Genomic DNA, 57671 nt, shown 5'->3' with positions numbered 1-57671 from the left:
AATGAACAAACGTTAAATTACTTACCTATTCTTTTGAAAACTAGGTAAATCGCTCAGCAAGGTACAAATTTACTGTATCTTGCTTTTTTATTTCTCAATTGTAAATTTTTAGTTGGTTATTTAGTATGGAGGTGTGTGAAAAAGAATGGAGGAGGACGCTTATGTTAACGTGTAATGGAAGTAAAACGTTTCAAACATTTATTAAAGCTGTAACAGAATTAATGGATAGTAATTTATTAGAAGATCAAATTGTTTGTGCGATTGAAAAATTACTAGAAGAACTTTTAGAAAAGAAAACATGGCTTCCGTTAGAAAAACAGAAGGCGAATTCGGCTCAATACGCACGACACTTGTTATATGAGGATCCTTTTAATCGTTTTGAAGTATTAGCTCTTGTATGGAAAGATGGGCAATCTACACCTTTACATGATCATGATGGTACATGGGGAGTAGAAGGCGTTTTTAAAGGAAGGATAATGGTGCAGAACTTTATACAAATTAAGCAGCGTGAAGATTCACTTGTTTATTTAACACATACAGGAAATCTTTATTTGGGAGAAGGAGAAACAGATAAAGTCATTCCACCAGCTGATTGTCATATTCTTGAAATAGCCGAAAGCGAAAGCGTTGTCACTATTCATGTTTACGGAAAGCGTTTAGAAAAGTTTAAAATATATGTCCCAACTGAAGAAAAGAATGTGTACATGTGTGAGACAAAATATATTAGTTATAGTTCATAGTTTAAAATCAAAAGCTTTTCTTTAAAAAGAAAAGCTTTTGATTTTATTTTTAATTATTTCTTGACCTGAAACGCTTTTCATAAATTATAAATAAGGAGTACTTCACGAAATCAGTATGAAAACGATACCTTTCGTTCAATATAAATTCGTGTATATATAGAAAGTGGTGAAGAAATAATGAAATTAATTGCAATTGATTTAGATGGAACTCTTCTTTCGGGGAATAAAATGATTAGTAAAGAGAATGCAGAAGCAATTCGAAAATGTCAGGAAGCGGGTCATGTTGTAGCAATTTGTACAGGACGTTCTATCGTCGACATTGAACGATTATTGTTAGAAGTTAATTTAGAGTGTCCAATTATCGCTGAAAACGGCGCCCTTATATATAAAGATAAAAAAATGATGAAGAGATATCCAATTCAAAATATGCAGGCACTTGAGATTGTGAACTATCTTGAAGAGAATGGCTTATATTATCAACTTTATACTAATAAAGGTGTGTACGTACCGGATTATGGAGTAGAAAGTGTACGTAATGAAATAGAATATGTGAAGAATTCAAAAGAAAATTTCGACTTGAAAGAATTAGAAACGATCGCAGCATTATACCTTGAACATACAGCATTTCTTAGTGCAGAAAGTTGTAAACCAATTGTAGAAACTGATATACATGTGCATAAGCTTTTACCATTTTCTTACGACATAGAAAAATTAAAAAAATTAAAAGAAACGTTTCTGCATAATACGGATTTAGCAATTACATCTTCATATTGGCATAACTTAGAGATTAATCACCGAGATGCTCAAAAAGGAAATGGATTATATACTTTAGCAGAACATTTAAATATTCCGGTTGAAAATACTGTAGCGATAGGCGATGGGCTAAACGATGTATCCATGATGGAAAAAGCAAACATATCAATTGCAATGGGGAACGCAGTCGAAGAAATAAAAGCGATGTGTCAATATGAAACCTTATCAAATGAAGAACACGGTGTTGCACACGCTTTATATAAATATGTAATGTAATATAAAAAGAAAAAAAGAATCCAAATAGATTCTTTTTTTCTTTTTATTAGGGGTAAGGTATTCTATGAGATTCATAGAAGCCTTATTACATTTTATTATATAGAATATATTGGAATAAATGTTTATATTTTTCATAATAATTGTGAAAATTTTATGAACTTTATATTTTTTGTATTTTTATACTGCTACAAGTGATGTGAATAAGGCTAATGTCATAGTTAAATCTATGCATGAAGGCGCGCTTTCGGTTGTTTGTCAAATTAAAATTGGTGTTTGATGGAATACATAATGATGAAAGTTTCATTTTATACGTAAATTTTTCTCATTTTTAATTGAAAAATAAAATTTGTTTGAATAATTATTCTACAGCTATATACCTATACGCACATTCTTCGTATAATGGAGAAGTATAAATTTTGAATTTGTATTAATTTTACATATTGAGGTGAAAAAGGAATGAATGCGCGGCTAATGGAACTTATTGATGTGAGTACAATAGAAACCATGGCAGAACAGTTTTATAAATTAACCAACATATCACATCAACTTCTTGATGCTGAAAAAGAATGTATATTTTCTTTTGGAATAAATGAGATTAAAATATGTAAACTTCCCAAAATTGAAATCCCCATTTTTTTATACAATCAACATTTAGGATCTTTTGTAGTATGGTCAAATAAAAGTGACATTTTCAATTGTCAAAAATATTTTGAAATGCTTTCAAATCTAATTATAGATGGAGCAACAAAGGTATTTCAAAGTAAAAATACAACGTTGCTTTCTCGAAAAAAGGAGGAACTACATACGATTTTACAAAACATGCCTGTTATGGTTGATGCGCTTGATTATAATGGAGATTTTGTTTTGTGGAATCGGGAGTGTGAAATTGTAACAGGTTATACCGCTGAAGAAATAATAGGGAATCCAAATGCCCTACAATTATTGTACCCAGATCATAATTATCGTCACCAAATACAAACGAAATTTTTGACTTGTGGAAAAAATTTCAGGGATTGGGAAATGCAGTTAACATGTAAAAATGGTGAAATCAAAACAATCATGTGGTCCAATATATCAGAACAGTTTCCTGTAACAGGATATAGCTATTGGGCTGTCGGAGTAGATATTACACATTTAAAAGCGATAGAAGAGCAGTTAAAACAACAAACGTCTGAATTGGAATTAATTTTTAAGGCTTTACCAGATTTATGTTTCTTAACAGAAGATGATGGCACAATTATAGATTATAAAGCAGGATCTCCTTCGAAATTTTACGTACCGGCACAAGCTTTTATGGGAAAAAAGTTTTTCGAAGTATTACCATCTCCAGTAGCACAGCAGTTTCAGGAAGCAATTCATCAAGTGAAGGAAAAAGGAACAAATGTAATTGTTGAATATCCACTTACAATTAATGGGACTATCGATTTCTTTGAAGCTAGATGCTTACCATTATTACATGATAAAATAATGATCATTGTACGCGATATTACAGAACGGAAAAAGACAGAAGAATTGCTAAATAAATCAGATACACTTGCAGCAATTGGTCAATTAGCAGCTGGTGTGGCTCATGAAGTGAGGAACCCATTAACTGTCATTAAAGGGTTTATACAGTTATTTCAAATTAATAAAGAAGATCAAGAAAAATATTTTGATTTAATGCTTTCTGAAATTGAAAGAATAGAAGCGATTCTTCAAGAGTTTTTATCAATTGCTAAAACAGATGAGATAAATACAGAACAAAAAAATATTTATCAAATTTATAATAATGTCGTATCGTTAATGAATACAAAAGCAATTATGACGAATATTCAAGTGGAACTATATGCAGACATCAAAGACATAAGCATTGAATGCTCAGAAAATCAATTGAAACAAGTGTTTATTAATATTTTGCAAAATTCTATCGAAGCTATGCCAAATGGTGGGAAGATTACAATCCACATAAAAGAAATAAACGATGATGGTGTCATTATTCATGTAATTGATGAAGGAATAGGGATACCTGAAGATAGAATTAAGAGATTAGGTGAGCCTTTTTATAGTACGAAAGAAAAAGGTACCGGTATCGGATTAATGTTAAGTTATAAAATCATTGAAAGTCATCAAGGGAATATAAGTATTATGAGTGAAGTTGGAGTCGGGACAACAGTAACGATTTACTTGCCGAAAGCTCAGAGTGAAAAATCTCTATCAAATTATGATGATAGATTCGAATCCATACGTCCAATTATTAACTCTTAAATTACTAAATCCCCAATAACCGAAAGCTTAACTTTTGGTTATTGGGGATTTTTATATTTAATTTAGTAAACTTTACCTTTTCTTAACTTTTGTTTTAATTTCTATTAAGTTTTTATCAGTATATTAATATTTGTGCAAAGTACTGTATAGAAAATGTGCATTACTTTTAATATATAGATTTAATTATTATCAGAAATTCTGTAAGGAGGAGATTATGACAAAGTGAAAAAGTATGAGAAAAAAAGTGGTAAAGCAATACCGACGCGGTTAAACATTTTATTTCTTTGTGTATTTTTATTGTTTTCTGCAATGATTATACAGTTAGGTAAAGTGCAAATTTTCGATGGAGAGACTTATAAAAATGAAGTAGAAAAGAGAGAAAATGCAACTGTGAGCCTATCTGTCCCACGTGGAAAAATATTTGATCGAGAAGGGAATCCAGTTGTTGATAATACATCTTTACGAACGATCACGTACACAAAGATGAAAGGTGTAAAATCAGAAGATATATTAAAAACTGCAAGACAACTTGTAGACATAATTGAAATGCCGCAAGAAGATATAGATAAGTTAAATGAGACAGATAAGAAAGATTTTTGGATGCAATTAAATCCGAAACTGGCTGAAAATCTAGTATCGAAAAAAGAAATAGATACATTTAGAGAAAAGGATATTAGTGGCAAGAAGCTAGATAAAAAAATAGAAGAATTAAAAAGAAAACGGGTTACAGATAAAAATCTTCAGGAATTAACAGAGAAAGATATAAAAGTGTTAGCTATTAAAAGTAAGATGACTTCTGGTTATCAAATGGCTCCCCAAATTATTAAAAAAGATGTTAGTGAAAAGGAATTTACTATAATTAGTGAAGGTTTAGCGAATCTCCCAGGTGTAGACGTATCGGTGGATTGGGAGAGAGTGTATGTAAATGATGGATTATTCCGATCTGTTCTTGGAAATGTTTCTAATTCCGATGAAGGATTACCAAGTGAACGATTAGATTACTACTTGGTACGTGATTATAGCCGAAATGATAGAGTTGGAAAAAGTTATATCGAGCAGCAATATGAAGATGTACTTCATGGTACAAAAAAAGAAGTAAGAAGCGTTGCAGATAAACAAGGTAATACAATTAGAACGGAAACAGTTTCTGAGGGAAAGAGCGGTAAGAATTTAACTTTAACAATAGATATGGAATTGCAGAAGAAAGTAGAAGAAAGTATTGAAAAAATATTAAAAGCATATAAAGGGTCAGAATCCATGTTGGACCGTGCTTTCGTTGTGATGATGAATCCAAAAAACGGACAAGTATTATCCATGGCCGGGAAAAGACTTGTAGAAAAAGACGGAAAAACAGAAGTTGAAGACTATGCATTAGGCACAATGACTAGTTCTTATGAGCTTGGATCAACAGTTAAAGGTGCGACAGTTTTAACTGGATTTGAAACGAACGCTATAACACCAGGTACTTATTTTTATGATGCACCTATGAAGTTTAAAGGAACTAAGGAAAAAAAGTCTTGGAAAGAGTTTGGAAATATTGATGATTTAAGGGCGTTACAAGTCTCTTCAAACGTTTATATGTTTCATACAGCATTAAAAATTGCAGGTGTGGATTATGTGAAAAATAGTTCATTAGATATTAAACAGGAGTACTTTGATAAAATGAGGTATTATTTCAGACAATTTGGATTAGGTGTTCCAACGGGTATTGATTTACCGAATGAAACAGCTGGACAAATTGGTAAAAAAGATAATCAACCTGGTTTCTTACTAGACTACTCAATTGGTCAGTATGACACCTATACGCCACTTCAGCTTGTACAGTATATTTCAACAATCGCAAACGGTGGATATCGAATGAAGCCACAAATTGTTCAAGAGGTAAGAGAGCAAACGTCGAAAAAAGATGAGATTGGTAAAGTGGTGCATTCAGTAGAACCAATCGTTTTAAATAAGATAGATATGAAAGAGGAATATATAAATCAAGTAAAAGAAGGATTTAGAAGGGTATTCCAAGAAGGTGATGGAACAGGAGTAAGGGCGTTCCAAAAAACATCTTATAAGCCAGCAGGTAAAACAGGGACAGCACAGACAGTATACGGCGGAGAAAGTGATATTGGAAGAAATGAAAAAGGTGAGCGAAGAGAATGCTATAATTTAACGTTAGCAGGATATGCGCCGTATGATAATCCTGAAGTAGCATTCTCTGTAGTTGTGCCGTGGGTTATTAATGATAAATCTGGTATTAACTCTGATATTGGAAAAGAAGTTTTAGATGCTTATTTTGAATTAAAAAATAAGCGATTGACTGGAGGAACTACAAAAATAGATAGCTCTCAAGAAGGTTAAAACATATGAAATGTTATAGAAACTAGAGTCGTCTTATTTAGGAATAGATTCAAAATGGATGATAGAGAAGGATAAAATCTTCTATCAACTATGCACACTTTATAAAATAAATCATATATTGATAGCATAGGACAAGCTGAAAAGCTTATTCTAACCTCACAGAACACTCCTTATCACGGTTAGGCATCTACTTATGTAGATGCCTTTTTTAATTTATTAACTGACAATTATTTATCAATCTAAAGTAGTAAGTATGATAGCTCAAAGATTAACTGAACTTGAAGCAGCACATCGATTATTGAAAGAACATGTTAATGTGCAAACTTTAAATGAAGCGGTAACAGACGTTCTTTCAAATGAAAAGTATAAACATGGTATACGAAAACTGAATGATAGTTTTTTAGAATGTGGTGGTACTAAAGAAGCAATTGCAGTTATAAAATCTCTTTTAAATAAATAGTGTGGACAATATAAAAGCATAGAGGCTCTACCTTTATGCTTTTATATTATTATACTGCAAACTGCACAGCAGTATTTGCATGTAAAAACGCGGTATCAAAAACAGGTACAGTAAGGTCGTTTTGGGAAATGAGCAATGGTATTTCAGTGCATCCTAGCAATATACCTTCTGCGCCGTTTTGAATTAATGATTTTGTAATTTGTAAAAGTTTTTCTTTTGATGTTTCTGAAATAATTCCTTTACTTAATTCATTTAAAATAACATGATGAATAAAATTTCTTTCCTCTTCATTTGGGATGATTGTCTCAATATTAAAATTTGCTAGACGTGATTTATAGAAGTCTTGTTCCATCGTTTGTTTCGTACCCAATAGTCCGATACGCTGTATATTCTGTTCTACCATTTCTTTAGCACTTACATCACCAATGTGAAGAAGTGGTATTGATATTGCATTTTCTACTTCCTCAGCAAATAAATGGACCGTATTGGAACACATTAATAAACAATCAGCTCCGGATTTTTCAACCTTTTTTGCAACTGTGATTAGTTCGTTTTTCACTTCTTCGTATTGATGATTTTGTAATAAAGTAGTTACTTCACCAAAGTCCATGCTATATAAAACAAGTTTTGCATTTTGATCATATTGAGAGAGTGTAAGTGTATTAATATGTTTATAGTATAACGATGTAGATTCCCAACTTAGTCCACCAATTAAACCGATTACTTTCATCGTACATTCCTCCCGTAACTATTTTGAATTTATTATTTCATAATCCCGATAAGAATACAATGATTTAAATGTACCGTTAAATAAAAAATAAAAATAATTAGAAAAGTGTTGAAATTTATTCTTCTTAGTGCCATAATACGAATTACAAATTAATACTTATCCAGAGAGGTGAAGGGAACGGCCCTATGAAACCTCAGCAACCCCTATGTATATTTATAGGAAGGTGCTAATTCCGCAGAAGACACGATGTGTTTTTTGAAAGATAAGAGGATTCTTGAACGTGAAAGAAAATGACCTCTTATATAAGAGGTCATTTTTTGTTGTATAGAAAGGAAGTGTTGATGCATAATTCATTTCCAAAATAAATATAGAGTAATAAAAGTTGACTAGTATGAGAGGGGAATTGTAATGAACAAATTATCAACGAAGTTAGTAGTGGCAATCGGAATTGGAGCAGCATTATACGGGATATTAGGACTTTGGGGATTTTCTATTGCACCAAATACATTTATTAAACCTGCATTAGCTATTTTAACTGTTTTTGGAGCGTTATTTGGCCCAGTAGCAGGACTGTTAATAGGACTTATCGGTCATACCGTAACGGATACAATTGCTGGTTGGGGTATTTGGTGGGGGTGGGTAATTAGTTCAGGCATTATCGGCTTTGCAATGGGGCTCATTCAAAAAAGAGTGGGCTTTAGTGTGAAAAACGGAACATATAATAAGGGGGATATTTCTTATTTATCCATTATTGGGTTAATTGGTATTGTCATTGCAATTATATTTGCTGGGGCATTCGATATTATTGTAATGGGAGAACCGTTTGACAAAATTGTTATACAAGTATTAGGAGCTACAATTGCTGATGTTATTGTATTTTTAGTTCTTGGATTGCCAATTACAATAGGTCTAGCTAAATCAAATAAGAAACATACACATTTAAAAATTGAAAAGTAGGGATGTTAACATGCAACCAATTATTTCTTTTGAACAATTTAGCTTTCAATATGAGCGTGCGGCGCAGCCTACTGTAAAAGACATTACATTTCATATATTTCCTGGAGAAAAAGTGCTAGTTGCTGGACGAAGTGGTTCAGGGAAATCAACGTTAGCTCATTGTATCAATGGGCTTATCCCGTTTTCTTATGAAGGAATTAGTACTGGTAATATTTTGATTGCTGGAAAAGATCCGAGGAAAGAGAGTGTTTTTGAACAGAGTAAACAAGTAGGAACAATTTTGCAAGATCAAGATGCTCAATTTATTGGTCTTACAGTGGAAGAAGATGTAGCTTTTTATTTAGAAAATGAATGTGTAAATCAGGATAATATGAAAAAGATTGTTTCGGACTCATTAAAAAAGGTAAAGATGCATACTTTTCATAAACAAAGCCCGCATGAATTATCTGGAGGGCAAAAACAAACTGTTTCTTTAGCAGGTTTGTTAACAACGAATGCGGATATATTATTGTTCGATGAACCTTTAGCGAATTTAGATCCTGTAAGTAGCTTACATACAATAGAACTTATTAAAGATATACATAAACAATATAATAAAACAATCGTAATTATTGAACATCGAATAGAAGAACTGTTAAATCTAGATTTAGATAAAATCATTTTAATGGAAGAAGGGGAAATTGTTGCGATAGGCACTCCAGAAGAGATTTTAACGTCAAGTATATTACCATCTATCGGCTTAAGAGAGCCCATGTACATAGAAGTATTAAAGAGATTACAGTTTGATAGTAATAATGACGTAATATACCCCATTAAAAATCTTCAAAGGGAAAGTGTTAGTAGCGTAATAAATGAGTGGATGGAGAAGCAAGCTTTTTGTAAAGACACTCCTATAATAAAAGAATTATTGAAAGTAGAGAATTTATCATTCTCATATCCTAATAAACAAAAAGTATTAGACAATGTAAATTTCTCCATATATGAAGGGGAAATTGTAGCACTTTTGGGCCATAATGGAGCGGGTAAATCAACATTAGCTCATAGTCTTATAGGGATAAACAAAACAAATAATAATAGGATTTTAATTGATGGAGTAAATATCAATTCTTGGTCTATTCGTAAACGGGGTGAGGTTATATGTTATGTGATGCAAAATCCAAATCATATGATTACACAACCTACTGTTATAGAAGAAGTTTCATTTTCATTAAAATTGAAAAAATTTTCAAAGAAAGAGATTAAACTTAGAGCGGAAGAAGCGTTAAAAATTTGTGGTTTGTATCCATTTCGAAATTGGCCAATTCAGGCATTAAGTTATGGACAAAAAAAGAGAGTAACAATAGCATCTGCACTAACAACAAATCCGAAACTTATCATTTTAGATGAACCGACAGCGGGACAAGATTATTATCATTATAAACAGTTTATGTCGTTTATTAGAAAACTAGCTTCAAAGGGAATATCTTTTATTTTTATCACACACGACATGAATCTCGCTTTAGAATATACTGACAGAGCGATTGTTCTCTGTAAAGGGGAAATTATTGCGAATAATTCCGCGTCTATGGTATTAGGGGATCCGGCAACGTTACAAAGAGGGAATCTAAGGGAAAGTTCTTTATTCAAACTAGTTAAATTTAGTGGGATTTCATATCCTGAAAGGTTTATGGAACTTTATTTTGATGTTAATAGGAGGGAGGAAGGTGTATAGTACATATTTTCATCGCATGGATGGAGCAGTGAAATTGTTGTTATTTATTTTTTGTATGACACTTACTTTTTTGTTTTTCGATTTTCGTATATTGCTATTTATATTTATGATTGGATGTATCGGACTATTTATTGCTAAAATTCCATTTCGTAAAATTTGCATTGTTTTTACTGTTATATTTACATTTAGTTTATTAAATTCTGTCATGATTTTATTTATTACACCAACTCATGGATCTGAATTAACCAAATCATATACTTCGTTTTTACATATCGGATATGCAACAATTACATATGAAACATTATTTTATGCAGCTACACTTTCATTAAAATATTTTACGTTATTACCATTTACACTTATTTTTATATATACGACTGATCCAAGTAAATTTGTGAGTAGCTTAAGTAAATTTCGAATTCATTATAAGATTACATATGCAATAAATATTGCATTACGTTACATACCTGATATTCAGTCCGAATATAAAGTTATTAAACATGCGCAAGAGGCGAGAGGAGTAGCTTTTGAAAAAGGAGAAGCAAGTTTATTGATTCGTATGAAAAACCGTGTCTTAATTTTTTGGCCTTTAATTATTCATTCACTAGATAGAATCGATACTGTTTCAAATGCAATGGATTTAAGAGGATTTGGAAAGAAGAATACACGAACTTGGTTTTATAGAAATAAAGCGAAAAGCGGGGATTTCATTGCTTTATTTGTAGGTATTTTTATTTTAATTGTTGCAGTGTATTTAAAGTTACATGTATTTCAAAACTTTTGGTATCCATTTTAAAGCACTCTCAAATGAGTGCTTTTACTTATTTTTATGTGGACATGCTCAAAAAAGGGATATTTACATAATGTATAATACGAACCAGTTAAAATGATCAACTACCTATTAGTTTTCAAACCAAAAGGAGGAAAAAATATGAGTTACGGTGGTTCTTGTGGTTTTGGTGGAGGTTTCGCTTTATTAGTTGTGTTATTTATTTTATTAATTATCGTTGGATGCAGCTGCTGGGGCGGAGGGTACTAATTTCTAAATTAGTCTCCACAAATGTAAACTTAAAAAACATAGAAGATACTTATGTATCGAAACAAATAAAAAAGGAGCAATTATGCTCCTTTTTTATTTATTTTCAGATGAGTTCATATTACATTTCGGCAATGTAATTGTCAAAGTTGTACCTTTATTAACGATACTTCGGATTTTTAAACTACCTTGCATCGTTTCAATAATCTTAACAGCAACCATTGTACCTAAACCTGTACCCTTCGTTTTTGTACTAAAATACGGTTCGCCAAATCGATTTATTTGCTCTTGTGACATACCAATTCCACTATCCTCAATTCGTATGATAACTTTATTATTACTAATAGATGAGGAAATATTTAAAGTACCACCATTAGGCATTGCTTCAATACTATTTTTTATTAAGTTTAAAAAACATTGTTGAAAGTGCTGTTTATTACCAACAATTGTTGCCGTAGAGAAATCTTTTGTAATATGTATTGTGTTCATATTACATAACGGTAAGATCATATTAATAACTCGATTTAACTCATGTTCTATTGAAATGTGATCTAATTTTTCTGAAGCAGGTTTAGCAAACGTTAAATAATCATCAATAATTCCTTGGGCACGATGTAACTCTTCAAGTATATGTTCAATATACTCGTCTCTTGATTCTGGAGTTAAATTTGGTGTTTTTAAAAGTTGCGTAAATCCTTTTACGACAGTTAAGGGATTTCTAACCTCGTGCGATATACTAGCAGCGAGTTGGCTAACTATTTCCATTTTTTCCATTTTAATTAACTTCGATCGCATACATACTGCATCTTTTAAAACTTCATTAAAATAAATGACAAACAACATTAAAATAGTTGGTAATATTATAAAATAAATAATGTATAAATTATTCACTTCAAAATCTGATAAAGTTAATACAATTACAGTTGTAAATATCGCTAGAAAAAATGTTAAAAACATTCCATAAGCTACTTTATTTTTTCTATTATACTTATTAAATTTTACGGATGCGAACGCTGTAATGATAAACATTGTGCCATAAACTAGTATGGTTAACATACTAAATCCATAAAATGAAAACCTTGTAACTAATAAAATAGTAAACAATATTATACCAACAGGGAATCCACCATAAAGCGTACCTATTATAACTGGTATTTGTCTTAAATCATGAATACTATTTTCATCCATATAGATAGGATAACGCATACATAAAATAAGGGGAATACTCGTACAAAGTATAATAAGTAGCTTTTTATATTTCTTCAAATAGCGACCGCTATCATATATAAAATAAAAAATAAATATACTACTTAAAATGTAAAGAAGATTATTTAATACGTTTTGATTAATATAAACAAAGTTCATAGTATGTGCCTCATTATTTTGAATTTCCATTTCATATATAGTATACATGATTATAGTAGAAACTATTTGTTTTTAATAATATAAGTTTATATCTTTTCAGTATTTGCTACGTATAGCCACTCTTCATAAAACGTTTCAACCGAGGCATATCGTTCATTCCGGTTTTCATTTACAGCACGATACGCTATTTCATATAAATCTTTACTTGCTTCCCATTTTGTAAAAGAACGATCTTTTCCACCGCCCAAGAGAGCAAAAGCCATTGCCCCCATATTAAATACATTTGTTCTTGCGTCAATCATTGCATTTAGCTCGAATTCTTCAGGAGACATAAAACGAGAGGAACCCCATAATCTTCCCATTTTATTCACATATGGTTTTTTAGAATATAGATCAATATCACAAATCTTCGTTTCATTTGTACGAAAATTATACAAAATACTACCGTCATAAAAATCTATTGCTACATAGTTTTTCTTTTCGACAAATGTATGGAAAGAAAAAATAGAATTTAAGGATTGAATTCGTTCCATAACAGATAAATGTTTAAATTTATAAAATGGAGAGCTTGGATTAGTGTATTTTTCAGGAGGCGGGAAACTCCAATGTGAATGAAGACATTCACCATCAAACCAATCGAAAATTAATACATATCCAGAGTGAACTGGAAAGTGTTCAATTAGTTTTATAAGCGAGTCGTGCTGTAATTCCTCATATAGGGAAACTGAATTTTTTAATTTTTCAATAGCGTCTTGCATGGTTCCTTCATATGCAAGTGTTTGTGCCCCTGCGTATTTAATAAATTTCTTATACCCATCTTTTTCTATACCGAAAGATAGATTACCTGAATCTTGCTGGTCAAAAACCGCAAATACGTTTCCTAATTTCGATAGCCAATCAAAATTATGATGTTCTTTTAACTGGAATGTAACTCGATCTAACTGAATTTCAACTGGAATATCTTTCATATTATACCTCGCATTTATTATAATTAAGTTGTCTATTTCAGTATTCGACATCTTTTGTGAAAATCCTATGTTAATCATATGAAATTTTATAAATATAATAATAAACACTTATGAGAGGATGAACAATATGGAACAACAAATCGTTATTAAACCATATCAAAAAAATTGGCATGAAGAGTATGTAATAGAAAAAGAGAAATTTATCTCATTATTTGGAGGAGAATGTATTGCTATTGAACACATAGGGAGCACATCTGTACAAGGATTAGGAGCGAAACCTCTAATTGATATGATGATTGGCGTAATGGATTTACAAATTACTGAAAAGAGGATTGAAGATTTATTAAAAATTGGATATGAGTATGTTCCAAAAGAAACACCTAATCGACGTTTTTTTAGAAAGGGAAAATGGAGAGCTGGTACCCATCATTTGCATGTTTATATTTATAATAGTGACGAATGGAAAAACAATCTTTTATTTCGAGACTTTCTAATAAAACATGAATGGGCACGTAAAGAATATAGAGAATTAAAAGAGAAACTTGCAGCTACATATCCTTTTGATCGTGTTTCATATACAAAGGAAAAGGCACCGTTTATTCAAAGAATTTTAGAATTGGCCAAAACTCAAAAAAATTAAAATTACAGATTCTTATCTGAAAAATTTTAAAAACCCCTTCCTACGTTATTTATAGGGAGGGATTTTTTCTTTTGTCATAACGATATACATTATTTCCAATTATTAGAGACGGATTATTTTATTTATTTCGATATTTCTAGTACATTGAAAATATTAAGGGGGAATTAAACAATGAAAGCTATTGTACATCAATATAAAAAAGGGGTAGAAGGATTAGAATATAAATTTTCATCTGAAACAAATCCTAATGCCGGTGAAGTAAAAGTAAAGTTAAAAGCTGCAGGATTAAATCATAGGGATTTATTTATTATAAACAATAGAAAAGAAATGGAGCTGCCGTTAGTAATAGGATCAGATGGTTCAGGAATTGTTACAGAAATCGGAGAAGGTGTTTCAAATAATTTATTGCAAACCGAGGTTATTATTAATCCTAGTATTGGATGGGATAATATTGCTGAAATACCTGAGTTACCAGAGGTGTTAGGTGGACCGAAAAATGGAACGTTTGCTGAATATGTTATTGTGCCAGCTGAAAATGTAGTGGCAAAACCGTCATATCTTACTTGGGAAGAGTCTGGCGTATTATCTTTATCGGCATTAACAGCATATAGAGCGCTTTTTACAAAGGGTAGATTAAAGTGTGGAGAACATGTATTAATTCCGGGAATAGGCGGCGGTGTAGCGACATTTGCCATGTTATTTGCGAAAGCAATTGGCGCAATAGTAAGTGTTACTTCAAGGGTAGAGAACAAAAGACAGTTTGCCGAAAAATATGGCGCAGACTTTTCTTTTAATAGTTCTGGAAATTGGGAAGAGAGTTTACACGGAGATAAAGCAGATTTAATAATCGATAGTATAGGTCCAGCAACATTCTTACAATATTTTGATGTATTAAAACCAAATGGGAGAATTGTTAATTTTGGTGCAAGCTCAGGAGATAAAATAGAATTACCTTTACGATCCTTATTTTATAATCAGATAGATGTAATGGGGACATCTATGGGTAGCCGTGAGGAATTTAATGAAATGATTAAGTTTATAGAGAACCATAAAATTAAGCCGATTATTGATAAAGTATATTCGTTAGAAGAAGCCATTCAAGCATTAAATCGTATGGAGCAAGGCGAACAATTTGGTAATATTGCACTTCGTATGTATTAAAATATGATTTCGTAACTAATATATTTAAATAACTATGTTATGTATTCTATACATGAAAAATATGTAATTCCTATTGTTTTAAAGTTCTCCTTTGGCAATCCAGAGGAGAACTTTTTTATTGTGCACAAGATAAGGGTATACGTATTAAAAGAGTGGCGAAAGAACAACTGAGTTAGCATCAAAAGTTCTTACTAAATTTGTATTTTATAATAAATCACCCCTCTAACTACGGAATATTCATAAATTTCACGCACCGTATTATAAATAGATAAATAAAACAGAAACAATAGCTAATTTTAGGCTGTTTTAAAGGAATTAAAAGGAAAACTTCGAAACATATAGTATCGAAAGCAAAAATTACATATTTTAAAACGCATCTTTGTATGTAGCAAATAAAAAGAAAGGAGAAAAAAATGCATAAACTTCAAACGAATAAAGGCGCGCGGTATTTTATGGTTGCTTTTATTGTTTTGTTTCTTATTATTCTTTTGCGTTTTTTCTATATTCAGGCAGTAGGAATCCTGCATAATGTGAATGTAAAAGATCTAGCAAATGAACAACATAATAAAAATGGTGTTTTGGAAGCGAATCGTGGCACAATATATGATCAAAATGGAAAGGTGCTAGTCCAAGATTCCACAACGTATCGTGTTGTTGTGAATTTAAAAGGAAAAAAAAACGTGAAAAATAAAGATGAAACCGCAGAGCAATTAGCTGCCGCGCTTGAAATTGATAAAGAGGATGTATTAAAAAATTTTCATGAGGGGCGTACACAAGTTGAAATCGGAAAAGTTGGTCGGAATTTATCTAGAGAAGTAAAAGAACAAATCGAAAAATTAAAAATTCCAGGTGTATCCTTTATGTCAGAAAAGGCAAGAGTGTATCCAAATGAAGATTTTGCTTCTTATATACTTGGTTTTGCTAGACCTGATGATAAAGGAAATACAGAAGGAAAATTTGGACTTGAAAAAAGTCTGGATAAATATTTGCGCTCTATAAATGGAAAAGTAGAATATGTGGGGACGCAAAGAGGTATTCCGCTTACAAATGATATTGAGAAAATAGAACCCGCTAAAAGTGGAAATAACGTATACCTTACGCTAGATAAACAAATTAATAGTTTTTTAGAAGAAGCGATGAATAAGGCACAAGAGCATTATGATCCTTCTATGTTAGTAGGAATCATAGCGAATCCAAAGACAGGAAAAGTTTTAGCAATGTCTAGTAAACCTAGTTTTAACCCTAATAAAGGCGATATCGAGTATTTTTTAAATGATCCAATCGCAAATGCGTACGAACCAGGTTCAACAATGAAAATATTTACTTTAGCTGCCGCAATTAATGAAGGTGTATATAACGGAAAAGAATATTTCCAATCTGGAAAATATTCCGTTGGTTCATCTGATATTAAAGATCATAATGGTGGATTTGGATGGGGATCTATTACATTTGATGAAGGCTTTGAAAGATCATCCAACGTAGCTTTTTCTATTTTAGAAGATCAGTTATTGAAACCGGATAAATTTAAGCAATATATGAATAAATTTGGATTCAACCAAAAAACCGGAATAGATTTACCTGGTGAAAGTAAAAATACTTTATTATTAAATACACAAATTCAACAAGTCACAACTTCTTTTGGACAAGGTTCTACAGTAACACCTATTCAATTAATCCAAGCAGCTACTGCTATAGCGAATGACGGAAAAATGATGCAACCATATATCATTGACAAAGTTGTAAATCCAACAAACAAACAAGTTATTATGGAAAATCAACCGAAAGAAATTGGGAATCCGATAAAAAAGGAGACAGCGGACAAGGTAAGGAACTTAATGGAGCGTGTTATTACGTCATCAAAAGGTACTGGTACAATGTATAAAGTGGATGGTTATCCAATAGGAGGCAAGACAGGAACAGCGCAAATTCCGAATCCTGAAAATGGACGATATATGGAAGGGAAAGAAAATTATATTTTTTCATTTTTAGGAATGGCTCCGATTGATGACCCAGAGTTAATTGTTTACTTAGCTATTAAGCAGCCAAAGTTAAAGGGAGACGAGTATGGAGCTCAGCCGCTTGCAGAAATATTTAAACCAGTTATGAAAAACAGCCTTGAATATTTAAAGGTGAAACCATATACAGAAAAACAAATGGCAGATGCAACGAAACGATCCCAATTAAAAGTACAAAATTATGTCAACCAATCGATGGATACAGTAGAGAATAGTGTAGAAAAAGAGAAACTCCAACCGATAATTTTAGGAGAAGGAAAAATAAAAAAACAATATCCGCAGTCTGGCGAAGTAATGAGTCAAGGAGATCGTATGTTTTTATTAGGAAGTAACGCAAAAATGCCAAATTTACAAGGTTGGTCCATGCGTGATGTTATGTATTTCTCTAAATTATTAAAATTAGATTTAAAAACTACAGGGACGGGCTATGTAACGAGTCAAAGCATTGAAAAGGGACAAGCTATACAAGAAGGGGATACATTACAATTAGACTTAGAACCACCGTTACAACCATTAGCAGAAGCGAATGCAAATTAATTCGGACAAAGTGAAGGGTCTATATACAATAGGCTCTTTTTTTTATAGATTTAAGTAATTTCACGCACCGTAATTTCCAGAAAAAATAATAAATAAAGGAATTAACAGTAATACGTTATTAAATATCTGATTATTTTTTATTTACAGTTAAATAAAATTGTGATAACATGGAAAAAATCAAATGCAGTGAAGAGAAGAGTAAATAAAATGAATTTTTCACAGAGAGCTTCACTTAGCTGAAAAGGAGCAAAAATTCTTTATTGAACCAAGCCTCTGAGTAGCGCATCGGAACCTATTATTAGGGGATGGTGTGACGGGAGCTCCCGTTATAGAGCTATGGTATAAGCATGAATTACAATGCAGTACCTGATAAGGTTAATATGGCAACATATTAACAAACTAGGGTGGCACCGCGATGATAAATCTCGTCCCTAAGACTATAAGTCTTGGGGGTGGGATTTTTTTATTGTTTTAAAACAATTTGGAAAGCGGGGGCCTAAAATGAAAAACTTACTTAAAAATTGGAAATACCCTTTATTACTACTGTCCGGAGTTGGTATTGCGAATTTAGGGGCATGGATTTACTTAATAGCACTGAATGTACTTGTCTATAATATGGGAGGCTCAGCCTTAGCTGTTGCTACTTTATATGTAATTCAACCATTAGCCGCTTTATTTACAAACGCTTGGTCAGGAAGTATGATTGATCGTTTAAATAAACGGAAGTTAATGATTCACCTCGATATATATCGTGCGGTATTTATCGCTATTTTACCTTTACTTCCATCACTTTGGATTGTGTATGTATTCGTATTCTTTATAAGTATGGCCAGTGCAATTTATGAGCCAACTGCTATGACATATATGACGAAATTAGTTCCAGTAGAGCAAAGACAACGTTTTAATTCATTACGTAGTTTAATAGGATCAGGTGCATCTTTAATTGGTCCAGCGATTGCGGGAGTATTGTTAATAGTAAGTACACCAGAGTTTGCTATATATATGAATGCTATAGCATTTCTCTTATCAGGAGTAATTACATTGCTGTTACCTAATCTTGATAAAAAATCCGATATTCATACGTCAAATGACAAGTTATCTTTAGCTGTACTAAAAAAAGACTGGAACATTGTTTTAAATTTCAGTAAAAAATCAATGTATATCGTTTTTGTGTACTTCTTATTTGAAGGGATGATGGTTTTAGTCGCCGCAAATGATTCACTTGAATTATCATTTGCGAAAGAAGTTTTATTGTTAACAGATAGTGAATATGGCTTTTTAGTTAGTATCGCTGGAGCCGGGTTTATTTTAGGAGCCATAACAAATACAATTTTATCAAAAAAATTAACACCTTCATTTTTAATTGGAATAGGATCATTATTCATCTCAATCGGTTATTTAATTTATGCTTTTTCAAATGAGTTTTTAATTGCTACTATCGGATTCTTTATTTTATCTTTCTCTATGGCGTATGCAAATACAGGATTTAATACCTTTTATCAAAATAATGTCCCTGTCCATATCATGGGACGGATTGGAAGTATATATGGGCTTGTGATTGCGGGCATCACCATTTTAATTACGATATTGTTTGGAGTTGCAACTCAATTTATTTCTATACAACTTGTCGTTATCGTAGGATCATTCGTAATGCTACTTATAACTATCATATTGTGTGTGTTTACTTTATTGCCATCACAGTCTAAGGTGTATTCCTCTGAGTCAATCAATTCAAAATAGTTCTCTTGGTTTTGATTTACGGTATTCAATAGGAGGGTTCACCCTCCTATATATGGAAATATAAGAAGGGTGAACAATTATTGATAAACGAGGGTGGTTTTTGTAATGAAAACAAAAGATCAAATAGACAGCATTGTAAAAGAAATGCATCGGCATATAGATTTCTCTGGGGTAATTTTAGTAAAAGAAGAAAAAGGCTTAGTCTATGAAGAGGCGTTTGGTTACGCAAATCGCAATGAATGTATAAACAATACGCCACAAACAAGGTTCGGAATTGCCTCCGGTTGTAAAATATTCACTGCTATCGGTATCTGTCAACTTGTTGAAAAAGGGGGAATTAATTTTCAAACAAAGTTAAAAGAGTGTTTAAGTATTAAATTTCCAAACTTCAATGAAGATATTACAATACATCACCTTTTGACGCATAGTTCGGGTATTCCAGATTATTTTGATGAAAGTATTATGGATAACTTCGAAGATCTTTGGAAACAAACTCCTATGTATCTATTAAAAAATTTAAAAGACTTTTTACCATTATTCCAAAACAGAAATATGATGTTTGCACCAGGAAGTAAGTTTCACTACAACAATGCTGGGTTTATCATACTTGGATTAATTATAGAAGAACAGACAGGACTTAAATTTACGGAGTATATAGAAAAAAGTATATTTAATCCCATTGGTATGAATGATTCGGGCTATTTTTCTTTAGATAAATTACCAAGATACACAGCTCTCGGATATATAAAAGATGAAATAAACCAAAATTGGAGAACAAACGCCTACTCTATACCAATAATAGGAGGTTCTGATGGTGGAGCTTTTATTACTGCGCCAGACATGCTGAAGTTCTGGAAAGCGTTATTTAACTTTGAAATCATAAGCCACGAATATACAAACATACTTTTAACTTCTCACATTCAAGTAAATAAAAATCAGTCTTACGGATATGGAATATGGATTGAAACAAGAGAAAACAAGATATTCAAATATCATGTAATGGGATATGATCCAGGCGTCAGTTTTCGTTCGGCCGTATATCCAGACTTAGGAATTACAGTAGTTATTCCGTCAAATAAAGGAGCAGGACCCGAAAAATTAATGATAGAAATAGAAGGAGCTTTTTAATTATATGAATATAGAAATTAGAACGTATAAAAAATCTGATGAAACAGGATGGGTACGTTGCCGTGTGTTGTCTTTTTTAGATACAGAATATTACGATAATGTACTTAGAGAGAAAGAAAAATATGAAAATCCTGCTATTGAATTAGTAGCAATATATGAAAATCAAATTGTGGGTTTAATAGATATTGAATATGAATTAGAAGAACGTACAGTTTGTTCAAGAGGAACTGGTCTTGGCGGTATGATTTGGCATATTGCAGTTCATCCGGATTTTCGTAGAATGAAGATTGCTAATCAACTATTAAATGAGGCAGAGAAGTTAGCAAAAGAACTTAACCTAAATCGATTAGAAGCATGGACTAGGGACAACCTATGGGTACATGGATGGTATGAAAAGAATGATTTTGTAAACGTAGATTCATATTTACACGTATACTCCGATCATACAGACAAGATAAAAGGTGTAATGAAAAGTGATATAGATCAGCTATATCCAGTTCAAACATTTGCTCATTATACAGGTGAAAATAAAGAAGACATAAGAAAACAATTTAAACGAGTTCATGATTGTTTTTGTTTTGAAAAGTATTTTACTTAACTAGAAAACCTTTATTGGATATTTTATTTATAAAATCACTTTAAGTTTAGCTAGTAAATTTAATATTCAAGTATTACATCGGAATAATTCTAAAGGTATATAATCTATTGATAATTAACAGTTCATACGGGTTAATAGATATGTTTGTTTTGAATAAAGATGCTAACAGACGTACGAGTCAAAAGTACGCCTGTTTACTTTTATAAATAATGCTTATGACTATTACATTATGTACTGTTATAAATAGACGCTAGTATAGCCCAAAAATATATAATGAATTAACAAAAAAAGTGTAAATACATTCCTCCCTTGTTTATCCATGCTGTGAACGGTAATACTAAATAACATTGAACTTTTATAACAAGGAATGATAATATGATATTTATTTATACAGATTTCGGCGGAACACATTCAACTTCACTTGCTGCAGCATATCATTTAAATAAATTACCAACGGATCGTAAGTTAACGAAAGAAGAAATTTTGAATGTAGATTACTTTAATAAATTAAAAACAGAAGATATGGGGAAAATTATTTTTCATGGAATAGACGAAAATGGTAATCCAGTGTATACAATTGGATGTGGCGCATCAAAAGTAGTTGTACCTGCGATGAAACATTTAGGAGAGATTCTGCAAAAACATGATCAAAGTCATGAAAAGATTGTTTTTTCTAATACATCACCAACAGTGCCTATACCAATGACTTTTGGTGGCCTGTTTTCTAGAAGGTTCCACATTGATTTTATCGGCGTACCGTTACTCGTATGGGGAGCGAAACTTTGCTGTGATAACGTACAAAGACTTGTTAGTTATACGAAAGAAGCTGGCCAATTGACGAATGATTATGTTGTAATTTTAGATAATGAAACTTTTAAATAATATAGGATAAGAAGAAAATTGGGGAAATACTTCGGTTTTCTTCTTTTTTTGGTGAAAATGACAAAAATTATTCACATTTACTATGCATCTACTATAGCCAAAACAATAAAGTCCTGTTACTATTACAGGGATATTCTCTTTTCGTAACATAAATATATAGAAAAGTCAGAAAAGAGGAATTGAATTAAGGGAGGAACAACATGAAGCGTGTTGCTTGGATTACTGATAGTACAACTGCGAGTTTTACAACAGAAGGAGATAACTTTGTTATCCCGATTGAAGTTATTATTGATGGTGTGTCGTACAAAGATTGTGAAGAAGGTGTGCGTGAGCGCGTCTATAATGCGTTAAACGAAGGTAAAACTGTCACTACATCACAACCTAACATAGGGGAAATGGTAGAGTTATTTTCGAAATGCAAAGAAGAATATGAAGAGGGATTTGCAGTTGCTATTAGCGGAAAAGTAAGTGGAACTTATCAAAACATGAAGTTAGCTGCAGACATGGCAGGTTTCCCATTAACGGTATTGGATAGTGAAACAACAAGTTATCCAATGGATGAACTAATTAGAAAAGCGAAATCGTTATACAATGATGGTATGACGTTACAAGATATACACAAAACATTAGTAGATGAAAAAAGAAGACCTTATTATGTATTCCCAAAAAGTTTAAAAGGTCTATATGCAAGTGGGCGTGTAAAAGGAGTTCAATTTTTACTTGGAAGTTTATTAAGTGTTAACTTAATATTAGAAGTAAAAGGTGGAGAACTTTTACTTGAAAAGAAAGTTCGCAAAATCCAAAAATGTCGAGAATACATTAAAAATGAGCTTGAAAAAGAATTGCCAAAAGTACTTCATATGTTCCATGCTAACGATAAAGATGGAGCTGAAGAATGGATTTCAGATATTAGACAAGCATTCCCTGAAATGGACTTTAAACTATATCCATTACCAATTTCATTTGCGGTTCATGCAGGTGAAGGTACAATCGCAATTAGTTATTAAGAGGGAAACCCGTGAATCATTCACGGGTTTTTTATTTTATTAAATTGAAAATGAGGCCCCACTATATCGCTTTCAAGCTAAAAAATACTCGTATTAATTGTAATAATTTGCTAGTGTTAAATTGTAAGTGTTTGTGAAGGATAACATACTTTTCTAAATGTTTTTTGTTTTTAATATTTATTAAGATACTTAATTGAAATGATAGTAACCGCTGTATTAGATATTTTAAAGAAGACTCTCCTTTTTAGTGTAGTTTAGATTAAAAGGCTAGGACAAAGATAATATTGGAGGTAGTTAGCATGGGCAAGAGTGAGGTGTTCAAAGATTTCAATTTTAAACTAGTGGTAATTGAAGCGTTATTAGATAAAGAGCCATTTAACAAAGCTGGAATTGAAATTGAGGATTGATGAAGAGAGAGTCATATACTATAAGAAGAAAAAACGAGTATAACCGAATTTAGGTTTATACTCGTTTTTTCTTTTAAATAAGAGAAATTATTTTAAAACCCAGTTTTCTGCTTCCTGACGAATACGAATGAAACGACGATATGTACCTTTGCGTTGGATTAGTTCATCGTGTGTTCCTTTTTGAACAATTTTTCCGTTTTCAAGTACAGCGATTTGATGGGCGTTTTGAATTGTTGCGAGTCGATGAGCGATAATGAGCGTAGTTTTCCCTTTAGTCAGCTCATCAAGTGCACATTGAATGAGAGATTCATTTTCAGGATCAAGGCTTGCGGTTGCTTCATCTAAAATAATAATTGACGCATTTTTTAATATAGCACGGGCGATGGAAATCCGTTGTTTTTCACCGCCAGATAGAGAAGAGCCACCATCCGTTAACACCGTGCTATACCCATCTTCAAGTGACATGATAAAGTCGTGACATTGCGCTTTTTTTGCCGCCTCAATAACTTGCTCTTTCGTTGCCTCAGGATTACCGAAATGTATATTGTTATAAATAGAATCATTGAATAAATAAACATTTTGGAATACCATGCTGATCGATGACATTAATGTATGAATACTTAATTCATTAATATTTATATCGTTAATTGTAATAGCACCCTTATCTACATGATAAAAACGAGCGATTAAGTTACATAGTGTCGTTTTTCCAGAACCAGATGGACCGACAATAGCAGTTGTTGTTCCTTCTTTTATATGAAGTGATACATCTTGAATAATTGGGCGATTACTATAGCTAAATGAAACATGATCGAACGTAATATCAAACTGTTTTAAATGAATATCTTTTCCTTTCGTATCGACAAGTTCTGATTGTTCAATAGCATCCAGCTTATCTAGCATATTATCAATTGTTTCAAGAACGTGTGTGGCATCACTAATGGGCTCAATACTATCAAACATAACAAAAGAAAAGAGTGTGATTAAGAAGAGGTCAGCAAGCTGCATATCACCGGATAAAATAAGTGACGAAGCAACGAGAACGAGTAATACTGATGCAAGTTTCAGTCCCATACGGTGGCCGACATTATAAATACCGAATGACTTTTGAATTTGAATGTTGACATTTTTACTATTTTTAAAGGCCTCGTTAATATTTCGGGATGCTACACCTTCTTGATTGAAGCTTTTTACAACAGACATACCACGTAAGTATTCTAATGTATTGTTAACAAGTTCATGTTGACTTTGTTGATGCACTGGTGCATTTTTACGGCTATGTTTTTGTAGTAAGCGTAAAAAGAACATAGATAGTATAACGCCAGCAATAGCAATAAGTGCCATAATAGGATTGTAGAACAATAAGAATAAAATCATCGTAAATGTCATGATATAACCATTTACAACAATATCAATCATTTTCATTGCCATCAGTTCCACAAATGATAAATCAGTAGTTACAATACTATTAATATCACCTGTACGGTACTTATTGAAAAAACCGAGTGAAACTCCTTTTAATGTGTTCCCAAGTTGAATGCGATGTGATGCAACGAGTTCATAACCAATACTCTCTTGATAAACAGCTTTTAAATAAGAAAAGAGGAATCGTCCTAAAATCGCTATCAAAATAAATAAAAGAAGTAACCAAATTGTTTCTGAAGTTAATTCTTTTGTACCATGATAGTCATCCAGCATATATTGCAGTCCTTTAGCAGAGATGACAATAGGTAAAGTAATACAAATTGATTGGAAAAATGAGAAGACGAACCCAAGATATACTCGTTTTTTATAAGGACCAGTCCAAATCAGAATTCGTTTTAAAATCTTAAACATTGGAATGTCCCCCTTTAATTACATTGTCTAGTTGAATATCTTTTTTTCTTGTACCAATATGTGCTTGCCATAGTTTTTGATACAAATCATTATTTTGTAAGAGCTGGTCATGGGTACCTATAGTATGAACATCGCCATTTTGCAAGACGACTATTTGATCAGCATGTTTAATCGTTGATAATCGGTGGGCAATAACAATTAGTGTTTTATTTGAAGCTAACTCATTAAATGCTTTTTGAATTTCAGCTTCATTTTCAGGATCTGTGAACGCTGTTGCTTCATCTAATATAATAATTGGTGCATCCTTTAAAATAGCACGAGCGATCGCAAGACGCTGCTTTTCACCGCCCGATAGTTTTTTTCCAGCTTCACCAGAGTCCGTTTGATAGCCATTTGGTAATGCTTTAATAAATTCATCGCAACGAGCAAGGCGAGCTGCATGGAAAACTTCATCATCTGAAGCATTCGGATTCCCCATACGAATATTCTCTAATACGCTTGTACGGAAAAGGAAATTATCTTGTGCAACATAGCTAATTATCTTACTGAAATCGTTTGGATGAATATCTTTAATATTGATGCCACCAATGTTTATACTTCCATCAGATACATCCCAAAAGCGTGTGATGAGCCGAGCGATAGTGGATTTACCACTACCAGAAGGACCGATAAGTGCGGTATAGTTACGCTCAGGAATAGTTAGTGATAGATCGCGGATAACTGTATGTTTTTCGTTGTAACCAAATGAAACGTGTTTCATCTCAATTTGAAAGTGATTTGGTACTAGATTGTGAGTAGGGGCAATCGGTAATGCTTCTAAATGTAAGTAGTCCTTTGTGTCATTCACTGCATATTCAATAGATTTAAAATCATTAACGAAGGTTGTAATTTGCATGAGTGGATGAATTAATCCCATTGATAAAGTTAATGAGATAATAAGTTCTGCTGGTTCAATAGTACCATTTTGATAAAGAAGCAATCCAACTGGAAGCGTTCCAACGAGTGTTGAAGGGAGAATTGCATTCCCGAGAGTCATTAAAGGCCATGTGCTACGGAACCAATTTAGTGTGAAATCCTTAAATAATGTAATAGCATGAGAGAACTTTTTGTAAGATTTGTTTGTTTGATTAAATGTTTTAATGACTTCAATTCCTTCTACATATTCAACAATTACACTGTTAACGTGGTTGCTAGACTCCATGTAATTTTTGTATTGAGAATTAAAGTTGTGCATCATGATCATATAAATTATTAGTGCGATTGGTACTGTAATGAGTGTAGCTAACGCCATTCGATAATCGATTGTTAATAAGTAAATAAAAATACCAATTGTTAATAAAATATTGGATAGCCCTTCAGGGATAATATGGGCAAGAGGAAGTTCTAATGTTTCAACACGATCAACGATGATATTTTTCATATTACCAATAGGTCGATTGATAATATATCCAAGTGGTGCACGCAGGAGACGCTCAGCTAATTGCAAACGAATATTCTCTAAAATGCTAAAAGCAACTTGATGTGAATAATAACTTGAGAGTGCATGAAATACTGTCTGTACGAAATAGCCACAGATAGCAATGAAAATCCAATAGCTAATACTATTTATCGTTTGGATACCGTCTATTAATAATTTAAGAATATAATAGATGGCTACATAAGGAACGAGTCCACCAATAACGCTAACAATAGCTAAGAAAATAGAAATGATCATTAAGTGTCTAGAGGGAACTACAAATTGTAAAATCGAGTGAATCCAATGTTCCTTTTTGATGGGGGGTGTAAAATGTTCCATATTTTCACGTCCTTTATGATGTAAATGTTGTTATAAAATCTTGTACAGTTAATTTATTTTTGTCATTATAATGAAACTCCTTTCTGTTTTGAGGTCCTTATGAAAATCTAATTAATATATTTTGAATATTCTACATTGTATATTTTATCGAGAATGATTATCAGTGTCAATATATGGATGTGGAATGGAATTATAAGTATAGTACTCTTGGACAATGAAAGTCGGAGCTATTGATAGTTCTTAAAAGAAGGGGCCCGTGTAGCTCTCTTTAGCAGGAATAGTAAGGCTTCTAGCGCAAAAGTTAGAGAATAGAGGGGGCATAACCTAGGATATTAAGTGAAATGTATACTAGTTACACAAGTAACTCTGAAGATTGAGTTATTATTTATGGTCCTGATACTTAATCGGCAATTCTAATTCATACAATAATTAATTTTGTATAGAGAGATGAAAGGATTTTAAAAAATAAAAAAGAAGTATATATAAACAAATATATAAATGGTAGTGATATTATGAAAATCAGTAAGTTTGCAGAAGTAAATAATGTAAGTATAGATACAATTAGACATTATATGGATCTCGGCCTCATTATTCCTGAAAAAAAGGGAGGGCACTATTTTTTTGATGAGTATTGTCAAAAAGATATAGAGCTTATATTAGAGTACAAATGGCTAGGGTTTAGTTTGAATGAAATTAAAGAATTTTTTCTTTATAAAAATTTAGCGAAATCTATAAATTACGAAAAGGATAATTTTTATCAATCTTTATTTAAAGTGAAATATGAAAGGCTTGAACAAGAAATAAAAATTTTAGAGGAACGAAAAGATAAATTAAAGGAAGCGTTAAATAATTTATCTAAAGCAACTGAAATTTCGAATTCAATTTTAGGGATAGATTTAAAAGTACTTCATTTATTTAAATGTTTTAAGTGTAACGGAAATTTAAGTCTCGAAGATGGCATTATCAATAAGAATCAAATTGTTGAGGGAAAGTTGATTTGTAATTGTGGTGAAGAATACAAGATTACTTCAGGAATTTTAATAGCTGGAAAATCATTTGAATCGTATGAAAGGACTTTAGTTGAGGATTATATTCATCAAACTGATAGTGCTTTTTTGGAGAATATACAAAGGGGAGGAGAATGGGCGAAAAAGAAACTACTGCAGCTAGATTTAAATAATAAGGTGGTACTTGATTTAGGTTCGGGTCTTGGGTTCTTTTTACGAAATATTTATGAAGAACTACCAGAAGATTGTTTATATATTGCTGTTGATCGAGATTTGAATAAACTTCTATTTTTAAAAAATGTAATTGAAAAAAGAAATCCTAAAAGAAACATTTTATTTATCTGTGCTGATTTTTTAAACATACCTATTCAAAAATATTCTGTTGATATTGCAATTGATCAGTCCGGTACAAGTAATTATAGTTTTGAACATGAGGATTTTTTATTACACGAATTAAACTCCCTGTTTAAACACGATTGTTATTTATTAAGCTCATTTATTTTATTTAATAATTTCAACATAAATAGCCAAATTACAACTAGGTTTCGGGAGAATTTTACACTGTCAAAAGTGACGAAAGAAATTCATAATCTACAGTTTCAATCCATTGATGAGAGAACATCAAATTATTTGGAACGGGGCGGGAAATACGAGGATTTCTTTGTTCAAGGAGAAGAAATTTATACATATTCATTTTTCGGAAAAAGATGGGGTTAACCCCATCTTTTATTTATTTCTCCTGAAAACTTTTCAAATAGTACATATTGCTATTGGGTTGACCCAAGAACTTACAATGTACGTAACACAAAATTAGACAGGGGGAAAAATGATGGAAAGTTTACGATTACATATAGAAAATAAAAAAAACAAACACGAACTAAGAAATATTTGTTTATATTCAATTGCAAAAATAGTATCAATATCCGGCAGCTCTATTTATAGTTTCGCATTAGGATTATATGTTTTACAAATAACTGGATCAGCGTTAAATTTCGCCATTACGCTCATTTTAGGAACGATTCCAATGATTGTTATGAATCCATTTGCTGGTGTAATTGCTGATAAAATTGATAAAAAGAAACTGGTTGTTTGTATGGATTTACTAAGTGGATGCTTATTAATAGCTGTTTATATATTAAGCAGTTATTATGGATTAAACTTATTCATCATTTATATTACTACCTTTCTTATGACTGTATTTACAACATTTTTGGGAATAGGATTAGAAGCAGCAAAACCAAATATCGTCTCTAAAGAGAGGCTATTGAGTATTAACTCTATAAGTAAAATTATTGATTCCATATCTTTAATTCTAGGTCCTATGTTAGGGGGCATTATTTTTGCAGTCTTTGATATTAAAACTTTTATTATTATTAACGGTATTTCATTTATTCTATCAGGCACATCCATACTGTTTATTCACTTTAAACTGTTTGAGTGTAATGTAAATGAGGAAAGTTCAAATAGCGGAATTCATTTTATTAAAGATATAAAAGAGGGATTTTCTTACTTACTTGAAAAGGAAAGCTTAAAGAATACGTTTCGTATTTTAATTTCACTTAATTTCTTCTTAGGATTTGCTGTAACTGTTCCATTGCCATACATTATTAACACGGTTCTCAATCTTAGCTCTAAACAATTCGGTGTGATTCAAGGGACTTTTCCAGTAGGAATGATACTAGGTGCAATTGTAGTAAAAAAGATAACGGATCGTTTTTCTTACTCCTATCTTTTAAAAAAGTTAAGTGTTATGTTGGCAGTGTTCATGATTATTTCAGGAATTCCAGTTTTATTCAAAAGTTTTGAAGTGAATGATTTTGTATACGTTATTACATATTGTGTTGTTATGTTCTTTTTAGGGCTAATTATAGTGTTAATTGATATACCTTTAGCTTATTTCATGCAAAAAGAGATTCCCAATAAATATAGAGGGAGAGTTCTCAGCATGGGATTAAGTATAGGTAAAATGATGCTTCCTATAGCAATGGCACTATCTGGTTTATTATTAAATTATATCCCAGCCTACACCATTCCAATTGTAGGTGGAATCTTATATGTAATAGTAATTAAAGTTTCATCAAATCGTTTCATATTAGAAGTTCATTCGAAAGATTATAATGCTTAGTAGTTTCTTAGATTATTTATAGAATAGATACTGCCACATACCATCCAGCTAAGAATGGCAAAGGTTACTTAAATCATATTGAGATTACTCTTGAATTTTTTAGTTAAAATTAATAAATATTGTTGGTCGTATCATGATACCAGGTGAATTTTGGATTTTGCTTTTAAACGAGATATCCGAATATGAAGTAATTGAATACAATTAGAATTTAAAATATACGTGTAGTGTTGGAATTCCTATGGATGGAAATCAAAATCATGAAATATGGAATCAGCTTTTAAAGGGAATCACACGTAAGGAATCAATTTAAAAATGAGTCAAGTTAAAGTAAGCGTTCACGAGTAATTGAAATATAAAATAAATAATGTATGGAAATTAATTAATAATTTATAATAAAATACAAATGATAGAAAAGCGCAGGATCCACATCCTGCGCTTTTCTATCGTAATTCAGCTGTTTTTCTAATAACGATCTTATCAATATCATCTTCTTCATCACCAATAAATAACCCGCGTTCTTTTAAATACGCCTCAAAATATAAATCTGCTTCTGCACGTTCATCATATGGTTTTACAGATAGAACGAAACCTAATTTGTTTTGTTCCTCTAAATGAGAAGTGGAGATGTAGGCCGGTACATTGTGGCGTAAAAAGAGTTCTTTAACCGGAATAATCATATCTTTCATTAATTTTATTAACATACCCATTTCAAATTCGAAATTAAAGCGATCTATACTACATAAATCAGCGAATACTACACCGATAAAACCTGTATTAAATACTTCTTGATATTCTACGTCATCTTCATTGCCGTAAAAATTCTTTTCAATTAAATAGTTTACAAAATATGCAACACCGTCACTTTGTTCAAATGGTTTCGTTGAAAGAACAAAGCCGATTTTCTTTTGTTTATGTAAATACACACATGACATGTATGCTGAAATGTTATGTTCTTTAAATAGAGAACTTGTTGCCCCAGAGAGACCATCAAGTACGTGATGAACGATTTGAAGTTTTTTACGAGCGAAATAATAGGATTTCTTTTGTAACTCCAATGTATCAATAAAGACAGAGCCGATAAAGCCTGTATTTGAAATGATAGGTGTTTGCTTTTTTCTTCCTCTGCGCTTTGCTTGAGCCATTGTAAAAATCATCCCTTCATGTACAATTAAAATAAAAAGAACATTTGTTCGTATATTTATATTTTACTATTAAAACGCTCTAAAGTAAAGGGTTTTTGACGAAAAAAACAACAAAAAAGACACCTGTAAAAGGTGTCTTAAACGCTGTAGGGAAGAGGGTTCATCCATACAATTTATATTATGATACAGAAACAATCTCTTCTGTATCTTCTACATCTAAATGACAATCCATAGTACGAACATCTTGATCTTCATGACTTCCGAAATAAATAGTAATTTTCATATGTATCGCTCCTTTATTCTAGGAATACCTAAAATAATTACTAGTAATGTTACTATTTATTATATACCACTTTTTTCATTCCGACAACGTTATATCGTTTTTAATTCTTTTAGAGCAAAAAGAGTGATGTATAGAGCTATTTTTATAGAAATAGGCACATTTCATATATGTTATATTTAATACTGAAAGATTCGAATACGAATCTTTATGAAAGGAGAAAAATGAATGAATTATAAACAGTTATTAATAGATAACTTCACATATAAAACGTCATATATTGCGCGACAGGTACATGGAATGAATGTAAAAGAAGCGAGGGATTATATTGCTGTCGACTGTGGTTTACCGGCAGATACATTTAATATCATTACGTTACTCAATAGTAATGTAACGGAAGGGATCGAGAAATTATATAAGGAAGTAGAATTCTATAATCAAAAGAAATTTCCAATGAGTGTATGGCTATGGGATGCGGAGCAAGAGCGGGATATAAAAAGCGAATTAATTAAAATTGGTTTAAAAGAAGCAGAACAAAATATCGCAATGGTAGCAGACTTAAAAACAATTCATCCAATACTAAACATGCCAGTAGGTTTTACGATAGAAAAAGCATCTTCGTCAGGACAAATTAAAAATTTTGGAGAAACGTTAGCTAATCTATTTGGTACATCAGAGGAAGGTATACATGTACAAGCATTTTACAATCAAACTGCTTCTTTCGATTTATGGAATAGTGAACATATGAAACTATACTTAGGGATTTTTAAAAATGAAGTCGTATCTGTTGGTTCATTAGTATGTACAAAAGATAGTATTGGTATTTATGATATAGCAACTAAAGAAGAAATGAGAGGGAAAGGATTTGGCTCTACTATGTTTCATTATTTGTTGCAAGAAGCAAAAGAATTAAAAGTTGCTCAATGCGTATTACAAGCTTCACCTGATGGGATTAATATTTATAAAAAGGCGGGTTTTCAACCTGTTGGACAAATGACAGTATTTGAAAATCGACATTTAATTGAATAAATCATCCGAGCTAAATTGCTTTCATGTAGGAGTTAATACATCATTATGAAAAAAATATATATCGTTACAATCATTTGCACCTTTATAGTAATAGGTACTTTTGTTTTTCATAAAGCAAAGGAACTTAAGTACACGAAAGCTATTAAACAATCAAATCATATAAAAAACATTGCACATAGAGGTGCTTCTGCATATGCGCCGGAACATACAATACCAGCTTATACATTAGGACAACAATTAAAAGGAGATTATATAGAAATTGATCTTCAAATGACAAAAGACGGACATTTAATAGCTATGCATGATGAAACAGTAAATCGCACTACAAATGGTACGGGGCTAGTTAAGGAACATACATTAAAAGAAATAAAGCACCTAAATGCAGGTTCTTTTTTCAATGAAAAGCATCCAAATTTAGCAAAGAAAGAATATGAAGATGCTACAGTCCCAACACTAGAAGAAATTATTGAAACGTTCGGGCATAATGCAAACTATTATATTGAAACAAAATCACCAGATGAATATGCTGGTATGGAAGAAAAGCTATTAGAAATTATAAAGTACTACGAAATAAGTGATAAAGTTATTATTCAATCATTTAGTGAAGAAAGTCTGCAAAAAATTCATAGTTTAGATGTTAATATACCGCTAGTACAATTACTACCTTACAAAAAGGCAATTCAATTAAATGAATTAGAGATAAAAAAGTATAAAACATACTGCATCGGTCTTGGGATGAACTATAAATATGTTGATGCAGCTTATGTAAAGAGAATAAAGAAACATGGATTAGAAGTTCATCCATTTACTGTAGATAATGAAAAAGATATGAAAATGTTACTTTTATGGGGCGTTGACGGGATGTTTACGAATTACCCAGATCGTTTACATTCGTTAGTACAATCTTAAACTATAATAGTGTAATTACCACTGAACCAATAAAACAAGTACCCACAAGTATACATAGATAGCTCGTGATCCAGATAGTAACATCATTGAATACTTAAGACCGATATTGAAATGAAATCCGAAAAAGAATCCAATACTTTTATTGGATTCTTTTTATTTAGCTCTAAGTGATTAACTTAAAGCAATATGATTTTGAATTTATAAATAAAATATTACATTGAGTATGATTTTTCATAATAATCATCAGAAAGTAACGAAAATGTAATGAATTTTAACTACGCTTTTTATATTTTTTTGATACACTGGCTACGAGAGGAATACCGATTAATGTAGGTAAAAACCAAAACCATATAGGTGGCAGTAAATTAATTAAGGGAATATGAATACCGATGTTTACCAAAAGTGCGGTAACAGCACCGATATAAGAGCCTAACATACCTATAATATGGTGGTGAAGCCAATTTTTCCACAGTTTTTTTCGTGCGAGGTATCCATAGATCGCAAATGAATAAGATAAAATTGCCACATAAAATAAATATGCGATTTTATCCCAGTTTATAATGGATAATATAATTGCAGTAAGGGTAATCACAACATAGGATGCATGATATATTTCCCCCCATTCCGTATGTTTTCCTTTCTTCTTTTGAGCAACCATCGCTATTATCCCAGTGGTTAAACATATCGTTCCAAATAATATGTGGATGGTTAAAAGAATGTTGAAAATGCTCATAATAATTCCTCCCTTTTTATTGTTATAGTATTGCAGTATAGGAGAAAAGTTGAAACATATTGTTTATTCACTTTAATATATTGAAATAAAGGTACTCCAAGAACAAGTTTAAACGGACAAATTTTTCTTGTATTTAGTGAGATACGTATTACGTGAAATGAAGGAGAGACTTCCATGTTTACATCTATTACATATTTACAATCAGGGAATGACAAGCAACAAAAGGTATATGATGTTTTGAATAAACTAAACATAATGGAGGATTTAGCTTTGTATAGTCCCGTTCTTTGCGGGACAATCCCTATAAGAATTGATACTCTTCAATCTGACTTAGATATAGTAATGGAAGTACATAACTTTGATGTTTTTGAACAGGAAATGAGATCTTTATACGGTTCTTATAAAGGATTCAAAATAAAAAAGAAAAAAATTAAAAATACCGAATCGATAAAGGTAAATTTTGAATTTGAAGGTTTTGATTTTGAATTATTTGCTCAGCCTAAGCCAGTACGTAACCAAAATGCATATAGACATATGATAGTAGAGCACATGCTATTAATGCAGCATCCTCATATAAGGGAAGAAATTCTTCACTTAAAAGAGAACGGTTTAAAAACAGAACCTGCTTTTGCTCAAGTATTAAACATGGATGGAGATCCTTATGAAGGACTTATTGTATTGGGGCAGGAAATGAGATTGTGGTAAATAAGATACATAAAACTCCTCTAAAGAAAAAGAGGAGTTTTTGTTATGACATTAGCTTACGGATTAATTCACTCAACAATTTAATCCCGTTAGTCATTTGCTCTGGTGAAGCATATCCATATGATAAACGAATGTACCGATCTGATTCTTCTTCATAAATACGCCCTGGGTTTAACAGAATTCCTTTTGATAGTGCCTCTGAAAATAATTTCTTCATCGGAATGCTAGGTACAACCTTTAGCCATATAAAGAATCCGCCGTTAGGAATATCCCAAGTGGCAATATCTGCACAATATTTATTTAAAGCTTGTATCATGATTTGTCTTCGTTCTTTTAGTTGAATTCTTACGTTTGCAACATGATCCTCATAAAAACCTTTATGTATCCATTCAGCAGCAACTCTTTGTGATAAAGAGCTCGATCCATAGTCTGTTTGCATTTTTATATCTGACAATCTATCAATTACAGGTTCTGGTCCAATAATCCATCCAATTCTAAGTCCAGGAGTAAGTGTTTTAGAGAGACTACCAACATATAATACATGTCCATGTTTATCTATCGACTTTAAAGGAGCTGGAGGTGGTTCATCAATCCATAATTCGCGGTAAATATCATCTTCAATAATAGGTAACTGTTCCTTTTCACATATTTTTAATATTTCTTTTCTTCGCTCTAGAGACATTAATATCCCTGTTGGATTTTGAAAACAAGGGATAGAATATAAAATATTTTTCTTTTGACTATATTTGATTCGCTTTAATAACTCGTTAGGTAAAATACCGTGATGATCCATACATATACCAGCTAGATTTATATTTGCTGATTGAAATACATGAAGTGAATATAAGTAAGAAGGTTGCTCAAGTAAAACGGTTGATTCTCTATGCAATAGACCAATTGATATTAATTGTAGTGCTTGTAATGCACCAGAGACGATTAATATAGAATTGGCTGATGCATGTATTCCAAATGATTTTACGTATTTACTAATTGCTTTACGTAACGGTAAAAACCCTTTTTGTTCTTCGTATCCAATATAATCTAATTCATCACTTACACTTTTCATAATGGATTGCATAGTTTTTAGCGGGAAAACTTGAGGCGCAAGTTCACCTTTACTAAGGTGGATAAGTTCTTTATTTGCTTCTGCTTCATTTATTTCTCGTACCATTAACTTGCTAGGTTTATGAATACCAGCCTTTACATATTCACTCCAATCAGGTGGGGGATTCGTCGCCAATAATGACCATGTATTATTTGTCACAATTGTTCCTGCTCCAATTTTCCCTTGAATCAATCCGTCTGCCATAAGTTCATCTAGTGCAGTTATTACAGTACTTCGATTTACATGAAATAATTTGGCTAACTGCCGTTGACTAGGGATCTTACTACCAATAGGCCATTCTCCGTTTTCGATTTTTTCTTTCATATAATCTACTATCTGCCGATATTTAGGCAGTTTTTTATTAGTTGTCATAAAAAAACTCCCTCGTTTACTTTAAAAATACCAAGTGGTTGGTTTTTACGATAAATAACTGGTTGAAGACATTGTATCAACTATTAAATATGATGAAAAGAAATAATTGGTAATTTGAAAGTGGTTGGTTTATTAGGGAGGGAGAGATAACATGCATAATAAAAAATGGGATTTACGCATCATATGTGCTCACGCTTTTACGATTTTAATATGGGGGACCGCTTTTCCAGCAATTCGTATGGGACTCGAATCTTATACACCAGAGCATCTTACTTTACTACGTTTATTAATTGCTTCATTTATACTACTTTTGTTTTCTTTTATATATAAGTTACGGCTACCAAATTTAAAGGATATCCCAGCAATTTTTATATTCGGTGCTTTAGGGTTTACTATTTATCACATTGCATTAAACTACGGTGAAAAAACAGTAAATGCTGGATCTGCAAGTTTAATTATTTCAGTCACACCTATAGTAACAGCTATTTTTGCATCTGTTTTTTTGAATGAAAAAATGAAATTAAATGGTTGGATCGGTGGTGTAATTAGTTTTATAGGAATTGCTTTCATATCATTTAGTCAAGGAGATGCTTTTCAATTGAATAGTGGAGGATTATTTATATTATTAGCAGCCGTTTCAGAAAGTCTATTTTTCGTTTTCCAAACTTCTTATTTGAAAAAATACGGTTTCTTGCCATTTACCATATATACAATTTTATCTAGTACTGTATGTATGCTTATTTTCTTACCAGGAATTTATACAGAAATACTAGCAGCTCCTCTTGAAGTAAATATGAGTGTTATATATTTAGGGTTATTTCCAACAGTACTCCCATATATCGCATTGGCATATATCATATCTCATTCTGGTGCTGCCGAGGCAACAAGTTCTCTATATTTAACGCCAGTAACTGCATGTTTTATTGCTTGGATATGGTTAGGTGAAATACCGACTTTTGTTTCGATAATTGGTGGAGGAATTACTATATTAGGGGTTTTAATTGCACATATATCATTAAAGAAAGAAATGCATAGTGAGGAGTACTGCAATACAACAAAGTAGCTTTTATTTAGAGGTAATAATTCAACATATTTATTAATAACAAGTAACCACGTAACTTTTGAAATCGAAACAGGGAATTATTTTACTGCGTTGAATATATAAATACATTCTCTTAATAAAGGAGCTTAAAAATATTGAATGTCCAGTTAAAGGTTGTTACGAGAGAGAATTGGGAAGATGCATTAAAGTTACAAGTTAAAGAAAATCAGACGAAATTTGTTCCATCTGTAGCAGTTTCACTTGCTAAAGTATATATAAAACCAGATGGTGACAATGTGGAGTACATACCATTTGCGATATACGGTGGCGATCTAATGGTTGGTTTTATTATGCATGCTGTTGTAAAAGAAACAGCTGATATGTATTGGATAAATGGATTTATTATTGATCAAAAGCAGCAAGGTAATGGTTATGGAAAAGCGGCATTACAGAAAAGCATCTATTTAATAAAAAATACATGTAAGGCGTGTAAAGAAATTAGATTAACCGTACATAAAGATAATATCTCTGCAAAGAAACTGTATGAACGTTACGGTTTTCAATCATTGGGACATGAATATGATGGTGAGCAAGTCTATCGTTTATTCGTTAATCAAATATAAAGTAAAGGATTGAGAGGAATAGCAATTGAAAACTAAATTTCATCACATTGTACGAGCTGTTATGATTAAAGATAAAAAATTGTTAGCGGCTGAATATATTGGTCATCATTATTTTTTACCAGGTGGTCATGTTGAAGTTGGGGAATCAGCTGAGAATGCATTAACAAGAGAACTGCAAGAAGAACTCGGAGTTAACTGTAGTATAAAACAATTTTTAGGCGTCATAGAAAACCAATGGGAAGACCGAGAAGTTCTTCATCATGAAATTAATCACATGTTTGAAATAGATTCACAAGAGTTACATATTGATTTCACACCAAACTCTAAAGAGTCTCATTTAGCATTTCACTGGATAGATTATAATCAAGAAGCTTTAAATACTTATAAAATCATGCCAGCGCCTTCAGTTAAAGAGTTACTAGAAAGAAAATTAAGCGATGAACTACTAAACTGTTGGATTAGTAATTTTTAAATACCTCTATTAAAAATAAATTCGTCTACTGAAAGGAGATTAAGAAAATAGGCTAAAAAACAAGGTACATCACCTAGTGTAAGTTCATATTTTGTTGATGTACGCATTTAGTCTATAGCCTTTTTCTACTTTGTTTGCAAAAATATATAAACTGTAACATTTGGACGGAATTTATTTTTATAAATGGAGGGTTTCGTAATGAATCAGTTTCAACAAGAACTTCAATCATTAAACCTTAATGATTATCAATCCGGTAATGTTGTGTATTGGGATCAACTGCAACAAAATCAATATCCATACTATTACATTCAAGATGATGCACGTCGTTGCGGCGGATGCGGTGGTTGCGGCGGACGCTGTGGTGGATGTGGCGGCGGAAGATGCGGAGGTTGTGCAGGACGTTGCGGCGGATGTATAGGTTGCGCTGGTTGTTTCAGTTGCTTTAATTGCTGGAACTGGTGGATCATTTAAGTATAGAACATCAATAATATCTTACATGAAAGAAAGGTGTAAATACTATTTTATACGTTTCTTTCATGTTGTGATTTTTTATTCGTGTTAAGGGGGATTTATTTGTATACATACGATAAATTGATTTCTTGGGTCGAGAATATAAAAGAAGAAAATCATAGTTCTGCAACTGCACTGTGTATTATAAAAGATAATAAAATCGACTAGAGCATTATAGTGGCTATCATTCAAATACATCTACAAATAACAAAGTAACAGCACCTTCACAATTCAATGTTGCTTCTGCGAGAAAAAGTTATTTAGGATTAATGGTAGCATATGCGCTTTACGAGGGAAAAATAAACTCAATTGATGATGAAGCGAAAAAATATTTTAAAGACTTCGACCCTGTATTACTCGGTAAAATAACGATAAGACATTTAGTAACTCATTCGCACGGTTTAGGAGAAACGAATGACGGGACAAATTAGGAATTACTGGACCAACCATTTTAGTAATACCTGAATATAAAGGAGTTGTTGCGAAAATGTACAATAAAAGATATAACTACGGTGGTGATAATTACTTATATTATTTACGTAAATTTAGCAATTTAGTCGTTGATACATTTCATAACAGTAATAGGGCATAATTACTCCTATAATGAAAAGGAGTGAAAGAAAATGAAAGATAAAATAAATAAAAACAAAAAGCAAAATATTAAAGATGTAAATACAGAACAAAATGCAATTTATAGCGATCCAAAAGATGCAGCTAATATGCAAACGGTACCGCAGCCGAAGAATTTTGATGAAATTGAATACTAATTTTTTCTTCATCCGACTATATAATGAATGAAAAATACATCTTAAGTCCCATCACATGAAAGAAATCTTTTGGTATCATATATACATAAGCATTTGAAAATGTCTTATCTTAACAAAACTAAGCTTTCTTTTAGTAAATCTAATATAACCTGCAAAAAGACACTTCATAATGGAGTGTCTTTTTGTGTGTATGAACTTAATTTCCATTTTCCGCACAGTATCTTGTATTTTATGATGGTTATACTAACTGTGAAAATTCATGTCAAGATAAAAGAAGGGGACAGTTAGTATGAAACAAACTTCTATAAATCCATTACTAATTGTTTTAGGTACAATCATTGTTCAAATTGGCCTTGGAACAATTTATACATGGAGTTTATTTAATCAACCCCTTGTAAGTAAGTTTGGATGGAACCTCAATGCCGTTGCGATAACTTTCTCCATAACAAGCTTTTCTTTATCATTTTCAACCTTATTCGCAGGTAAGCTGCAGCAAAAATTAGGACTTCGTAAACTCATCGCTACTGCAGGTGTTGTTTTGGGACTCGGTTTAATACTTAGTTCACAAGTTTCTTCCTTACCATTACTATATTTATTAGCTGGTGTCGTTGTTGGTTATGCAGACGGAACTGCTTATATTACATCACTATCTAATTTAATTAAATGGTTTCCAAATCGGAAAGGACTTATTTCTGGTATATCTGTTTCTGCATATGGAATGGGCAGCTTAATTTTTAGATATATAAACGGAAGTCTTATCGATAATCTTGGGGTATCACAAGCATTTTTATATTGGGGGATTATCGTCCTACTTTTAGTATTAACCGGATCGTTCTTCTTACGTGAAGCAGTTGTAAGTAACACCGTAACTGAGACATTACACAGTGACTATACGCCTCGTGAAATGATGCGAACGAAACAAGTATATCTCTTGTTTTTCATGTTATTCACATCATGTATGGGTGGTCTATATTTAATCGGTATGGTAAAAGATATTGGAGTACAGCTCGTTGGACTTAGCGCAGCAACCGCCGCTAACGCCGTCGCAATGATTGCAATTTTTAATACAGTAGGTAGAATCATTCTTGGAACATTATCAGATAAAATTGGCCGAATGAAAATTGTCTCTGCAACATTTATTATTATTGGATTGTCAGTCTTTACTTTAAGTTTCATCCCGCTAAATTACGGCATTTATTTCGCTTGTGTAGCAAGTGTTGCCTTTTGTTTTGGTGGTAACATTACAATATTCCCGGCCATTGTCGGAGATTTCTTCGGCTTAAAAAATCATAGTACAAATTACGGGATTGTTTATCAAGGTTTTGGATTTGGTGCGCTTGCAGGATCATTCATCGGAGCACTACTTGGTGGATTTCAACCGACCTTTATTATAATCGGTGTTCTATCTGTTATCTCTTTCGTTATTTCAATTTTAATTCGTCCTCCAAAAGCAGAGAAGAAAAAGGAAATAAAACATTTACATCGGAAAGTAGCCTAATACTGAAAAGGGTCCTAATATAGGGCTCTTTTTTATATAGTAATGAAAGGTTATTGATTATTAATTTTGCTAAGAGAAGATAAATGAAATACTCTATTAACTTTTTTATATTTTAAAACGATTAAATGGTAGAATGTAACAAAGACAGAAAATTCCTGTTATTAGAGGTGGACTTAGATGAAAAAAGTAAATGTTACATATGCACTTTTATATGATAAAAAAAATGAAAAGATCTTAATGGTAAAAAACAAAGGAAAAAATGGTTCTTATTACACGCTACCAGGTGGCGCAGTTAAATTTGGGGAAACGTTAGAAGAGGCAGTAATTCGAGAAGTGAAAGAAGAAACCGGGCTACATATAATTGTAAACGGTATCTGTTACATTAGCGAAGCTTTTTTCGAAGAGAGAGGACACCATGCAATTTTCTTTAATTTTTTAGGTGAAATAATTGGCGGGGATACAAATATAACAAGGCCAAAAGAAATTGAAGAGATTACTTGGATGGGATTACATAGAGCAGCACCATATTTACGTATACCAGAACATTTACTAAATATATTACAAAGGAAAAAAACTGTACCTTACTTTTTTAACGGAACAATCGTTCATCAATCTTCATAACATTATCATTTCATGTAAGGCGGGGAAAAAATGGAGTTTATCGTTAATCATAAACATTTCACTCAGGAACTTTCAGAAGTAAGTAAAGCTATATCTACTAAAGCTATAATCCCTATACTATCCGGCATAAAAATAATTGCAGATCAATCTGGAATTACTTTAATCGCAAGTAATTCAAATATTTTCATCGAAAAATTCATCCCTAATTCCAACGAAGACGACCAAATTACAACTATAGTAAAAGCAGGAACTATTGTCGTACCTGCAAAATATTTCATTGAAATTATAAAGAAAATGCCTAGCGATGTATCAATAAAAAGTAAGAATGAGCAAATCATTACGATACAATCAGAAGAAATTACATTAAACTTAAATGGACTTCCAGCAAATGAGTTTCCAAATGTCCCACTTATTGACGATCATGCAAAAGTACAAGTAGAAACAGAACAATTGATTGAAGTGTTTAAACAAACTGTCTTTGCAGTAGCTAAAAATGAATCTAGACCTGTTCTTACCGGCGTTCATTTAGAGTTAGATCATAATAAGTTAATTTGCGTAGCAACTGATTCACATAGACTCGCTATACGTGAATCGATAATTTCTACAGATGTGAAAGCAAATTGTATCGTACCAAGTGCAACTATTAGTGAACTTCTAAAATTAATAAATAGTAATTCAGAATTCGTATACATCTATCTTTCAGAAAGTCACATTATTTTTACATTCGGTACAACTACATTATATTCAAGACTAATTGAAGGGAAATATCCTAATATATCTAGTTTAATTCCAAATGACTTTCAAACAGTCATTAACATAGAGAGAAAAAGGATTTTACAAGGTGTAGATCGATCCAGCTTATTAGCAAGTGAATGGGCAAATAACAATGTCAACTTAGAAATCATAAATGAATCCACAATTAAAATTTCTTCTAATGCTTCTCAGATTGGAAAAATATCCGAGACACAACAGATAGATGCGATTCAAGGTGAAAAACAATTAAATATATCTTTTGATGGACGATTTATGTTGGATGCTTTAAGGGCGATAAAAGAAGAAACGGTTACTTTAAGTTTCAGTGGTTCTATGAGACCAATATTAATTGAAGCAGGGACGCAATCTGCAGCAGTACATCTTATATCACCAGTAAGAGCTTATTAAAAACATAGGAAGGAATCACATTATGTACAAGCACACTTTATGTTTTATAAAGAGAAATGAAGAGATACTTATGTTAAATAGAGAATATGACCCTGTAAAAGGATTATGGAATGGGGTAGGGGGAAAGATAGAAAAGGGAGAAACACCTTTAGACAATGCGATTCGTGAAATAAAAGAAGAGACTAATATAGAAGTTAAGCATGACCAAATTCGGTTTAAAGGTATTATTAAATGGGAGGACTCTTCATATTCTGGCGGTATGTATGTTTATCTAGTAGAGTTACTTAATGAATTTACATATCACACTCCAAAAAAAGTATCAGAAGGAATTTTAGATTGGAAAGAGATTTCTTGGATTCTAAGTGACTATAATTACGGCGTAGGAGAGATGATACCAAAATTTTTATATGCAGTACTCCACAATGAATTAATATTAGAGCACAACTTTGTTTTATCTAATCATAAATTAATAGATTATTGGAATGAAGAATTGGCTAAGCAGGACAGTTCTATAGATAATATAGTTCAATTGTAATAAGAATAAATTTATCCCAAAGTAGAGTTTCAAATAGCAAGAAGGCAAACATAGTGAAATACATTTAAATACAGAAAAAAGAGCGAATCACTTATAGAAAGGTGCGCTCTTTTTTTATTTATAATTAAATTTCTCTCCACCAGGCTGATGAAGGATAGTCTGTAGATTTTAACGTAACCGATTCACCAATTTGTGGCGTTGCAATATTAACTCCTAAACGCTTTGCTTCTTTCGTAACTCGTTCAATTGGATCACTCCATTCATGTAACGCCAATGTAAAAGCACCCCAATGAATCGGAAGAAGTAGATCTCCTTTCACGTCAATATGAGCTTGTACGGTCTCTTCTGGCAACATATGAATAGCAGACCACCTCGGATCATATTGTCCGCATTCCATCAATGTAAGATTGAATGGACCATATTTATTACCAATTTCCTTAAAGTGAGGGGCATAACCACTATCACCACTAAAGAAAATTTTAGTCTCTTGACCGAGAATAAGCCATGAACACCATAATGAACGGTCTCTATCTGTCATACCTCGTCCTGAGAAATGCTTTGCGGGAGCACATACCAACTTAATATTATCAAACATAATTTCATCCCACCAATTATGCTCACTAATTTTACTAGGAGAAACACCCCATTTAATTAAATATTGTGCTACTCCAGTTGGAACATAAAAGTGCTTTGCACGATCTTTTAACTGCATAATACTCTTGTAATTTAAATGGTCATAATGATTATGAGAAATGATAATCGCATCAATTTCTTGAAGGTCTTCACGCTCTAAAGAAAAATCACCACTATAACGTTTACTATTAAACAGAGGAAATGGGGAAGAGGCATCTCCAAACATCGGGTCTAATAACAATGCTTTACCTTCTATTTTTAAAAGAGAAGCAGAATGTCCAAACCATGTCACACTCTCTAAAGACTCATTATTTTTATCTGATAAAACTATAGGTAATTTTTTTATAGGACGCAGCTTTGTTTTCATTTTAAAGTAATCAGTCATTAAACCTATAATATCTTTCGGCTTAAAAGTTACATCAGTATGAATTTGATTTATATATTTCTTTTTCATTCGTTCTCCTTTTTACGTTTAACAATATACGTATGTTGTTATTGTAGCTAATTGTAGTTTAAACGAAATCATTTTACCTTTCATCTTAAACGCATTACATTTCATAAACTTGTCAAATTCATTATTCTTGTATATAAAACGCAAATTAAACAGCAGCAGATCAAACTAATATGAAGTAAATGTAAAATATTTTAATTTAGTAAATTCCCTCTTATACGCAACAAGGAACATACGTTTTGTTGTATGTTATAGAAGTAAATAAACCTCTTAATAATACAAGGAAGGAGAGTAAATAAATGCAAGCAGAGAGAAAAAAGAAATCAAAATGTAAACTATCAAAATCTGAAATAACACAGCTATATGCAGAAGGGAAGAGTACCTCAGAAATAGCTACGCTTGCCAATGTATCTGCTAGGTATATTCGTATGGTTTTAACAGACAATAACGTTCCAAGGCGTGCTATAGGGAGTTGGAAGAGGAAGTATGACATATCAGAAGATTATTTTAAAACATGGTCAAATAACATGGCTTATATTTTAGGATTTATAGCAGCAGACGGTGTTATACAAAAAGAAAATCAATGTGTCAGTATATCTCAAAAAGAAAGTTACATTTTAGAAGATATAAAACAACAACTAAACACCAACCAGCCACTATATCAAAATAAAAAAACAGGCGTATATATGCTAAACATTAATAGCAAAACAATAAAAGACGATCTAATGAACATTCACGGAATTAATCCATGTAAATCTTTTAACATTGAATTTCCTTTTGTCCCACAAGAATATTTACATCACTTTGTTCGTGGGTATTTTGATGGGGATGGTTACGTCAATTATGAAACTTATACAGTAAGTTTTGTAGGAGGATCATATACCTTTATGAATTCTTTACATCAAATACTACAAAATCACAATTTATCAGCCGATTTACTAAATCAAAATAAACATTATCGGGTCATTTTAACCGGGAGAAAATCAATACAACTATTTTCAAATTGGATTTATACAGACAAAGATATTTATTTGTATAGAAAATATGAAGAATTTCAGAAAGAAAGTCTAAGTCTAGACCAATTAAAAGATCGAAAACTAAAAAGAACTCAAGCTGCTGTTAAGCAGAGAAAACAAAATTTTCTTAAGGAATATATGAAAAATAAATGTATCACTACAAGTTGTTATAATTTAGAAATAAAAGAATTAACTTTTAAAAGTTGGTTAAAAAATGACGATCAATTTAAAAAAGACTATGAAAGAATTCATTCATTATAAGAATGCAAAAAAAACCTTAGTATATCTATGCTAAGGTTTTAATTTGAGATTAGTAAAGGATACTTATTTTCGTTTATAGAAGTTAGTAAATACATAAATCTTACAATGAATTTAATAGTAAGGGAGGGGTTATGAAGTGTTTACTAATAATATTCCGGAGAATATATTACATACAGATTATGAAGCTAAAATGATTTCGTCAGGAGATAATTCGCCATCTATAAAAATAAAAGGGACGAAACTTCAATATTTACTTGTAATGCTTCATCTTGGTTTTGATTCAAATACTATAAAAACAATACTAAATTGGACAAATGAGGAATTTGAAAGGCACATGAATTCATTAGAATTAGAAGGTTTATTGAAAAAAATAGGAGGGAGTTATTATCCAACGTGTATGGTTATAACAGCTTGCGAAGGAAAAGAGCTTTATAACCTTTGTGAACCTCTAATTAAACCAGCACTTAAAATCATTGAAAATTATTCAAGTCACATTGAAGCTATTTCAAAAAGAATCGAAACGTTTAATTATTTATCTAAAGAATCTTATAGTCTTTTACTGTATAGTGGAGTGTTATTAGATTTTGGACAAATAAATTACATTGAAGGAAACTATTTAAAAAAGAAGCGACCTTTAAGAAATAAGAAACGATATTATTATGCAATTCAAGAACAAGAACTAACAGATATAGAGGCTTTCGGGATGTATGGTAATACGTATTTAGATTTAGGAGAAGTTCAAATTGGTCTTTATGGAAATTCTCGATATTCAACATTAAATTTAATTACAGCAGATAACGAAACATTTGAAGAATATTTTCAAAACGCTAATACTGATATTAATTATAAGAAAATGCAATTAGTAAAAGGTTTCGTAGCGGCAGATAGACAAATAGATTTACATTTAAATATAGTTTACGAAAAATTAGGCTTATATCAAAATTCACAACCTGTTATCCCTGTATTTAGATCAACAGACTTATCTATACTTAACGAAATTGCGAACACAATCAGTAAAGATTTAGTCTTATTATTTAAAGAAAACGATAAACCTTTAAAAGAATACTTTGTAAGTAGCAGATACTCAAAAGAAATAACTTATGAAGAGTTCTTTATCTGGTGGTATCACTTTTTCTATACAAAAGTAACTGAAGAATTAATAAAACAAGGTGTAATTATAACAAGCGCACAAAAAAATCAAACGTACATAATCCATCAATAACTTTAAATTAAAGTGCTAATATACTTTTACAAATGTAGCAGCTGAATGGATAAATAATTATTAGTAAATAAGGGATAATCTGAAGTTAAAATCTAATATAAAGAAAATAAGATATTCAAAGAGGAGAAGAGCCATGCAAAAGAAATTTATCAATCCAGAAACGATGCCCCCAACTTTTGGATACTCACATATAGTGGAAGTTAGTAACGCTAAACGAACAATTTACATATCTGGACAAGTAGCAATTAACACTGATGGTCAAATTGTTGGAATTAATGATTTATCTACACAAACCCGACAAGTATTTGAAAATATTAAAATCGCATTAGAAACGTCAGGCTTAAATTTCAATGATGTAGCAAAATTAACATTTTTCTTAACAGACATTTCTCAAATGGCCATTGTTAGAGATATTCGAGATCAATACATTGACACTAATAATCCACCAGCAAGTTCAGCTGTAGAAGTTAGAAAGTTAATTAACGACAACTTATTAATTGAAATCGAAGCAATTGCTGTAGCAAACTAATTTTAAAAACTTATTCGTCATCATATCAATGCAATTCGTTTAATGCGTTCATTTAAAACGAATTGCATTTTTTATTGTCTAAATATAATTTATATCGGGAGACATTTTTATAAACAACTTATAAAACAACAAAAAACAAACAACTAAACAATCCATCACACAGAATGAATCAAAAGAAAAAGGGAGCCTAACAACCTTTACTAACATATGATAAGTTTATTATTTTTTTACTGTTAACATAATATATATTATAGGCAGTTACAGAAACAAAGCAATCTCAGGTATCAAAAACCAAGTAAACTATACTTAATGAGATGAAACAGAGATTTTTAGTGAGATGCACACAAAATCGTATCTAAACGAATTTGTACAGTTTTTATCGTTTTTATTTGTTATAAATCCATCACAGCAAATCTTAATCAATAATCGCTTACGATTAAACGAATCAAAAACATTTTTGATCGGCGAGAAATTTTTATACAGAAAAATTATTTCTATACAAAATATAAATTTATATTTTTATTTTATGTGTTACTTAATGAATTTATTGCTATTTACACACGTGTTACAACTTTACATTATTTGTTGTTATTTCTGTTATTTAGGCTTGACTTTCATTTCACTCATCGTTTTGTATTCTAGTTAACATAACGTTTATTTTTAACATAAAAAATCTCCCTCACCTTCAGGAAGATTTTTTAGCTTGCTAGTATTTTATTTATAAGTTTTTAATAACAATCCCAATTGTAAATAACATTGGAAAAATCTAGATTTAATAAATCGTCTTTCTTTATAAAGAAATTAGCAACACCAGAATCTCCCCACATAATATTTAATGAATCGTCTGTATCGATTTGTAGCAATAATATGTCATGATGTTCATATTTTACTTCCCAATCCCTTGGATCTGTCTGTGTGAAAAATGGATAACCGCCTATTTTATGCCCTTGACTTACATATATATCATCATACAGTTCGCCTAATTCTGTATTATTTTCTTCATCAACAATTTCTTCCCAATCAATTTCCTCACTAAACATCTTTTCAAATCGATAATCACTTGATGTTACTGGTTGATAAGCTAATTCAAACTTCAATTTCGCTGCTTCAGGTATGATAAAGTCCTCTAATTCTAAAGTGTTTAAATAACTAAAATCAGTAATAACCTTATTTAAATCTTCTATAATTGTAGAATGATAAATAATTCGAAAGTCTTTTTGGGTTGTTGGATGGTCAAAATCTGCTCCGTAAAGCTCATCATCAGCACTTACAAAAAACTGTAACATTCCTTCTTGAGGCATATATTCAACATGTGGCATTTCTTCAAAGTTTAGCTGAGCAAGTAACATCATAGGTTGTCCATTTGAATCTTTAGGATGCTCTTGATCTATAGGTAAATACGGATAACCACCAAACTTACTATCAAAAAGCGTTGTTTCTGCTAATGTTCCAGACACTTTAATATACGGTTTCACACTTTCTTCTAAAATAGTACGATACTGCTCTAGTTCTTTCGGAATTTGAATTTGATACGTATTCTTCATTACATTTGCCTCCCTTTAATAATGAATTGAAAATGCCTTACTTAATTATATAGCAAGAGATGGCTTCATTGAAAATTGTTAAAAGTCCGTTTTCACCCTTGTTTTTTGCGCACTTGGTGGACAAAGTAAGTTATGTTCTAAAACCTTTTTATTAATAGTTCGAATTAAATCCGCTGCTTCTGCAGTATTTGTATTTTCTTTTAACCTTTCATTTAAATCATCAATTTCTTTTGAAAGCTCAATCCACCTAGGTAAAACATGATTATTCTTTAACGTTCTATAAAGTTGCTTTTCAGGATTGTACGAAAGGTCTTTATCTAGATTTAGAGGTTTCCCTTTACCAGGCATATTATCAAAAGACCCTTTCTTTTCTGCTTCTTTAACGATAGAACTAATATGGTCCTCATACGTATAAGACCAAACTTTCTCATCTTTCACTAAAATCTCTTGTTTTTTTAGTTTTTTATCTAGTTCTTTTTGATTCATAGATTCTCTCTCCTTTTTATTTTATAGTGTGTTTTTTGTAAGTTTTAAAGCTTTCAACCCATCAAATAACTTTTCTTGCCACCAAATACGGTCATGACCGCCTTGAAACTCTTCGTAAGTAATTTGATGTCCCTTTTCTTTTAAAGCTTTATATAGGCTCCTATTAGCCGTTAAAAGAGGTTCGTTTTCAAGCTCTCCTGCTGCTATATAAAAATGAGGTTGCATTGCATTTGAATCTATAGTTGAAGTTTGATTTTCAATCCAAGGAATTGTATTTTCATAAGCATCCTTTTTCCAATGTACGGATCCAGACATTGACAACACATTCCCGAAAATGTGTTGATTTTGAAGCGCTGCATAACAAGCTGCTAAGCCACCAAGACTGAAACCGGCAATTGTTGTATATTTTACTTCTTGATGCACACAATAGTTTTCGGGTCATCTCATAATTCATGAAATCTCGATATAAAATGGGGTACTTCACAATTTCTGCTTCAATAAAACGATATTGCGGAAACCATTCAAAAAATGATTTCCTTAGCCATTGTATTTGCTGAAACGAAATATTCTTTTCTTTTTTATTTAGTACAGAATTTAATGTACCTGCTGTATGCATCCAATAATGATTAAAATCAGCGTTTATACAGTCATCTTCGGTAAATTTACTTTTTAAATCTCGCTGCAATTTTCCTGTAGCACGATACGGAAATGGTTTATGCAGCGGGCTATGCATTTTCTGCAATTCATTAAAAATAACTTTTTTACCTAATAGCAACTTTCCACCCCTTTATTTCTCTATCCAACTTACTAATTTTTCATAATGATATTGAGCATCTGTATAGCCAAGATTATATAGATTGACGAGTTTTTCTTTATTTCTTTCTTTCTATTCCGCTTATAGGAAGCTGTACACTTGGCTGAATGACATAAAAGTTGTCTTTTTGTTCTATATAAGATATCGTCTCATTATAACAACGATAATGTTCTACTAAAGACTCTGCAATATTCGGATATTTTCTATATAAAATTTTAGCTAGTCCAGAAAACTTATTTCGCTGCTTCTCATATCCTTCTGGTTTTGTCATAATTACGACGTTCTTTTCATAACCGTCAGTTTGCGCTTTTAAAACTGGTATAGGATCTATAATTCCTCCATCTAGCAATTTTCGATTATCATATTCTACAACAGGCGCTATAAACGGGACCGAACTTGAAGCACGAATGATTTTTAATATGTCATTACCGTGTTCTATTTTATTGTAATAAACTGCTTTTCCTGAATCGCAATCAGTCGTTCCTATAACAAACTGTTCCTTTGAGTTTAAGAAAGTTTGAAAATCAAATGGGACAATTTTATTCGGTACTTCATCAAATAGAAAATCCATTCCAAATAATTCACGTTTTCGAATCAAATTTCGATAAGATATATAACGGTGATCTGATACTAGCTCTGTATTTACTTTTTTATTCCTTCCTTTTTGACGTGATAAATAAGTTGCTCCCATACATGCTCCAGCTGATACACCGACTACATAAGGAAAATATAAGCTCTTTTCCATAAAATATTCGAGTACTCCCGCAGTATATAATCCTTTCATTCCTCCGCCCTCTAACACTAAACCAATATTTTGCATGCTTTATCCCTCTGCTTCTTTTTTCTTACTTACATGTTAGCACAAGATTTTAAGATGAGGTTATATAAATGAATTGCAACAATAACCAAAAACTACTAAAGTAATGTCATAATTTCTTAGTAAATTGCATGGTACAATATAAGTAACACAATCCACAAATAATGGAGGAGGAATTTCCTATGGGTTTATTTAGCGGTATTTTAGGAAATGCATCAAATGCAAGTACAGAAAGTGTTGAACGTGATTTAGAGAAGATTATGTTAGACGATGAGAAAGTTGAGCATGCTTATAAATTAATTCGTGATTTAATCGTATTTACAAATCGTCGTCTTATTTTAGTAGATAAACAAGGGATATCAGGTAAAAAAACAGAGTATCATTCTATTCCTTATAAAAGCATTACACAATTTAGCATTGAAACAGCTGGGCATTTTGATTTAGATGCTGAGCTTAAAATTTGGGTATCTAGTTTGAATACGCCAATTACGAAAGAATTTAAAGGTGACGATAGTGTTTTAAGCATTCAAAAAGCGTTAGTAACATACACGACAAAATAACGTCTTTTCGTATGTTTATTCATTTGTGAAATTACTAACCCGAGTATTTTGGAAGAATATTCACCAATTTTGTATATTTAATCTAAAATAACAGAAAAAGGTAAAGCGTATTTCAAATGCTTTACCTTTCTTTTTTGTAATAAACAAGTGTTGTTTTATCATTTAATTTTTTTATTACTTCTGTTCTTGTATACCCCATCTTTTCGTATAGAAAACAATTTCTTTCTTCTTCTAAAATCGTAGCAAGTTCAAAACTCTGTGCTTTTGGAAACATCTCTTCAATTAAAATAAGTACCCTCTGAGCGATTCCTTTCCCTTGATAATTTGGATGAATAAACATTGGACTGATCCAAAATTTATTAGGTATTTCTTTTTTGGATATGCATATCGCTCCAACAAGGTTAGAATCTATTATCATCTTATAATAGTTATTACTGGGATTATTTATCCTTATAATCGTTTTTTCAATAGATTCATTTGCGGGGTTTGTTGCATAGTCTTTATATTTATTTAATAAAGAATTAAACGAGTCTATTTGCATTTGAAATATAGCTGCTGCATCATTTTCTATCGCCTTCTCTAAAATAATCTTCATGTTACCAGTTTAGTCTTTTTCTTAATGAAGTAATATGAGCAGTATGATGACGTCCGTGCCATGCATATAGTCCAATTGCAGCAGCAAGTTTTGTTTCGCCAGACTCTGGATGATTAAAAGTCTTTTCTAGATCTTCAAGTTCTAAAGAATATAATAGGTTAACCCATCTTTTATGTAATGAATCTAACATTACTAGTGAAACATCTACTGGCAATTTAGAATCAGGTAATTCTGCCCACTTTTCTTCTTTATACGGTTTAATTGTTGGATTCTTTTCTGTTAATGCTAATTTAAAGCGTATGTAGCTATTCATATGACTATCAACAACGTGATGAACTACTTGACGAACTGTCCATCCACCAACGCGATACGGTGTATCTAACTGCTTCTGATCTAAATCTTTAATTGCCTTTGCTAGTTCATTAGGTAAATCTTCAATTTCTTGAATCCATGTATCAATCATTTCTTCAGTTATAGGACGTTTGTATGTAAATTGGCCAATTGGATAACGTAAATCATTCATGTATAAGTCCCCCTTATTATAAGCGCGAAGTATTTCTCCATATATAATGTACAAACTTCACATGTTCCCCGTTTAATTCTACAGAATTTGTATCTGCTTCGTTTTGATAAGAAGAAAATCCGCTTTTTTCTAGTACAACTTGTGATGCAAGATTATTAGTAGTTGTTTTAGCGTGTACTTCAGTGATTTCATTATTTTTCGCTACGTTTAAAACTAATTTTACAGCTGCTGTTGCAACGCCTTTTTTAGTAAACTTTTCTCCGACCCGATAGCCTAGCGAACTGCTTCGATTTTCTGTATCTATATCTACTAAATTTATTCTTCCTACAATTTCTTTTTCTTCATTACGAATTAAATAAAAGTAAGAATCTCCATCAGCTTGTTCTATTAATAAATCATCTAGTAGTTTTTGAAAATATTCAAAATCAAAATATTGCGAGCCACGATTTGGTACCATTGTTTCAAAAAAAGATTTATTCGTAAGTTCAAACGCAAATAAATCCTTAGCGTCGTTTTTCTTTAATTGTTCTATGTATATTTTCATCTTGACTACTCCTTCTATATCTACTAACTGTTATATATTCTTTTTCAACCAACTATTTTCCTTCTATTTCTTTCGCTTCAGTAACACAGCAAGTAGTACTTTCGGATGAAATAAGTGCAATGGACTACGAATTAAATTCATCACTTTTACTAATCGAATATAAACGTCAGAATCAGTTGCAGATAGTTGATATATTTGTTTCGTATACCATAGCTGAAATTTTTGCTTTATTGTTAATTCTCTTTTTAACTGAGGATGACGCGATATCTCCGTTGTAGTCATCTCCCATGGAGTTTGTATGATATGAGCAGTCTCTTTATAAAATTGCTGTGTAACTGCTTTATCAAGCTTTTGTCTTCTTTGTAAAAGTAACTGTAATTGGTGGGCTTCCATAGCAGCAACTGAAACACCTTGACCAAAAACAGGATCGAAACGACAATGTGCATCTCCAACTACTAACAATCTTTCTGGTAGATTATCCACTAAATCAAATCGCCTACGTACTTGATATGGAATTTTGTACGTTTTGATATGTGAAATTGCCTCTGCTTTATTTAGAAAATCAGTAACATTAGAGATAGATAGGTTCTCAGCAAAATTATAAAATTCTGCATCTGTTTGTGGTGCTTTTTCATTTGCATATCCGCTGAAAGTAACAAAATAACGATTATCCTCAATCGTTTGAATAAGAACGCCGTACGGATTGTCAGGAAAGCTTGGAGACATTAGCGTATTACAGCAGTCTAATTTCTCATTTTCTTTAAGTTTAAACATTCTAGTTGCGTAAAATAAATCAATACGTACTTTCTCTTCTGGTACTTCGATATTGTATTCACGTAACCACGCTATACTTTTTGAACCAAATCCACTCGCATCAACAACAATATCCGCTTTAATTTCTTCTTGCGTGCCCGTCTCTAAACATTTAGTTTTTACTCCATATACTTTGTTACGTTTTCCATCTATTAATAACCCTTCAATCAATGTTTCATATTTAATAGTAATATTAGAAACCTGATCTATTCGTTTTTGAATATGCCATTCAAGCAAAAACCTACTTTGTTGAATCAAATGTACTTCTCCTATAAATGGTTGTTTCCATAAACCAAATTGATGCCATTTTAAATCACGAGTAAAGTTATTTACGATACTACCAGCTTCAATTAGTTCATTAGTGATAGTAGGAAACAGTTCCTCAATGGCTTTTTCTCCACCTTTTAATAACACATGAGGATGATTACTTTGTGGAACTCTTTTTCTCGAAGCCTTTCCATCCCATCTCTCACCGGCTTCTATAATAATTACTTCTTTAAAAGCAGTTGATAATGCTTTTGCTGCGAGCTTTCCTGCTATACTTCCGCCAATAACGATAGCTTTATTAAACATATTTTCCCCCTTAATAAAAAGAGATCCTGTCTTTTATGAATGAAACAGGATCTTAAACTAATTAACGTCTTTACCATTATAATTAAAATACATGAGTATATTGCAACGTTATAATTAAAATGCCTAATCCCCATACGTAATACGCGAATACTTTTAAAGAGTGACGTTTTAAATATTGAATCATCCATGAAACGGCTATGTAACCGAAAAATGCTGCTGATAATGTCCCGACAATTAAAGATGTACTAGAAATAGATTCTGCTTTTCCTTGATAAACATCTGCTAATTGCAAAATAATAGCCCCGACAATGGCTGGAGTTGATAATAAAAAAGAAAAGTAAGCAGCAGTTTCGCGGTCTAACTTCCTCCATAATGCAGCGACGATTGTCATACCAGAACGAGAAATAGCCGGAAAAATAGCAGCTGCTTGAAAGGAACCGATGATAAATGCATCTTTATATGTAATGTCGTCCATTTTTTTACGACCATTCTTTTGTTTATCCGCCATGTAGAGAAAGAATCCTGTCACTAAAAACTCCCAACCAATCGTAATACCTGTTTTTGAAATATCCTCAAAAAAGTCTTTAAATAACAATCCGATTACAACTGCGGGTATCGTCCCAATAATAAGTAGTAGCATTAATTTTGAAAATGGATTTTTAATTAAATATATAAATTCTTTTTTATAATAAATAAACACCGCAAGTAAAGTCCCAATATGCAGCATCGTATCTAAAAATAATCCTGCTTCATCTAATTGAAACAAATGCCTACCTAAATAAAGATGCCCTGTACTACTTATCGGTAAAAATTCTGTTAAACCTTGTATGATCCCTAAAATAAAAGCTTCTAACCAATTCATGATGGTCCCCTTTCTCATTTGCTTGTACCAATATATGAAGGTTAAATTTTCGATATGAAAAAAACTATATTTCTCTATGAATTTACTTTTAATTTATGGATATATATGTAAAAAGAAGTGAGGAGGGTTACTATGTGGAAACATACGAAATTCGGCAATGTATTACTATGGGCAGGACCTATCCTTGTATTTATAGGATTATGTATGACAAATGTTATTTCTGATATTCCTTTATTTCAGGGAAAACATAACACTGTTGGAATTATACTTATATGTATAGGTGTATGCTGCTTTATTGCTGCGAATCATTTAAAAAAAGGAGAAAAATATGAGGACTAATTTTAAATAAAAAAACAATCCCAGTATATGTGCTAGGATTGTTTTTTGTTACTTATTTATAGAATACTTTATCAACGTTGTATTTTGCTTTATATTCATTAATGATATATGTTTCGTAAATTTCTCTTTCTGTTGGATCTTCTACGATACATGCATCAATGCGGTATACTTCATCACGGTGATTTTTAATTGGTGAAACATTGTCTTCAAAATGCTTCTTAATACGTTGTCTAATTTTACGAGCTTTACCTACGAAAAGAAGTTCGTCATTAATATTGTAAAACATAAAAATGCCGCCTTTATCTCTAGGGAACAAGTGGAAATCAATAAAACCATTAATTGGAGTGATTATTGGCTCGTCTCCTTTAATAACTTGTTTACGTTCAGTAATCGAAACATCAGCTTCAGGAATATTAATTTTAATCAAGTTCATTCACGTCCTCTTTTATTATAAAGATAAATAATAGCATACATATGTAAGAAAAGCTACGTTCAGAGGCATATTTCATTTTATAATTCAAATATTATAGGTGTATCATGTAAACTCTTCTTCCAAATCATATGATCACTTGATTCTCCCCAATAATCCTTCAGTACATAACTAGGCTCTCCAAACTTCTTCGTCCATATACTTTGCGCTGTTTTGTATCCACTATCTAAACAGAATTCTGTTATTCCTCTGCTAAGTAACGTAATATACATTGCATGTAGTAATACATTACCTATACCATTTCGTTGATATTCAGGTAGTACAAATACAGTTCCTACTTCATATAAATCTTTAAGTACACCACCTGTACAACTATGAATCAATGTACTTGCTGGACCGATTTCAATTGTTCCAATGATTTTATCATTACTTGTATCAATTGCTAATAAAAAGTAACGACTTTCTCCATTGCTCTCCAAATCATTTTTCAAATACTGTTTTTTCGTATGTATTTCATTTTCTATGTCATCCAATAATTGTGATAACCCTTCATTATTAAATGTGTCAGTAATAACAAGACGAAAAAACAAATTCATTTCATCTATATCATTCGAATTGGGTCTCCTAATTTCAATGTTATACACGACCTAAATCTCCATTCTTTTATAATATAAGAGGAATTGTTAAGACC

At 31.6% G+C, this 57671-nt stretch carries 54 protein-coding genes, 7 pseudogenes, 1 riboswitch and 1 other annotated feature (2 of these 63 running past the window's edge); of the genes and pseudogenes, 39 read left to right on the top strand and 22 right to left on the bottom strand.

The window, feature by feature from the left end:
• The 6 genes and pseudogenes from ACTFOB_RS01545 to ACTFOB_RS01520 all read left to right on the top strand — a co-directional run.
• Positions 1–48: pseudogene (locus ACTFOB_RS01545) on the top strand (cytochrome P450); its annotated part reaches 819 nt to the left of the window's first position; the annotation flags it as partial.
• Between the two features lie 113 nt (positions 49–161).
• Positions 162–740: a cysteine dioxygenase family protein gene (locus ACTFOB_RS01540; RefSeq protein ID WP_098274306.1), complete on the top strand. Its 579-nt coding sequence runs from the start codon at positions 162–164 to the stop codon at positions 738–740.
• Between the two features lie 177 nt (positions 741–917).
• The gene (locus tag ACTFOB_RS01535; RefSeq protein WP_440024121.1) at positions 918–1769 is read left to right on the top strand and encodes a Cof-type HAD-IIB family hydrolase; all 852 of its coding nucleotides are present in this window, start codon (positions 918–920) and stop codon (positions 1767–1769) included.
• Between the two features lie 456 nt (positions 1770–2225).
• Positions 2226–4013 carry an ATP-binding protein gene (locus tag ACTFOB_RS01530; protein WP_440024120.1) on the top strand — a complete coding sequence of 596 codons (1788 nt, stop codon included), beginning with the start codon at positions 2226–2228 and terminating at the stop codon, positions 4011–4013.
• 222 nt (positions 4014–4235) lie between these two features.
• Positions 4236–6362, top strand: a complete 2127-nt coding sequence (locus ACTFOB_RS01525; RefSeq protein WP_440024117.1) for a peptidoglycan D,D-transpeptidase FtsI family protein — start codon at positions 4236–4238, stop codon at positions 6360–6362.
• 247 nt (positions 6363–6609) lie between these two features.
• Positions 6610–6822: pseudogene (locus ACTFOB_RS01520) on the top strand (macrolide family glycosyltransferase); the annotation flags it as partial.
• A 49-nt stretch (positions 6823–6871) separates the two neighbouring features.
• Here ACTFOB_RS01520 and ACTFOB_RS01515 read toward each other — a convergent pair.
• Positions 6872–7552 carry an aspartate/glutamate racemase family protein gene (locus ACTFOB_RS01515; protein WP_440024115.1) on the bottom strand — a complete coding sequence of 227 codons (681 nt, stop codon included), beginning with the start codon at positions 7550–7552 and terminating at the stop codon, positions 6872–6874.
• A 153-nt stretch (positions 7553–7705) separates the two neighbouring features.
• Positions 7706–7821: riboswitch (SAM riboswitch) on the top strand.
• 139 nt (positions 7822–7960) lie between these two features.
• Between ACTFOB_RS01515 and ACTFOB_RS01510 the strand changes: the two genes are divergently transcribed.
• From ACTFOB_RS01510 to ACTFOB_RS01495, 4 genes are all read left to right on the top strand, one after another.
• Positions 7961–8509 carry an ECF-type riboflavin transporter substrate-binding protein gene (locus tag ACTFOB_RS01510; protein WP_440024114.1) on the top strand — a complete coding sequence of 183 codons (549 nt, stop codon included), beginning with the start codon at positions 7961–7963 and terminating at the stop codon, positions 8507–8509.
• Between the two features lie 10 nt (positions 8510–8519).
• Positions 8520–10220 (top strand): ABC transporter ATP-binding protein, encoded by a 1701-nt coding sequence (locus tag ACTFOB_RS01505; RefSeq protein WP_440024112.1) that lies wholly within the window; start codon positions 8520–8522, stop codon positions 10218–10220.
• Positions 10213–11013, top strand: coding sequence for an energy-coupling factor transporter transmembrane component T family protein (locus ACTFOB_RS01500; protein WP_440024111.1), 801 nt, complete (start codon positions 10213–10215; stop codon positions 11011–11013). Before ACTFOB_RS01505 ends, ACTFOB_RS01500 begins: the two co-directional genes overlap by 8 nt.
• A gap of 135 nt (positions 11014–11148) precedes the next feature.
• Positions 11149–11256 carry a YjcZ family sporulation protein gene (locus ACTFOB_RS01495; RefSeq protein WP_000120182.1) on the top strand — a complete coding sequence of 36 codons (108 nt, stop codon included), beginning with the start codon at positions 11149–11151 and terminating at the stop codon, positions 11254–11256.
• Positions 11257–11349: 93 nt separating this feature from the next.
• On the opposite strand, the gene ACTFOB_RS01490 is transcribed toward ACTFOB_RS01495, so the two are convergent.
• Together ACTFOB_RS01490 and ACTFOB_RS01485 are read right to left on the bottom strand one after the other, a co-directional pair.
• On the bottom strand, positions 11350–12618 hold the full coding sequence (locus ACTFOB_RS01490; RefSeq protein ID WP_440024110.1) for a LytS/YhcK type 5TM receptor domain-containing protein: 1269 nt from the start codon (positions 12616–12618) through the stop codon (positions 11350–11352).
• Positions 12619–12704: 86 nt separating this feature from the next.
• Positions 12705–13586, bottom strand: coding sequence for a serine/threonine protein kinase (locus ACTFOB_RS01485; protein WP_440024109.1), 882 nt, complete (start codon positions 13584–13586; stop codon positions 12705–12707).
• 127 nt (positions 13587–13713) lie between these two features.
• Here ACTFOB_RS01485 and ACTFOB_RS01480 point away from each other — a divergent pair, with 127 nt between their 5' ends.
• The 9 genes and pseudogenes from ACTFOB_RS01480 to ACTFOB_RS01440 all read left to right on the top strand — a co-directional run.
• On the top strand, positions 13714–14226 hold the full coding sequence (locus tag ACTFOB_RS01480) for a GrpB family protein (protein ID WP_440024108.1): 513 nt from the start codon (positions 13714–13716) through the stop codon (positions 14224–14226).
• A gap of 171 nt (positions 14227–14397) precedes the next feature.
• Positions 14398–15387, top strand: a complete 990-nt coding sequence (locus ACTFOB_RS01475) for a zinc-binding dehydrogenase (protein WP_440024107.1) — start codon at positions 14398–14400, stop codon at positions 15385–15387.
• A 413-nt stretch (positions 15388–15800) separates the two neighbouring features.
• Complete coding sequence (locus ACTFOB_RS01470; RefSeq protein ID WP_440024106.1) at positions 15801–17939, top strand: penicillin-binding protein; 2139 nt, start codon at positions 15801–15803, stop codon at positions 17937–17939.
• Between the two features lie 177 nt (positions 17940–18116).
• Positions 18117–18375, top strand: a binding site (T-box leader).
• Between the two features lie 65 nt (positions 18376–18440).
• Positions 18441–19679 carry an MFS transporter gene (locus tag ACTFOB_RS01465; protein ID WP_440024105.1) on the top strand — a complete coding sequence of 413 codons (1239 nt, stop codon included), beginning with the start codon at positions 18441–18443 and terminating at the stop codon, positions 19677–19679.
• Between the two features lie 105 nt (positions 19680–19784).
• Complete coding sequence (locus ACTFOB_RS01460) at positions 19785–20807, top strand: serine hydrolase domain-containing protein (RefSeq protein ID WP_440024103.1); 1023 nt, start codon at positions 19785–19787, stop codon at positions 20805–20807.
• 4 nt (positions 20808–20811) lie between these two features.
• The gene (locus ACTFOB_RS01455; RefSeq protein ID WP_440024102.1) at positions 20812–21405 is read left to right on the top strand and encodes a GNAT family N-acetyltransferase; all 594 of its coding nucleotides are present in this window, start codon (positions 20812–20814) and stop codon (positions 21403–21405) included.
• A 375-nt stretch (positions 21406–21780) separates the two neighbouring features.
• Entirely contained in the window at positions 21781–22287 is a 507-nt protein-coding gene (locus tag ACTFOB_RS01450; RefSeq protein ID WP_440024100.1) for a DUF3189 family protein, read from the top strand.
• Between the two features lie 200 nt (positions 22288–22487).
• Entirely contained in the window at positions 22488–23294 is an 807-nt protein-coding gene (locus tag ACTFOB_RS01445) for a DegV family protein (protein ID WP_076537974.1), read from the top strand.
• A 299-nt stretch (positions 23295–23593) separates the two neighbouring features.
• A pseudogene (locus ACTFOB_RS01440) lies at positions 23594–23689 on the top strand (DUF6892 domain-containing protein); the annotation flags it as partial.
• Between the two features lie 99 nt (positions 23690–23788).
• On the opposite strand, the gene ACTFOB_RS01435 reads toward ACTFOB_RS01440, so the two are convergent.
• Together ACTFOB_RS01435 and ACTFOB_RS01430 are read right to left on the bottom strand one after the other, a co-directional pair.
• Positions 23789–25537: an ABC transporter ATP-binding protein gene (locus tag ACTFOB_RS01435; RefSeq protein ID WP_440024098.1), complete on the bottom strand. Its 1749-nt coding sequence runs from the start codon at positions 25535–25537 to the stop codon at positions 23789–23791.
• Positions 25530–27332 (bottom strand): ABC transporter ATP-binding protein, encoded by a 1803-nt coding sequence (locus ACTFOB_RS01430; protein ID WP_440024096.1) that lies wholly within the window; start codon positions 27330–27332, stop codon positions 25530–25532. Before ACTFOB_RS01430 ends, ACTFOB_RS01435 begins: the two co-directional genes overlap by 8 nt.
• Positions 27333–27844: 512 nt before the next feature.
• Here ACTFOB_RS01430 and ACTFOB_RS01425 point away from each other — a divergent pair.
• Positions 27845–29056, top strand: a complete 1212-nt coding sequence (locus tag ACTFOB_RS01425) for a methyltransferase domain-containing protein (protein WP_440024094.1) — start codon at positions 27845–27847, stop codon at positions 29054–29056.
• Positions 29057–29168: 112 nt separating this feature from the next.
• Positions 29169–30464: an MFS transporter gene (locus ACTFOB_RS01420; protein WP_440024092.1), complete on the top strand. Its 1296-nt coding sequence runs from the start codon at positions 29169–29171 to the stop codon at positions 30462–30464.
• Between the two features lie 440 nt (positions 30465–30904).
• Here the strand turns inward: ACTFOB_RS01420 and ACTFOB_RS01415 are convergent, their stop codons facing one another.
• Positions 30905–31618, bottom strand: a complete 714-nt coding sequence (locus ACTFOB_RS01415; RefSeq protein ID WP_440024091.1) for a hypothetical protein — start codon at positions 31616–31618, stop codon at positions 30905–30907.
• Between the two features lie 496 nt (positions 31619–32114).
• On the opposite strand from ACTFOB_RS01415, the gene ACTFOB_RS01410 reads away from it, so the two are divergent.
• Complete coding sequence (locus tag ACTFOB_RS01410; RefSeq protein ID WP_440024090.1) at positions 32115–32915, top strand: GNAT family N-acetyltransferase; 801 nt, start codon at positions 32115–32117, stop codon at positions 32913–32915.
• A 45-nt stretch (positions 32916–32960) separates the two neighbouring features.
• The gene (locus tag ACTFOB_RS01405; RefSeq protein ID WP_440024088.1) at positions 32961–33824 is read left to right on the top strand and encodes a glycerophosphodiester phosphodiesterase; all 864 of its coding nucleotides are present in this window, start codon (positions 32961–32963) and stop codon (positions 33822–33824) included.
• A 271-nt stretch (positions 33825–34095) separates the two neighbouring features.
• Here ACTFOB_RS01405 and ACTFOB_RS01400 read toward each other — a convergent pair whose 3' ends face one another.
• The gene (locus tag ACTFOB_RS01400) at positions 34096–34557 is read right to left on the bottom strand and encodes a DUF2306 domain-containing protein (protein ID WP_440024087.1); all 462 of its coding nucleotides are present in this window, start codon (positions 34555–34557) and stop codon (positions 34096–34098) included.
• 174 nt (positions 34558–34731) lie between these two features.
• On the opposite strand from ACTFOB_RS01400, the gene ACTFOB_RS01395 reads away from it, so the two are divergent.
• Complete coding sequence (locus ACTFOB_RS01395; protein ID WP_440024086.1) at positions 34732–35262, top strand: DUF4269 domain-containing protein; 531 nt, start codon at positions 34732–34734, stop codon at positions 35260–35262.
• 43 nt (positions 35263–35305) lie between these two features.
• Here ACTFOB_RS01395 and norG read toward each other — a convergent pair whose 3' ends face one another.
• On the bottom strand, positions 35306–36739 hold the full coding sequence (norG, locus tag ACTFOB_RS01390) for an efflux pump transcription regulator NorG (protein ID WP_440024084.1): 1434 nt from the start codon (positions 36737–36739) through the stop codon (positions 35306–35308).
• A 151-nt stretch (positions 36740–36890) separates the two neighbouring features.
• On the opposite strand from norG, the gene ACTFOB_RS01385 reads away from it, so the two are divergent.
• The 10 genes and pseudogenes from ACTFOB_RS01385 to ACTFOB_RS01340 all read left to right on the top strand — a co-directional run bounded on the left by ACTFOB_RS01385 (position 36891) and on the right by ACTFOB_RS01340 (position 43968).
• Positions 36891–37802, top strand: a complete 912-nt coding sequence (locus tag ACTFOB_RS01385) for a DMT family transporter (protein ID WP_440024082.1) — start codon at positions 36891–36893, stop codon at positions 37800–37802.
• Positions 37803–37936: 134 nt separating this feature from the next.
• The gene (locus ACTFOB_RS01380) at positions 37937–38404 is read left to right on the top strand and encodes a GNAT family N-acetyltransferase (protein ID WP_440024081.1); all 468 of its coding nucleotides are present in this window, start codon (positions 37937–37939) and stop codon (positions 38402–38404) included.
• A 25-nt stretch (positions 38405–38429) separates the two neighbouring features.
• Positions 38430–38876 (top strand): NUDIX domain-containing protein, encoded by a 447-nt coding sequence (locus ACTFOB_RS01375; protein ID WP_440024079.1) that lies wholly within the window; start codon positions 38430–38432, stop codon positions 38874–38876.
• 198 nt (positions 38877–39074) lie between these two features.
• Positions 39075–39347: a heterocycloanthracin/sonorensin family bacteriocin gene (locus ACTFOB_RS01370; RefSeq protein WP_151582831.1), complete on the top strand. Its 273-nt coding sequence runs from the start codon at positions 39075–39077 to the stop codon at positions 39345–39347.
• 102 nt (positions 39348–39449) lie between these two features.
• A pseudogene (locus ACTFOB_RS01365) lies at positions 39450–39811 on the top strand (serine hydrolase); the annotation flags it as partial.
• A 198-nt stretch (positions 39812–40009) separates the two neighbouring features.
• Positions 40010–40153, top strand: a complete 144-nt coding sequence (locus ACTFOB_RS01360; RefSeq protein WP_440024077.1) for a hypothetical protein — start codon at positions 40010–40012, stop codon at positions 40151–40153.
• 289 nt (positions 40154–40442) lie between these two features.
• Positions 40443–41651 (top strand): L-lactate MFS transporter, encoded by a 1209-nt coding sequence (locus ACTFOB_RS01355; RefSeq protein WP_440024074.1) that lies wholly within the window; start codon positions 40443–40445, stop codon positions 41649–41651.
• Between the two features lie 177 nt (positions 41652–41828).
• Positions 41829–42272 (top strand): NUDIX hydrolase, encoded by a 444-nt coding sequence (locus ACTFOB_RS01350; RefSeq protein ID WP_440024072.1) that lies wholly within the window; start codon positions 41829–41831, stop codon positions 42270–42272.
• Positions 42273–42302: 30 nt separating this feature from the next.
• Positions 42303–43433, top strand: coding sequence for a DNA polymerase III subunit beta (dnaN, locus tag ACTFOB_RS01345; RefSeq protein ID WP_440024070.1), 1131 nt, complete (start codon positions 42303–42305; stop codon positions 43431–43433).
• Between the two features lie 22 nt (positions 43434–43455).
• Positions 43456–43968, top strand: a complete 513-nt coding sequence (locus ACTFOB_RS01340) for an NUDIX hydrolase (protein ID WP_440024068.1) — start codon at positions 43456–43458, stop codon at positions 43966–43968.
• Between the two features lie 124 nt (positions 43969–44092).
• On the opposite strand, the gene ACTFOB_RS01335 is transcribed toward ACTFOB_RS01340, so the two are convergent.
• On the bottom strand, positions 44093–45055 hold the full coding sequence (locus tag ACTFOB_RS01335; RefSeq protein ID WP_440024067.1) for an MBL fold metallo-hydrolase: 963 nt from the start codon (positions 45053–45055) through the stop codon (positions 44093–44095).
• Between the two features lie 296 nt (positions 45056–45351).
• Between ACTFOB_RS01335 and ACTFOB_RS01330 the strand changes: the two genes are divergently transcribed.
• The 3 genes from ACTFOB_RS01330 to ACTFOB_RS01320 all read left to right on the top strand — a co-directional run bounded on the left by ACTFOB_RS01330 (position 45352) and on the right by ACTFOB_RS01320 (position 48080).
• Entirely contained in the window at positions 45352–46329 is a 978-nt protein-coding gene (locus ACTFOB_RS01330) for an LAGLIDADG family homing endonuclease (protein ID WP_440024065.1), read from the top strand.
• A gap of 136 nt (positions 46330–46465) precedes the next feature.
• Positions 46466–47551, top strand: coding sequence for a hypothetical protein (locus ACTFOB_RS01325; RefSeq protein WP_440024063.1), 1086 nt, complete (start codon positions 46466–46468; stop codon positions 47549–47551).
• Positions 47552–47684: 133 nt separating this feature from the next.
• Positions 47685–48080 carry a RidA family protein gene (locus tag ACTFOB_RS01320; RefSeq protein WP_440024062.1) on the top strand — a complete coding sequence of 132 codons (396 nt, stop codon included), beginning with the start codon at positions 47685–47687 and terminating at the stop codon, positions 48078–48080.
• 728 nt (positions 48081–48808) lie between these two features.
• Here ACTFOB_RS01320 and ACTFOB_RS01315 read toward each other — a convergent pair.
• From ACTFOB_RS01315 to ACTFOB_RS01295, 5 genes and pseudogenes are all read right to left on the bottom strand, one after another.
• Positions 48809–49624, bottom strand: a complete 816-nt coding sequence (locus ACTFOB_RS01315; RefSeq protein ID WP_440024060.1) for a YwqG family protein — start codon at positions 49622–49624, stop codon at positions 48809–48811.
• Between the two features lie 78 nt (positions 49625–49702).
• A complete protein-coding gene (locus ACTFOB_RS01310) occupies positions 49703–50110 on the bottom strand; it encodes a DUF1992 domain-containing protein (RefSeq protein WP_440024058.1) in 408 nt (135 codons plus the stop codon).
• A 21-nt stretch (positions 50111–50131) separates the two neighbouring features.
• Positions 50132–50539, bottom strand: a pseudogene (locus tag ACTFOB_RS01305) (alpha/beta hydrolase); the annotation flags it as partial.
• A pseudogene (locus ACTFOB_RS01300) lies at positions 50535–50885 on the bottom strand (YxiJ-like family protein); the annotation flags it as partial. The pseudogenes ACTFOB_RS01300 and ACTFOB_RS01305, both read right to left, overlap by 5 nt.
• A 12-nt stretch (positions 50886–50897) precedes the next feature.
• Positions 50898–51744: pseudogene (locus ACTFOB_RS01295) on the bottom strand (patatin-like phospholipase family protein).
• Positions 51745–51923: 179 nt separating this feature from the next.
• Here ACTFOB_RS01295 and ACTFOB_RS01290 point away from each other — a divergent pair.
• A complete protein-coding gene (locus ACTFOB_RS01290; protein WP_414205679.1) occupies positions 51924–52301 on the top strand; it encodes a PH domain-containing protein in 378 nt (125 codons plus the stop codon).
• Between the two features lie 121 nt (positions 52302–52422).
• On the opposite strand, the gene ACTFOB_RS01285 is transcribed toward ACTFOB_RS01290, so the two are convergent.
• The 5 genes from ACTFOB_RS01285 to ACTFOB_RS01265 form a co-directional block, all read right to left on the bottom strand.
• The gene (locus tag ACTFOB_RS01285) at positions 52423–52896 is read right to left on the bottom strand and encodes a GNAT family N-acetyltransferase (RefSeq protein ID WP_440024055.1); all 474 of its coding nucleotides are present in this window, start codon (positions 52894–52896) and stop codon (positions 52423–52425) included.
• A 1-nt stretch (position 52897) separates the two neighbouring features.
• On the bottom strand, positions 52898–53419 hold the full coding sequence (locus ACTFOB_RS01280; protein WP_429608339.1) for a YfiT family bacillithiol transferase: 522 nt from the start codon (positions 53417–53419) through the stop codon (positions 52898–52900).
• A 16-nt stretch (positions 53420–53435) separates the two neighbouring features.
• Positions 53436–53963 carry a GNAT family N-acetyltransferase gene (locus tag ACTFOB_RS01275; RefSeq protein WP_440024053.1) on the bottom strand — a complete coding sequence of 176 codons (528 nt, stop codon included), beginning with the start codon at positions 53961–53963 and terminating at the stop codon, positions 53436–53438.
• Positions 53964–54026: 63 nt separating this feature from the next.
• Positions 54027–55349 carry an FAD-dependent oxidoreductase gene (locus ACTFOB_RS01270; protein ID WP_440024051.1) on the bottom strand — a complete coding sequence of 441 codons (1323 nt, stop codon included), beginning with the start codon at positions 55347–55349 and terminating at the stop codon, positions 54027–54029.
• A gap of 82 nt (positions 55350–55431) precedes the next feature.
• On the bottom strand, positions 55432–56211 hold the full coding sequence (locus ACTFOB_RS01265) for an undecaprenyl-diphosphate phosphatase (RefSeq protein WP_429608336.1): 780 nt from the start codon (positions 56209–56211) through the stop codon (positions 55432–55434).
• Positions 56212–56343: 132 nt separating this feature from the next.
• Between ACTFOB_RS01265 and ACTFOB_RS01260 the strand changes: the two genes are divergently transcribed.
• Positions 56344–56550, top strand: coding sequence for a hypothetical protein (locus tag ACTFOB_RS01260; RefSeq protein ID WP_440024049.1), 207 nt, complete (start codon positions 56344–56346; stop codon positions 56548–56550).
• A 52-nt stretch (positions 56551–56602) separates the two neighbouring features.
• On the opposite strand, the gene ACTFOB_RS01255 is transcribed toward ACTFOB_RS01260, so the two are convergent.
• The 3 genes from ACTFOB_RS01255 to ACTFOB_RS01245 form a co-directional block, all read right to left on the bottom strand.
• The gene (locus ACTFOB_RS01255; protein WP_001048941.1) at positions 56603–56983 is read right to left on the bottom strand and encodes a nucleotide excision repair endonuclease; all 381 of its coding nucleotides are present in this window, start codon (positions 56981–56983) and stop codon (positions 56603–56605) included.
• A 77-nt stretch (positions 56984–57060) separates the two neighbouring features.
• Positions 57061–57624 (bottom strand): GNAT family N-acetyltransferase, encoded by a 564-nt coding sequence (locus tag ACTFOB_RS01250; RefSeq protein ID WP_440024047.1) that lies wholly within the window; start codon positions 57622–57624, stop codon positions 57061–57063.
• Positions 57625–57663: 39 nt separating this feature from the next.
• Positions 57664–57671: the 3' portion of a hypothetical protein gene (locus ACTFOB_RS01245; protein ID WP_440024046.1), read on the bottom strand. Its footprint extends 565 nt past the window's final position; the window shows 8 of its 573 coding nt (coding positions 566–573); the start codon falls outside the window, past its right edge; the stop codon is at positions 57664–57666.

The organism is Bacillus cereus group sp. MYBK79-1 (genome assembly GCF_051915365.1).
Lineage (GTDB): Bacteria > Bacillota > Bacilli > Bacillales > Bacillaceae_G > Bacillus_A.
The sequence above is the reverse complement of the archived record's forward strand: the minus strand, read 5'-3'. Positions and strand labels throughout refer to the sequence as shown.

Bases quoted from the DNA above. Each gene is read 5' to 3' on its own strand.
- ACTFOB_RS01395 (WP_440024086.1), top strand. From the start codon at position 34,732: ATGTTTACATCTATTACATATTTACAATCAGGGAATGACAAGCAACAA.
- ACTFOB_RS01275 (WP_440024053.1), bottom strand. From the start codon at position 53,963: ATGAAAATATACATAGAACAATTAAAGAAAAACGACGCTAAGGATTTA.
- ACTFOB_RS01490 (WP_440024110.1), bottom strand. From the start codon at position 12,618: ATGAACTTTGTTTATATTAATCAAAACGTATTAAATAATCTTCTTTAC.
- ACTFOB_RS01310 (WP_440024058.1), bottom strand. From the start codon at position 50,110: ATGAATCAAAAAGAACTAGATAAAAAACTAAAAAAACAAGAGATTTTA.
- ACTFOB_RS01410 (WP_440024090.1), top strand. From the start codon at position 32,115: ATGAATTATAAACAGTTATTAATAGATAACTTCACATATAAAACGTCA.
- ACTFOB_RS01385 (WP_440024082.1), top strand. From the start codon at position 36,891: ATGCATAATAAAAAATGGGATTTACGCATCATATGTGCTCACGCTTTT.
- ACTFOB_RS01445 (WP_076537974.1), top strand. From the start codon at position 22,488: ATGAAGCGTGTTGCTTGGATTACTGATAGTACAACTGCGAGTTTTACA.
- dnaN (WP_440024070.1), top strand. From the start codon at position 42,303: ATGGAGTTTATCGTTAATCATAAACATTTCACTCAGGAACTTTCAGAA.
- ACTFOB_RS01285 (WP_440024055.1), bottom strand. From the start codon at position 52,896: ATGAAGATTATTTTAGAGAAGGCGATAGAAAATGATGCAGCAGCTATA.
- ACTFOB_RS01515 (WP_440024115.1), bottom strand. From the start codon at position 7,552: ATGAAAGTAATCGGTTTAATTGGTGGACTAAGTTGGGAATCTACATCG.
- ACTFOB_RS01510 (WP_440024114.1), top strand. From the start codon at position 7,961: ATGAACAAATTATCAACGAAGTTAGTAGTGGCAATCGGAATTGGAGCA.
- ACTFOB_RS01315 (WP_440024060.1), bottom strand. From the start codon at position 49,624: ATGAAGAATACGTATCAAATTCAAATTCCGAAAGAACTAGAGCAGTAT.
- ACTFOB_RS01470 (WP_440024106.1), top strand. From the start codon at position 15,801: ATGCATAAACTTCAAACGAATAAAGGCGCGCGGTATTTTATGGTTGCT.
- ACTFOB_RS01475 (WP_440024107.1), top strand. From the start codon at position 14,398: ATGAAAGCTATTGTACATCAATATAAAAAAGGGGTAGAAGGATTAGAA.
- ACTFOB_RS01330 (WP_440024065.1), top strand. From the start codon at position 45,352: ATGCAAGCAGAGAGAAAAAAGAAATCAAAATGTAAACTATCAAAATCT.
- ACTFOB_RS01450 (WP_440024100.1), top strand. From the start codon at position 21,781: ATGATATTTATTTATACAGATTTCGGCGGAACACATTCAACTTCACTT.
- ACTFOB_RS01530 (WP_440024120.1), top strand. From the start codon at position 2,226: ATGAATGCGCGGCTAATGGAACTTATTGATGTGAGTACAATAGAAACC.
- ACTFOB_RS01415 (WP_440024091.1), bottom strand. From the start codon at position 31,618: ATGATTTTTACAATGGCTCAAGCAAAGCGCAGAGGAAGAAAAAAGCAA.
- ACTFOB_RS01465 (WP_440024105.1), top strand. From the start codon at position 18,441: ATGAAAAACTTACTTAAAAATTGGAAATACCCTTTATTACTACTGTCC.
- ACTFOB_RS01370 (WP_151582831.1), top strand. From the start codon at position 39,075: ATGAATCAGTTTCAACAAGAACTTCAATCATTAAACCTTAATGATTAT.
- norG (WP_440024084.1), bottom strand. From the start codon at position 36,739: ATGACAACTAATAAAAAACTGCCTAAATATCGGCAGATAGTAGATTAT.
- ACTFOB_RS01425 (WP_440024094.1), top strand. From the start codon at position 27,845: ATGAAAATCAGTAAGTTTGCAGAAGTAAATAATGTAAGTATAGATACA.
- ACTFOB_RS01460 (WP_440024103.1), top strand. From the start codon at position 19,785: ATGAAAACAAAAGATCAAATAGACAGCATTGTAAAAGAAATGCATCGG.
- ACTFOB_RS01535 (WP_440024121.1), top strand. From the start codon at position 918: ATGAAATTAATTGCAATTGATTTAGATGGAACTCTTCTTTCGGGGAAT.
- ACTFOB_RS01290 (WP_414205679.1), top strand. From the start codon at position 51,924: ATGGGTTTATTTAGCGGTATTTTAGGAAATGCATCAAATGCAAGTACA.
- ACTFOB_RS01430 (WP_440024096.1), bottom strand. From the start codon at position 27,332: ATGGAACATTTTACACCCCCCATCAAAAAGGAACATTGGATTCACTCG.
- ACTFOB_RS01340 (WP_440024068.1), top strand. From the start codon at position 43,456: ATGTACAAGCACACTTTATGTTTTATAAAGAGAAATGAAGAGATACTT.
- ACTFOB_RS01355 (WP_440024074.1), top strand. From the start codon at position 40,443: ATGAAACAAACTTCTATAAATCCATTACTAATTGTTTTAGGTACAATC.
- ACTFOB_RS01280 (WP_429608339.1), bottom strand. From the start codon at position 53,419: ATGAATGATTTACGTTATCCAATTGGCCAATTTACATACAAACGTCCT.
- ACTFOB_RS01495 (WP_000120182.1), top strand. From the start codon at position 11,149: ATGAGTTACGGTGGTTCTTGTGGTTTTGGTGGAGGTTTCGCTTTATTA.
- ACTFOB_RS01480 (WP_440024108.1), top strand. From the start codon at position 13,714: ATGGAACAACAAATCGTTATTAAACCATATCAAAAAAATTGGCATGAA.
- ACTFOB_RS01540 (WP_098274306.1), top strand. From the start codon at position 162: ATGTTAACGTGTAATGGAAGTAAAACGTTTCAAACATTTATTAAAGCT.
- ACTFOB_RS01405 (WP_440024088.1), top strand. From the start codon at position 32,961: ATGAAAAAAATATATATCGTTACAATCATTTGCACCTTTATAGTAATA.
- ACTFOB_RS01455 (WP_440024102.1), top strand. From the start codon at position 20,812: ATGAATATAGAAATTAGAACGTATAAAAAATCTGATGAAACAGGATGG.
- ACTFOB_RS01335 (WP_440024067.1), bottom strand. From the start codon at position 45,055: ATGAAAAAGAAATATATAAATCAAATTCATACTGATGTAACTTTTAAG.
- ACTFOB_RS01420 (WP_440024092.1), top strand. From the start codon at position 29,169: ATGGAAAGTTTACGATTACATATAGAAAATAAAAAAAACAAACACGAA.
- ACTFOB_RS01260 (WP_440024049.1), top strand. From the start codon at position 56,344: ATGTGGAAACATACGAAATTCGGCAATGTATTACTATGGGCAGGACCT.
- ACTFOB_RS01485 (WP_440024109.1), bottom strand. From the start codon at position 13,586: ATGAAAGATATTCCAGTTGAAATTCAGTTAGATCGAGTTACATTCCAG.
- ACTFOB_RS01350 (WP_440024072.1), top strand. From the start codon at position 41,829: ATGAAAAAAGTAAATGTTACATATGCACTTTTATATGATAAAAAAAAT.
- ACTFOB_RS01360 (WP_440024077.1), top strand. From the start codon at position 40,010: ATGAAAGATAAAATAAATAAAAACAAAAAGCAAAATATTAAAGATGTA.
- ACTFOB_RS01505 (WP_440024112.1), top strand. From the start codon at position 8,520: ATGCAACCAATTATTTCTTTTGAACAATTTAGCTTTCAATATGAGCGT.
- ACTFOB_RS01435 (WP_440024098.1), bottom strand. From the start codon at position 25,537: ATGTTTAAGATTTTAAAACGAATTCTGATTTGGACTGGTCCTTATAAA.
- ACTFOB_RS01400 (WP_440024087.1), bottom strand. From the start codon at position 34,557: ATGAGCATTTTCAACATTCTTTTAACCATCCACATATTATTTGGAACG.
- ACTFOB_RS01255 (WP_001048941.1), bottom strand. From the start codon at position 56,983: ATGAACTTGATTAAAATTAATATTCCTGAAGCTGATGTTTCGATTACT.
- ACTFOB_RS01320 (WP_440024062.1), top strand. From the start codon at position 47,685: ATGCAAAAGAAATTTATCAATCCAGAAACGATGCCCCCAACTTTTGGA.
- ACTFOB_RS01270 (WP_440024051.1), bottom strand. From the start codon at position 55,349: ATGTTTAATAAAGCTATCGTTATTGGCGGAAGTATAGCAGGAAAGCTC.
- ACTFOB_RS01265 (WP_429608336.1), bottom strand. From the start codon at position 56,211: ATGAATTGGTTAGAAGCTTTTATTTTAGGGATCATACAAGGTTTAACA.